Here is a 57671-nt window from a genome sequence, read left to right as displayed (position 1 = left end):
GTCGCGGACCTGCACCAGTACGCCGTATTCCCAGCTCGGCATGTTGTCCATCCACAGGCCCGGCGGGAAACGGTCGTTGGAGATATAGCCGCCCGGCTTGGTCAGCAGGGTTCCGGCCACGTTCTTGAGGGTTTCGACGGTGGTGTAGCCCACCACCATTTGCCGGCCATCCTTTTCGGCGGCGGCCTGGGCCGTCTGCTGCACCGGGAACAGCGCGGGTTCCTGGCTCCAGTACCAGCCGATGGCGATAGTGACTAGCAGGTACAGACCGATCAGCGTGGCCAGTGCACGGCTGAAAAACAGCCCACCCAGGTAGCTACGGGTGTCCGATTTCGGTTCGGCGGCACGTTCGGGCGCGCTGCCCGCGCGGTTTTTCCAGTCCAGCATGGTGATGTCCCTTCAATCACTTGAGTTCACGGTTCGACCACAACCCTACGTCATCGTGCCTGCCCTGGCGCACGATAATGCGGCGCCCATCATGCCGGTCGCGACAGGGGAATCGAGCAGCCACTATAAAGGAAGCGTGGCCATCGGCCTATGAGACTGGCGAGTCACAAACTGAATTTCACGCCGGGGCAGATTATTGACGTATGACACTCATGGGAATGAAAAGAGGTGCTAGCATAGAGCCACCAGTCGATCTCAGCATGCACCCTAACTAGTAGTCAGGATATGACCGAGCCAGAAGACCCCAGCCGTGAGCGCCTCAAGCACCACTTTGCCCAGCGGGTAATTCATCAGGCTCGTCAGATCCTGGAGATCTGGCAGCGCCTGCAACGCAGCGAGTGGTCAAGCACCGACCTGTCGGAACTCAGCGAAGCCAATTTGCGCCTGCTGCGTTTTGCCGAGCGCTTTGAACAGCCGGAGCATTCGCAGCTTGCCCAGGGCATCAGCCAGTCGTTGCAGGCGGTGGACGCCAATCGCGGACGTTTGAGCAGCCATCTGATCACCGAAATCAATCGCCTGATGCAGCGTCTGTCCCGCACCGGCCTGCGCCACGGCGACCAGCTCGAACAGACGTTCCTGCCACCGCTGCGCAAACCCATCTACGTGATGCTGCAAGACCACGACCGCGCCGAACGCCTGGCCAAACAGTTGGAATTTTTCGGCCTCAGTGCCCAGGCATTGAACAGTGTCGCGGCCTTCCGTGCTTCGATGCTCGAGCGTTTGCCTGCAGCGATTGTCATGGACGTGGACTTCAGCGGCCCCGGTGCGGGCCTGAAACTGGCGGCCGAAGCCCAGGAAGGCCTGGAGCAACCGCTGCCATTGCTGTTTTTCAGCCTGCTGGAAACCGACACGCCGACGCGCCTGGCGGCTGTGCGCGCCGGCGGCCAGGAATTCCTCACCGGCACCCTCGAAGCCTCGAGCCTGCTGGAAAAGATCGAAGTGCTGACCTGCGTTGCCCAGTACGAACCTTACAAAGTGCTGATCATCGACGACTCCCGCGCCCAGGCCTTGCACACCGAACGTCTGCTCAACAGCGCCGGCATCGTCACGCGCACGCTGATCGAGCCGATCCAGGCCATGGCCGAGCTGGCGGATTTCCAGCCGGACCTGATCATTCTCGACATGTACATGCCGGCCTGCACCGGCACGGAATTGGCCAAGGTGATTCGCCACAATGACCGCTACGTCAGCGTGCCGATCATTTACCTGTCCGCCGAAGACGACCTGGACAAACAGCTCGACGCCATGAGCGAAGGCGGCGATGACTTCCTGACCAAACCGATCAAGCCCCGGCACCTGATCACCACCGTGCGCAACCGCGCGGCCCGGGCCCGCAACCTCAAGGCCCGAATGGTGCGCGACAGCCTCACCGGGCTGTACAACCACACGCATATTCTGCAACTGCTGGAAGATTGCAGCTTCCGTGCGCGCCGCGAGGGCAAGCCGCTGAGCTTTGCCATGCTCGACATCGATCATTTCAAACGGGTCAATGACAGCCACGGTCACCCCATGGGCGACCGGGTGATCAAGAGCCTGGCGCTGTTTCTCAAGCAGCGCCTGCGCAAGACCGATTTCATCGGTCGTTACGGCGGCGAGGAGTTCGCCATCGTCATGCCCGACACCGACATCGATGCCGCCTGCAAGGTGCTGGATGAAATCCGCCAGCGCTTTGCCGAGATCCACTATCCGGCCCAGCCCCATGACTTGTGGTGCACCTTCAGCGCTGGCGTGGTGGAAATGAGCGAAGACAGCGACAGTCTGATGATGGCCAGCCAGGCGGACGAAGCGCTGTACCGCGCCAAGCATGCAGGACGCAATCGGGTGCAGAGCGCACGGCAATCAAAGCAAAGTGCCACCTTTTCATCGGAATCGACCGATTCGGTCATAAACCTGTAACCCTAGCGCAATAAATTCAGGCACTTACGATTCTGCCCGTGGTAGACACTCGATGCGCCTGAAGCTGCTGACCAATCTCAATACCGTTCTTTTAGTTGCCGTGTGCCTGGGGCTGGGGGCCACATTGTGGTGGTCGCAGATCGCCCTGGAACGCCCTTACCTGCTGATGGAACGCTACCTGGGCCTGTCGCGGCAATTCCAGGGTGAGGTGGCGCGCAACATCGAGGAGTATCTGGGCAATGGTGATGCCTTGCGCCTGAGCGCGGCCACCCAGGCCCTGGAAACCCTGCAAAAGGAACTCGATCAATTCCCGCCGGAACTGGCCAGGACCCTGCGCCCGAGCCTGTCCAACCTGGACGAATTCAGCAAGACCGATCTGTTGGCTGCCGGCAAGCTGGCCGGTGACCCACAGGCCCTGCTGTTGCAGGCCGAACGTGAGCTGAGCGCCAGCCTCGACCAACTTGTCCGCTACGCCAACGGCGCCCAGGCCTACCTGCCGCCGTTGTTCGAAGCGTCGCAGCACCTGGGCCGGTTGTCCCTGGCGCGGGACAAACTGGTCAGCAGCGGTCGCAGCGAACTGGCCGCCGATGCGGAGCGGGAACTGGCCAGCATCCGCACCCAGGCCGAACACATCGACGGCCTGCCGTTGCTCGGCGTTACGGCCAGCAGCGAAACCGCCGGTGATGACTTTGCTGCCCTGATGGGTCTGCAAACCGAGGAAAAAGCCGCCGCCGAAGACGCCGGCATCGCCCTCAAGCGCGAGCTCAACAGCCTGCTGGGGCGCTACCCCGCCGAGCTGGCGCGCACCCGCAACCTGATCCAGAAACGCACCGAGCTGAGCAACGCCACGCACGTGAAGACCGCTGACGTGCAACAGGCGATCGATGCCATGGAACCTGCGGTACGAGCCCAGCATGGACAGATCCAGGGAGAGGTCCGACTGATCCAGGGGCTGATGATTGGCCTGATCCTGTTGATCGCGCTGCTGATCGACACCTTGCAGCGGCGCCTGGCCCGAACCCTGACGCACCTGGCACCGGCCCTGTCGACTTGGGCCGAGGGTGATTTCAGCGACGATATTCATGTCGGCGCCAGCAACCGCGAATTGCAGGACATCCAGGCCTCGCTCAATCGGCTGCGGGCTTATCTGGTGGATCTGGTGGGCACCATCCGGGTGAACGCCGAACAGGTCGCCGACAGCAGCCGGACCCTGGCCGACCTCAGTGGCGAATTGCACGGTGGCGCCGAGGATCAGGCCAGTGACACGGCGCTGATCCGTGATTCCCTCAGCGAATTGGAGGCGACCATCCAGCAAGTGGCCGGAGACGCCAGCCAGGCCGCCGACGCCAGCCGCAGCGCCGGCGAGGCTGTGGAGCAAGGGCAGAAAGTCATCGGCCTGAGCCTTACCGGCCTGCATGCACTGGTGGGAGAAGTGCAAGGCAACGCGCAGATGATCGAACAACTGGCCGAAGAGTCGGCCACCATCGGCGGCGTGCTGACAGTGATCCGCTCGATTGCCGACCAGACCAACCTGCTGGCGCTGAACGCCGCCATCGAAGCCGCCCGCGCCGGGGAAATGGGCCGGGGTTTCGCGGTGGTGGCCGAGGAAGTCCGCTCCCTGGCCCAACGCACCGCCGGGGCTACCGCCGAGATCCAGGCACTGATCGCCCGCCTGCAACTGGCCGCCCGCCAATCGGTGGACGGCATGCGCGCCCAGGTCGAACACGCCGAAGCCACCGCCAGCCAGGCACAAGCGGCCGACGGCGCGCTGGATGAAATCGTCGGCGCCATCCAGACCATCGCCGATACCGCGGTACGCATCGCCGACGTCACCGCGCAACAAAGCGGCGCCGTCAGCGAAATCCGCGATCACAGCGAACGGATCCACCAACTGGGCGGGGACAACCTGCTGCGAATCGGCCAGGGCCGGCAACAGGGTGACAACCTACTGGTGCTCGGTGGCAGGTTGCATACGGCGGTGCAGGCGTTTCGGGTGTGAGCATTGGTTGTTTATTGAAACGCCTGAAGCTGTCGGAAATACCTACATCTAGATGAAGGATATCTCTGAGATGTGCATGGGAAAAATCCGTGGCGCTCTTGAACGGTTATCCAAGTGCTAGGTTGCTTATCCCGAGCGCAAACGTTATGGGAGCAACCGATACAACCACGGCGGAATTTGGCACACGGCGGGGACGAGCCCCGCTCGGTGGCGATCCAGTCGGTCAGCGATGGATCAAGGAGGAGATAAGGTATGCCAGATTCAGGAACGTCTAGTAAGCCCGGCCCTCTCGCGGTCATTTGCGTAGTGCTTGTTCTCGCGCTGGCCTACGTCAGTTGGTTATGTTTCTTCTCTCGCAATACGCCTCAACTGACACAGGTGGTATTACGATCTCCCCTGACTCACAACGCCTTTATCTATGGCGTCAAGGACGACCGTGGCGGCGCGACGGTGCCCTTCAGTTATCGGTACTACGTCTATCAATCTCTGATTGCCGACAGCGACATCCTTTCAGAATTGAAAACCGCAACGCCGTTCCTCGTCACTCGGGATGAGTCCATAACCGTCGATGTGCAGGGAGAGACGGTTACTGTGGTGGTTGATAAAGAAATCTATGACTACCACAGCAATACCCTTTATCGACATGCCAATGGCGACGAGTACACACCTGTGGCTATTTACTTGCGATCAAGTCCTGGGAGTTGAGAGATAGAGCGACTGTGAGGCCACATCGCGAGCAAGCTTGCTCCCACATTTGGATCGAGGTACAACCGAAACAACCAGGCCGGCCTTCAGACCGCCTCGCTTTGGCTTTGGCTTTTGATCTTGGGCGCCCCGTTAACCACAAGGGCCGAACGCAGGTATTGCGTAGTGGGCAACCCGGCATGGATGCCGGGTTAGCCGCGCAGGGCCATGGATCGCCCTTCGCGGCGGGCCCACGGAGCAATGCCGGAGTGAGGGGACACCGAGCCTTGGCGAGGTGCCCAGTGGTGGGGCAAGGCGCTTTTGGTTACTTTTGGCGCCTTTTCAAAAGTGACCCGCCGTCAGGGCGGAACCATAAGTGGCCGTTACCGCAGAAATGGATATGTACATGGTCAAAATCCATACAGGCCATCAGGCCGCCATCGCGAGCAGGCTCGCTCCCACAGAGGACCTTGGCTGTTTGTGATTTTTCTGATCAGTGAAAACCTGTGCGGCTTGAGTGACCAAACTTAGGGCCATGGTCACAAATTTCCCGCAAACATCGCTCATCGTGCCGCCTATTGCCGAGAACTGGACAGTCATCAAGCCTTTGCGGCATAGTCGCCGGGTTCTGACACCTGCTCACAGAGAACAAGGAATAGCAGATGGCGACCCTATTGGTCCTGCATGGACCCAACTTGAACCTGCTTGGCACCCGTGAACCGGGCGTCTACGGGGCTGTGACCCTGGCCCAGATCAACCAGGACCTGGAGCAGCGGGCCCGCGCCGCAGGCCATCACCTGCTCCATCTGCAAAGCAACGCCGAGTACGAATTGATCGACCGCATCCATGCCGCGCGCGGCGAAGGCGTGGACTTCATTTTGATCAATCCCGCAGCTTTTACACATACAAGTGTCGCATTACGTGACGCGCTGCTGGCGGTGAGCATCCCATTCATCGAAGTGCATTTGTCCAACGTGCACAAACGCGAACCTTTCCGCCATCACTCTTACTTCTCCGACGTAGCGGTGGGAGTGATCTGCGGCCTTGGCGCCAGCGGTTACCGGCTGGCCTTGGAGGCCGCACTAGAGCAGCTTGAACAACAAGCTATACGCCCCTGACCGACCCTTGGGAGTTGATGATTCATGGATATCCGTAAAGTTAAGAAACTGATCGAATTGCTGGAAGAGTCCGGTATCGACGAGCTCGAGATCAAGGAAGGCGAAGAGTCCGTACGCATCAGCCGCCACAGCAAGACCCCGGCCCAGCAGTTCTACGCACCGGCACCGATGCAGGCTCCGGCCGCCGCACCGGCTCCAGCCGCACCTGCCGCTGCCGCCGCTGCTCCAGCCGCTGCCGCCGCGCCAACGCTCAACGGCACCGTTGCCCGTTCGCCTATGGTCGGTACCTTCTATCGCAAGTCTTCGCCAAGCTCGCCGTCCTTCGTTGAAGTGGGCCAGACCGTGAAGAAAGGCGACACCCTGTGCATCGTCGAAGCCATGAAGATGATGAACCACATCGAAGCTGAAACCAGCGGTGTGATCGAGTCCATCCTCGTCGAAGACGGCCAGCCGGTTGAGTACGACCAACCGCTGTTCACCATCGTTTGAACCGCGGAGAGCCTTCGATGACTGCGAAGCTGGAAAAAGTCCTGATCGCCAACCGCGGTGAAATTGCCCTGCGGATCCTGCGTGCCTGCAAAGAGATGGGCATCAAGACCGTCGCCGTTTACTCCAAGGCCGACAAGGAACTGATGCACCTGGGCCTGGCAGACGAATCGGTCTGCATCGGTCCGGCGTCGGCTGCGCATTCCTACCTGCACATCCCGGCGATCATCGCCGCCGCCGAAGTGACCGGCGCTACCGCCATTCACCCAGGCTATGGCTTCCTGGCGGAAAACGCCGACTTCGCCGAACAGGTCGAGAATTCCGGTTTTGCCTTCATCGGCCCGAAAGCCGAAACCATTCGCCTGATGGGCGACAAGGTGTCGGCCAAGCACGCCATGATCGCTGCCGGCGTGCCGACCGTTCCGGGTTCCGACGGCCCGTTGCCTGAAGACGAAGAAACCGCTCTGCGCATTGGTCGCGAAGTCGGTTATCCGGTGATCATCAAGGCCGCTGGCGGCGGTGGTGGTCGCGGCATGCGCGTAGTGCACAAGGAAGAAGACCTGATTTCCTCGGCGAAACTGACCCGCTCCGAAGCAGGCGCGGCGTTCGGCAACCCGATGGTCTACCTGGAAAAATTCCTGACCAACCCACGTCACGTCGAAGTCCAGGTGCTGTCCGACGGCCAGGGCCAGGCCATTCACCTGGGCGACCGTGATTGCTCGCTGCAACGTCGTCACCAGAAGGTCCTCGAAGAAGCGCCGGCTCCGGGCATCGACGAGCAGGCTCGCCAGGAAGTCCTGGCTCGCTGCGTCAAGGCCTGCATCGACATCGGCTACCGTGGCGCCGGCACCTTCGAATTCCTCTACGAAAACGGTCGTTTCTACTTCATCGAAATGAACACCCGTGTTCAAGTGGAGCACCCGGTTTCGGAGATGGTCACCGGTATCGACATCGTCAAGGAGATGCTCAGCATCGCCGCTGGCAACAAGCTGTCGTTTACTCAGGATGATGTTGTGATCCGCGGTCACGCGCTGGAATGCCGGATCAACGCCGAAGACCCGAAAACCTTCATGCCAAGCCCAGGCACGGTCAAGCATTTCCATGCCCCGGGCGGCAATGGCGTGCGCGTCGATTCGCACCTGTACAGCGGTTATGCGGTTCCGCCGAACTACGATTCGTTGATCGGCAAGCTGATCACCTACGGGGCAACCCGTGAGGAAGCCATGGCGCGCATGCGCAATGCGCTGGACGAAATCGTGGTGGACGGGATCAAGACCAACATTCCGCTGCACCGCGACCTGACCCGCGACGAAGGCTTCTGCAAAGGCGGCGTCAACATCCATTACCTGGAACACAAGCTGGCTGGCCAGGCTTGATGCCCAAGTGATGTAAAAAGTAACCCCGGCCGTTGGTAGCAATACGGTTCACTCAAGGTTTGTTGGATCACTGTGGCGAGGGAGCTTGCTCCCGCTGGACTGCGAAGCAGTCCCGGTTTTGTGAGTGCTTCGCACTCATGCGGGAGCAAGCTCCCTCGCCACGGGTCCGGTGATTTCCTTGGATGATCAATATTACGGACCCATGGCCGGGGTCTTTTTTTGCCTGGCGTTCGGGCTCAGCTCAACACCACCGTCGGCAGTGCTTGCGATTCGATTTGCGCCGCCGTCGCTGGCCCGCCATGGGAGGTGTGGACGACTCCATGGGCATCGGCGACCAGTGGTTCGCCGCGCACCCGCGTCATGAACCCACGCGCCCGCACCGACACCGGGTCGGTGCTGTTCTTCGCCCTCGCCAGTACCGGGATGTAGTAGCGTTCGACCTGACCGCGCGAGGTCTTGAACACGGAAGTGACGCCACTGCGCAGATCCAGTACGACACCATAGCTATTACCGAAGCAGGACGAGTACGACCAATGATCCCAGGCCGGCTCAAGCCCCTGGCGCCTCATCACCGAGCGGACCCGCCCGCCGATGTCGGTCCCCGTGAGCCAGTCCCCGCCCGCCAGGGTAACGCGAATGTCATTGGCCCCTCCTCCCAGGCGTTGCGTCACATCCCGGACGCTGCGCTCGATGAGCGGGCGGATGTTGTGATCGAAATGGATCACCGCTCCAACCCGGGTGCTCGGGTTGTACAAGGAAGCGATCACGCACGTCTGCGCGTTCAGGGAAAACAGATAGTTGTCGGCCACCGCCTCACTGAACCGGGCCACCACCGCCTCGCCCTGCAAGGCGCCCCTGGCCACGTCCGGAAAAACATGCCCGGGAAACGCTTCCCTCAGGTTGCTCACTCGCCCCAGGTTAAGCATCTGCTCATTGCCGCCGGGCAGACCGACCACATTGTGCGTCCATTTGCCATTGGCCATTCTGCGTATAGGCAATTTGTACAAGGCGTCGGGGCGCCGGGCATCCACCAGGCACAAGCCACCGAAGTGCGGGTCTTTACTGACCTGATAGTACCTACCGTTACTGCGCAGGTAGTAAGCACCACGCGGCCGGGTGGCGCTGGCAGGGCTGAGGTAGGTGCCATGGAAAATGCCCTCCTCGGTCACCAATTGCAGATGCTCGGGGGGTTTCCTGACAGCCTGCTTCGGATTGAATCGTAGGGGCTGGATCACCGGGCCCGCTTCCTTCGCCAGCACCGAGGTGCCCTGTCTCAAGCGCTGGGCGGACAATGACAAGGGCCGCACGGCAAGTTTCAGGCGCCTGACAGCCCCTCCCAGCAAACCGGCGATACCGGCTGCACCGAACACGGCGAACAACGCGCCCCAGGACGCCATCAACCAATGACCGAGTGCGCGGTCCGTATCGCCCTGCACATGGGCCTCAGTCGCCTGGCGGGAAGTGACGGCAATAAAGGCAACATCCAACAGCAAGGCAAAGGGCGGATACACCATGCACACAGGCGCGGCCACGAAGAGCAGGCCCTTGATGACCTGGTTCTGTACCACCTCGACCCGACTTTGAGTGATGTCCTGCACATCAACGATGGCGCGCTCAATGCTGGCATCGAACTCGGTCCGGATATCGTTCACCCGATTGAATTCGCGCAAGGTATCGACACGACGGGTCGCCGCTGCCAGCGCCGCCAACGAGCGCTTCACTGCGGCACGAGCCGAGAGCGCAACCCGGCCCAGCACATAGTCGTGCAGTCGGGCTGCGATGGCCGCGGAAAAATCCTGGTATTGGCGCAGCAAGACGCCGTCCGGGGCGTCGGGGGTGTACAACCAATAAAAGGCCCTCGGCTCGAAGTAGCTGAACACGTAGACGCCCGCCACGACATGGCCGCCGACGGTAAACCGGATCAGCCCCTCGCGCTGCACCACCTTTTCGGGATAGCCACTGCCCCTGGCCGATAGAGAATCGTCCGGCAACGCATCGCCCAGCAGCGTCACTTGCCGGGTCAGCCACCAGAACGCCGGATCATCCACTTGCGACCTGGCCCTGGCAACGCGCAAGTCGCGGTCCATCCGAGCCAGCAACAGGTTGTGCAGGGCAAGGCGACGCTTCATGTAGACCGGTGCCTGGGCATCCAGAAACTGTGCGCGGATCTGCCGTGCATACTGCTCGCCCAGGAAAGCACGGCGAATGTAGGTCGCCAGATCGGCACTGCGGACATTTCCCAGGTCCTGCCCAACCGATGAGCGCACGCCTTTTTCCGGGTGTTCGATTCCCCAATTGTCGTCGTAGCCATGGATCGCCAGCTCCAACAGGTTGGCGACTCTGGACGGCCCTCCGGCCAGCCCCGGCTTGTAGTCGATGAGCACCGTCGCGGGATCGACCGGTTCCGTTACGCCCTTGCCCAGCATGTACGGGGCGATGGCCTGGGCGACCGTGCGCTTGGCAAAATCCATGAACACTTCGTAGCCGGTCATCTGCTCATCGAAAACGCGCTGATGAACGCGGATTTCCTGGTTCAGGCTGCTGATGATCTGTCGTGACTCGAGCGGCAGCGCCACGTACCAGCGAGGCGATTGTTCGCGCTCCACCTGCGCCAGGTTATTGGCCAGGCCCATCGCCACGGCGTTTTCAAGACAGGCCTGTAAGTCAGTCGCCGCATTGCGGGGATCCTGGCCCAGGTCCCATGAAGTCGGCTTTTGCGCAACACCGGAAAAATACTCCCGGGCCAGCAGGCGATCGGCGGGGAACAGTTGCTGCAACAGGTACTCGCGACCAGCTTCCTCCTCGACCCACGCCCCCAGCTGCGCACTCACGGCCCGCAGCGAGGGCAGCTCGATCCACTCCTGGCCGTCCGGCTTGTCCGGGGCGTACAGCAACAGATCGCCTTGCAGGTCCTGGCGGGAGAACAGCAGCAACTCGGCACACTGCAGGTTGTTGGGAAGTATCAGGCCGGCCACCTGCAGGATGGGCGACGCCTGCGGATCCCACAGAGTCTTGAGCGCATCATGATTGCTGACCTGCAGATGACCTGCGCAGCGGGCAACGAACGCACTCTGGCGCAGCCGCGCCGCAAACCAATCAAGCATGGCGTCTTTCAGATCCGCCCGGGCATAGCGTTCGACCAGCGCCGACAGGTACCCGGCAGGGGCATCGACCTGCGCCAGCAACCTGGAGATGAAATCCGCCGACAGCGGCTGGTTGCGCAACATGGCGCCGTTTTCCACCAGGAACACCGACACCGCGTCCGGGCGCAGCGGCCCGGCCGCCAGCAACTCGCTCAAGCTGTGGGTTTGCAGTGGCTGGTCAAGTACGCCTCGCCACTGCAACTGCACGCGTATGGCATCGGGTTCCACTTCCATGTCCAGCTCATGCCTGACGTAAGCCTTGCCCTGGTGCCGGGCAAAGGCCTGCAATGAACCGAGGCCGTCGAGCAAGCCATCCAGCAGGGCCTGCGCCTGGGCAGTCTCGCCCTGATACGCCTTCAACAACCGCAGTTGCTCGTCATCCAAGTACCGCAACCATTGGGGCAATTGCTTGCGCGTCATTGCCTCCAGGTCCTGTCGCTCCTGGGGGGATGCCAATGCGGCCAGTGAACCCATCCGACGCCAGGCATCCTGGAAAGCTTCAATTCGTTCCCGCAGCTCCTCGACCTCAAGCCCTGCCAGTTGCTGGGGCAGCAATAGCCTGTCGAGCCGCGCCTGGTGATCTCCGAGCCGCTGGCTGATGACCCCCTCGAGGTCAGGATCAGGCTCGGTCAGTGCCCAATAGCGGCGCAAATAGTCTTTGTAATGCCTGATAAAACCTGCGGCGGCGCCCTCCAACACCTGGACGATGATCTCCTGGCGCTCAGTCGAAAAACCCCGATCAGGCCCCTCCGGCCAACGATAAGGCGCGTCCTGCTCTTCGTCAGCAAACACCCATTGCGGGTCGATCAACCGGCGTAGCACCGTCTCGATCAGCGTATCGATAAAATGCGGGTCGATATTGCCCTGTAGATAACGGGTGCGCAGCTCGACCAAGAGGTACTCTTCCAGCATTTGCAGCACGGTCATCTGGGCTTGCAATCGCGGGTCGATATGCGCTTGCCAGCGGGCCAGTCTTTCCAGGGCCGACTGTGGCGTTGACGCCTGCGCCAACGGGGCCGGTTGTCCGTCGTTCATATTGCTTTGCCGCTCGGCAGTGTTGTCCATCACATTGCTCCGTGTGGTTTGGACCCGCACCTTATTCGCCGCACGACATGCCATTGCCATACATATATATATCGAAACACCCGGCCGCCCGGCCGAGACTCGCTTATCCACATTGACCTCGACCTGGCGTACACTGCGCGCCTTTGCAGCCCCCGCGCTGCCCCCTGTAGATTTTTTCAAAGGTGCCCGCCATGCCTTGGCTGCAAGTACGTCTGGCCATCAGCCCGGAACAAGCCGAAACCTATGAAGACGCGTTTCTTGAAGTAGGCGCCGTGTCGGTCACGTTCATGGACGCCGAAGACCAGCCGATCTTCGAGCCGGAACTCAACACCACGCCGCTGTGGTCCCATACCCACCTGCTGGCGCTGTTCGAAGGCGGCACCGAGGCGGCCAGCGTGCTCGCCCACCTTGAGCTATTGACCGGCAGCCCGCTGCCCGAGCATCACAGCGAAGTGATCGAAGACCAGGACTGGGAACGCAGCTGGATGGACAACTTCCAGCCGATGCGCTTCGGCCAGCGCCTGTGGATCGTACCGAGCTGGCACGCCGCACCGGAGCCGGACGCCGTCAACCTGCTGCTCGATCCGGGCCTGGCGTTCGGCACCGGCACGCACCCGACCACCGCGCTATGCCTGGAATGGCTCGACGGCCAGGACCTCAAGGATTGCAACGTCCTGGATTTCGGCTGTGGCTCGGGGATCCTGGCGATTGCCGCGCTCCTGCTGGGCGCCAAGGAAGCGGTCGGTACCGACATCGACGTCCAGGCCCTGGAAGCGTCCCGCGACAATGCCGGGCGCAACCACATCGCCGCGGAGCTGTTCCCGTTGTACCTGCCGCAGGATCTGCCACAGGTCCGGGCCGACGTGCTGGTGGCCAACATCCTGGCCGGCCCGCTGGTCTCCCTGGCCCCACAGCTGTCGAGCCTGGTCAAGCCGGGCGGACGCCTGGCGCTGTCGGGCATCCTCGCCGAACAAGGCGAAGAAGTCGCCGCCGCCTATGCCGCGGACTTTGACCTGGACCCGATTGCCAATCGCGATGGCTGGGTGCGCATCACCGGGCGTCGGCGCTAGAATGGCCGCCTGTCTCAACCGGATTGCCGCATGACCGACAGCTTCGTCACCCAGTGTCCGCATTGCCACACCAGTTTTCGCGTCAGCCATGCTCAATTGAGCGTGGCCCGCGGGGTGGTTCGTTGCGGCTCGTGCCTGCAAGTGTTCAACGCCGCACGCCAGTTACTGGAAAAACGCACCGCCAATCAGGCCGTGGCCCCCGTTGCGCCCGCCCCCAAGCCAACCGTCGAAGCGCCACCCCGGGCGATCAGCCAGAAACAATGGTCGGCCGCCGAGCTGGATCTCGATGACCTGGACAAGGAGCTGGCACGCCTGGAACGGCGCGACACGCGAGCGCCGGGAAATACCGGCCGGCGCCGCGAAGACAACCTGAGCGCGCAACGCGAGCCGCAGACGGACGAGCATCAGGACTGGCCCGACAGCCTGTACAGCGAATCCCCCAGCGAGCGCGCCGAAGCCGTGCTGCAAACGCCCGTCGAACCGTTCGAGCCCCATGAGCCGGCCCGGCCACCGCGCACCGAGCCGTCCCTGTCCCTGGCCCTCGAGCCGCTGGAGCCGGACGACGAACCGGTCGTCCCGCTACGCCTGGCACCGGACGACGAGCCCGAGGAGCACCTTGAACGCCTGTCCGCTACCGACGATCACGACGACGACCACCACGATCCCGAGCCACCGGTGCCGCTGCGCAAGGCAAGGGAACGGCAGGAGCCGGATATACGCGCCGAGGCCCTTCACGACCTGGACGACGACCCGCTGCAACTGGACTGGCGCAAACGCCGCTCACCCTGGGGCCGACGGCTGCTGTGGGGCCTGCTGATACTGCTCGCCGCCGCGGCCCTGGGCGGTCAGTACATTGCCTATCATTTTGAAGAGCTGGCCCGCCAGGACCAATACCGTCCGTGGTTCCTGCAAATCTGCCCGACCCTGGGTTGCGACGTACCGTCCAAGGTCGAGATCAGCAAGATCAAGAGCAGCAACCTGGTGGTGCGCAGCCATCCGGAGTTCAGCGGGGCGTTGGTCGTGGATGCGATCATCTACAACCGGGCGCCCTTCTCCCAGCCGTTTCCACTGCTGGAACTGCGCTTCGCCGACCTCAACGGCCACCTGATCGCCAGCCGTCGCTTCAAGCCAGGGGAATACCTGGGCGGCGATCTCGAAGGCCGCGGCGAAATGCCGCCCCAGACCCCGATCCACATTGCGCTGGATATCCTCGACCCGGGCCCCAAGGCCGTGAACTACAGCCTGAGCTTCCATTCCCCCGAGTGAAGCCCGCCAGGGCCGATCGATTGGCGGCAACTTTCTGACTCGCCCCAGCCGGACCAAACCGCTGGCGATAACAAAATAGCTGTTCAGATTTTATCCAATTCGACCTTTATCCAGTCATCGAGAGCGGGTATCATGCCAACCCTTTTTCGAAGTCTCATGATCCGGCCCCACTTCAGGGAAGTCCTATGTCGGCGGTACGCATCGGCCCATACACATTGCACAACGGTCTGGTTCTCGCCCCCATGGCGGGCGTCACCGACCAGCCCTTTCGTCAGCTTTGCAAGCGACTGGGTGCAGGGCTCGTGGTTTCGGAAATGGTCACCAGCGACATGAGTTTGTGGAACACCCGCAAATCGCGTCTGCGCATGATCCACGAAGGCGATCCCGAGCCGCGCTCGGTGCAGATCGCCGGTGGCGACGCGCAGATGCTGGCGGAGGCGGCCCGGGCCAATGTGGCGATGGGCGCACAGATCATCGACATCAACATGGGCTGTCCGGCGAAGAAGGTCTGCAACAAGGCCGCAGGCTCGGCACTGTTGAAGGACGAGGCACTGGTTACCGAGATCCTGCAGGCGGTCGTCGCCGCGGTCGATGTGCCGGTGACCCTGAAGATCCGCACCGGGTGGGACCGGGCGAACAAGAACGGCCTGACGGTGGCGAAGATCGCCGAACAGGCGGGCATCACGGCGCTGGCGGTGCACGGCCGCACCCGTGCCGACCTGTACACCGGCGAAGCCGAGTACGACACCATCGCCGCGATCAAGCAGGCGGTGTCGATTCCGGTCTTTGCCAACGGCGACGTCGACTCGCCCGAGAAGGCCCGGTACGTGCTCGACGCGACCGGTGCCGACGGCCTGTTGATCGGTCGGGCCGCCCAGGGGCGGCCATGGATTTTTCGTGAGATCGAACACTTCCTGCGCACTGGCGAAAAGCTCGCTGCGCCGCAATTGTCCGAGGTGGAACGAATACTGCTGGAGCATCTGGCCGCGCTGCATGCCTTCTATGGAGAAGTCATGGGTGTACGCATCGCTCGCAAGCATGTGGGCTGGTATCTCGCAACCCTGCCGGGCGCCAGGGAGTTTCGCGCCCGTTTCAATCGTTTGGATGGTACACAAGCACAATGCGCCGACGTTCAGGCCTTCTTCGCTGAGCGCTACAAGAGCCTGACAGGGGACGAAGGGGTGGCCGCATGACGATGATGACCGAGACTTTAGTGAGTGGAACAACACCCGTGAGCGACAACGTGAATTTGAAACAGCACCTCAATACGCCCAGCGAAGAAGGTCAGACCCTTCGCGGGAGCGTCGAGAAGGCGCTGCACAATTATTTCGCCCACCTTGAGGGCGCTGCCGTCACGGATGTGTACAACCTGGTGCTTTCGGAAGTCGAGGCGCCTCTGCTCGAAAGCGTGATGAACTACGTCAAGGGCAACCAGACCAAGGCCAGTGAGCTGCTGGGCCTGAACCGCGGCACCCTGCGCAAGAAACTCAAGCAGTACGATCTGCTGTAAGCATTCAATCAAACCAGAAAGGCGCCCGCGTAAAAAACGGTCGCCTTTTTTGCTGACTTCCCTTGCTTTTGATGGAAATTGAAATGACCGACCAGACCACCCGCCTGCCGATCCGCCGCGCCCTGATCAGCGTCTCCGACAAGACCGGGATCCTCGAATTCGCCCGCGAGCTGCAACAGCTGGGCGTCGAGATTCTCTCCACCGGCGGGACCTTCAAGCTGCTGCAGGACAACGGCGTTGCCGCAGTGGAAGTCGCGGACTACACCGGTTTTGCGGAAATGATGGACGGTCGGGTCAAGACCCTGCACCCGAAAATCCATGGCGGGATCCTGGGTCGTCGCGGCATCGACGACGCGATCATGAATGAACACGGCATCAAGCCGATCGACCTGGTGGCGGTCAACCTCTACCCGTTCGAAGCCACCATCAGCAAGCCCGGCTGCGACCTGCCAACCGCCATCGAGAACATCGACATCGGTGGCCCGACCATGGTCCGCTCGGCGGCCAAGAACCATAAGGACGTGGCCATCGTGGTCAACGCCAGCGACTACGCCGGCGTCCTGGAAAACCTCAAGGCCGGTGGCCTGACCTACGCCCAGCGTTTCGACCTGATGCTCAAGGCCTTCGAACACACTGCGGCCTACGACGGCATGATCGCCAACTACATGGGCACCGTGAACCAGGCCGCCGAGACCCTGTCGACCGAAGGTCGCAGCGAATTCCCGCGCACCTTCAATACCCAGTTCGTCAAGGCCCAGGAAATGCGCTACGGCGAGAACCCGCACCAGAGCGCGGCGTTCTACGTGGAAGCCAAGCCGGCCGAAGTCGGCATCGCCACCGCCACCCAGCTGCAGGGCAAGGAACTGTCGTTCAACAACGTGGCCGACACCGACGCCGCGCTGGAATGCGTCAAGAGCTTCGTCAAGCCCGCCTGCGTGATCGTCAAGCACGCCAACCCGTGCGGCGTGGCCGTAAGCCCGGACGCCGAGGGTGGTATCCGCCAGGCCTACGAACTGGCCTACGCCACCGACACCGAGTCGGCATTCGGCGGCATCATCGCCTTCAACCGCGAGCTGGACGCCGAGACCGCCAAGGCCATCGTCGAGCGTCAGTTCGTCGAAGTGATCATCGCCCCATCGGTCAGCGAGGAAGCCCGCGCCATCGTCGCCGCCAAGGCCAACGTGCGCCTGCTGGCCTGCGGCCAATGGTCGGCTGACCGGGCGCCGGCCTGGGACTACAAGCGTGTCAACGGCGGCCTGCTGGTCCAGAGCCGTGACATCGGCATGATCGGCAGCGCAGACCTGAAAGTCGTGACCCAGCGCGCCCCGAGCGAGCAGGAAATCAACGACCTGATCTTCGCCTGGAAAGTCGCCAAGTACGTCAAGTCCAACGCGATCGTCTACGCCAAGAACCGCCAGACCATCGGTGTCGGCGCCGGCCAGATGAGCCGCGTGAACTCGGCCCGCATCGCCGCAATCAAGGCGGAACACGCCGGCTTGCAGGTACAGGGCGCGGTCATGGCTTCGGATGCGTTCTTCCCGTTCCGCGACGGCATCGACAACGCGGCCAAGGTCGGTATCACCGCGGTGATCCAGCCGGGTGGCTCGATGCGTGACAACGAAGTGATTGCCGCCGCCGACGAAGCCGGCATCGCGATGGTATTCACCGGCATGCGCCACTTCCGTCACTAACAGGACAACGGCCGCACTGAAGCCGGCATCTGCTGCGTTGGAGCCGACCTCGATGATGCTCATTGCCAAAAGGCAACTCCGCTCATCGAGGTCGACTCCGCCTTGCATCTACCGACTTCATTGCGACCTCCTACAGCGTGAAACGCTTTAGGCTCCAGAACAGAATCAGCTTCATCCGAGGTTTTTGAAATGAATGTTTTGATCATTGGCAGCGGTGGCCGTGAACACGCCCTGGCCTGGAAAGTGGCCCAGGATCCGCGCGTGCAGAAGGTTTTCGTCGCGCCGGGCAATGCCGGTACCGCCATCGAAGCCAAGTGCGAGAACGTCGCCATCGACGTGCTGGCCCTGGAGCAACTGGCCGATTTCGCCGAGCAGAACGTCGCGCTGACCATCGTCGGTCCGGAAGTGCCGCTGGTCGCCGGTGTCGTCGATCTGTTCCGCTCCCGTGGCCTGGACTGCTTCGGCCCGACCGCCGGCGCCGCGCAACTGGAAGGCTCGAAAGCCTTCACCAAGGATTTCCTGGCGCGCCACAAGATCCCGACCGCCGACTACCAGAACTTCACCGAAATCGAACCGGCCCTGGCCTACCTGCGCGAGAAAGGCGCGCCGATCGTGATCAAGGCCGACGGCCTGGCCGCCGGCAAAGGCGTGATCGTGGCGATGACCCTGGTTGAAGCCGAAGACGCCGTGCGCGACATGCTGGCCGGCAATGCTTTCGGCGACGCGGGTTCGCGCGTGGTGATCGAGGAGTTCCTCGACGGCGAAGAAGCCAGCTTCATCGTCATGGTAGATGGCAAGAACGTCTTGCCGATGGCCACCAGCCAGGACCACAAACGCGTCGGCGACGGCGACAGCGGCCCGAACACCGGCGGCATGGGTGCCTACTCCCCTGCCCCGGTGGTGACCGCCCAGGTGCACCAGCGCGTCATGGACCAGGTGATCTGGCCGACCGTGCGCGGCATGGCCGATGAAGGCAATGTCTACACCGGTTTCCTCTATGCTGGCCTGATGATCGACAAGGCTGGTAACCCAAAAGTCATCGAATTCAACTGCCGTTTCGGCGATCCTGAGACCCAGCCGGTGATGCTGCGCCTGCAATCGAGCCTGGTGTTGCTGGTCGAAGCCGCGTTGGCCCAGGCCCTGGACAAGGTCGAAGCCCAGTGGGATCCGCGTCCGAGCGTCGGGGTTGTCCTGGCTGCCGGCGGTTACCCGGGCGACTACGCCAAAGGCAGCGCTATCCTGGGCCTGGATGCCGCCGCTAGACTGGAAGGCAAGGTGTTCCATGCCGGCACGGCGTTGAAGGATGGGCAGGTGGTCACCGCCGGCGGGCGCGTGCTTTGCGCCACCGCCATGGGCGCCAGTGTCGATGCCGCTCAGCAACAGGCCTATAAGCTTGCCGCCGAGATCGACTGGGAAGGTTGCTTCTACCGCAAGGACATTGGCTACCGCGCCATTGCCCGTGAGCGTGGCGAAAATCTGGAATAACCCGGTCATTCAGCCAGGCTAGGGTCTGTGGCCCTTGCCTGACTGTTCCGGCGCCGCGCATAGTTATAATCTGGCATCAACCTACGAAGGGATTTCGCCGTGCGCTGGCTCAGGATTGCCATAGGCTTAACCGTCACCCTGCTGACGCTGCTCTGCATGCTCCCGGCCCAGGCCGCGCCAGGCAGTGGTTGGGCGGTATTGCTCGACGAACAGGGCGACCTGAAGCTGAGCGATATCCGCTCTGCCCGCTACACCAATCAATTCAGCCCTATCGATCTTGATCGTCTCCAGCCAGCCGAACCTGGCGGGGCGCTGTGGTTGCGTTTTCGCCTGGCCCCCGACGAGCATGAACAGATCCTGCGGATCTTCGCCCCCGACCTGTCACGCCTGAACCTCTACGTGCTGGACGGCGACACCCTGGTCGACCAGCAGATCAGTGGCAATGCGCTGCCACGCTCCGAACACCCCGTGCCCAGTAGCGACTTCATGCTGGCGCTACCGCGCAGTGACAAAACCCTGGACGTCTATGTCCGACTGGCGTCTCGTCACGAACTGCGCCCTTACGTCACCCTGCAACCGGCGGTCATGGCGGCGGCCGATCAGAACCAGACGCTGATCTACGGCCTGCTGTTCGGCTGCATCGCCATGCTGATCCTGCACAACCTCACCCGCTACGCCTACACCCGCTCGCGCAGTTGCTTGTGGCTGGCGGCCTGCGAAGGGCTGCTGATGCTCAGCCTGGTGCTGCTCTTGAACCTGGCCGGGCCCTGGCTGCCCGACTGGCCGGCGGTCCAGACCCCGGGCGCCTACCTGGCGCTGCTGCTCACGGCGCCCTGCGGCCTGATGTTCGCCTATCGCTTCTTCGCGCCCCTGGGGCCGCACCCGTTGAACCGGTTGCTGCTGGGGGATATTGTCCTGGTCATGCTGTGCAGTCTGTTGCTGCTGTTCGTCAACACCCTGCCACTGAACATCATGACCTACGCCCTGGTGGCCCTGGCCGGCCTGAGCATGTTGTTTGTCAGCGCCTGGCACTGGCAGAAGGGCTATCGCCCGGCGCGGCTGTTCGTCGCCGCCATGATGGTGTTCAACCTCGGCACGCTGATCATTCTTCCGGCGCTGCAAGGGCTCACGGAAGTTCCGCCCCAAGGCTTGATCATCACGCTGCTGGTATTTATCTGCATCAGCGGCCTGTTGATGAGTGTCGCCCTGGGCGAGCGCCAGCGCTCGATCAACGAAAGCCGTTTCAGCATCAGCCGCGACCTGGCGGCGAGCAACGCCGAGATCAACGCCAAGGCCGAATTCCTGGCGAAAATCAGCCACGAGATCCGCACCCCGATGAACGGCGTGCTGGGCATGACCGAACTGTTGCTGGGCACCCCACTGTCGGTCAAGCAGCGCGACTACGTGCAAACCATCCACAGCGCCGGCAACGAACTGCTGACGCTGATCAACGAGATCCTGGATATTTCCCGGCTCGAATCCGGGCAGATCGAACTGGATGACGTGCAGTTCGACCTCAATGCGCTGATCGAGGATTGCCTGAGCATCTTCCGCGCCAAGGCCGAACAGCAGAACGTCGAGCTGATCAGCTTCATCCAGCCCCAAGTGCCGCGGGTGATCAGCGGTGACCCGACGCGCCTGCGCCAAGCGCTGCTGAGCCTGCTGGAAAACGCCTTGAAAAAGACCGACGAAGGCGAAGTGCTGATCGTCGTCGCCCTCGACGAACGCAGCCCCCTGCCGCGCCTGCGCATTGCCGTGCAGGACAGCGGGTCGCCCATGGACGCGCAAGAGCGCGACACGCTGATGCACGCCGAGCTGCACAGCAAGAACTTCCTCTCCGCCACGCGCCTGGGCGGTAACCTGGGCCTGGTGATCGCCCGCCAGCTGATCATCCTGATGCACGGCGAGTTCGGCATCAAAAGCGGCAGCAACCAGGGCAGCACCTTGTGGTTGACCCTGCCCCTGGACCCGGACCGTCTCGAACATCCGACCTCGGACCTCGACGGCCCGCTGCAAGGCGCGCGGGTGTTGATCGTCGACGACAACGACACCTGCCGCAAGGTGCTGGTGCAGCAATGCAGCGCCTGGGGCCTGAACGTCAGCGCCGTACCATCGGGCAAGGAAGCCCTGGCACTGCTGCGCACCAAGGCGCACCTGCGGGACTATTTCGATGTGGTGCTGCTGGACCAGAACATGCCGGGCATGACCGGCATGCAACTGGCAGCCAAGATCAAGGAAGACCCGAGCCTGAACCACGACATCCTGTTGATCATGCTGACCGGCATCAGCAACGCGCCGAGCAAGATCGTGGCGCGCAACAGCGGGGTCAAGCGCATCCTCGCCAAACCGGTGGCCGGCTATACGCTCAAGACCACCCTGGCGGACGAGCTGAACCAGCGCAACAAAGGCCAGGCGACGAACGTGCAGGTCAACCCAGGCCCTCCCGCCCCGGTGAAGGTACCCAGCGACTTCCGCATCCTGGTGGCCGAGGACAACAGCATTTCCACCAAGGTTATCCGTGGCATGCTCGGCAAGCTCAACCTGCAGCCCGATACCGCCAGCAATGGTGAAGAGGCCCTCAAGGCCATGAAGGAGCGCCGCTACGACCTGGTCCTGATGGACTGCGAAATGCCGATCCTCGACGGTTTTTCCGCTACCCAGCAGCTGCGCGCCTGGGAAGTCGGTAACCAGCGTACCCGTACGCCCGTGGTGGCGCTCACCGCGCACATCCTCGCCGAGCACAAGGAACGCGCCCGCCAGGCGGGCATGGACGGGCACATGGCCAAGCCGGTGGAGCTGTCGCAATTGCGCGAACTGATCGAGCACTGGGTGGCCCAGCGCGAACAGCAGAACAGGGCCGTGCATACGCCCTGAATCTGGACGGGGCAGTCAGCGCCCCCCGTAGCGTCGTTCAGATTTCCAACTCATGCAGGTGGCGAGTCGTTTCGGCGATCACCGCGGCCGCGACTTTTTGCCTGAACGTTGCGTAATGCAACGTGCTGAATGTCACGACGGCCATCTGCTCCACGCTGCTGTGCACCACCTCCTCCATTGGCCAGAACAGAAATCCCGAGACGGTTCTGGGAGTGTGGAACTGCTTGTGGTACAGCGCTATTTCTACTTTCCCCGGGGATTTGGCCGCGCAGGGAATGACTTGGAAGAATCCCGTATCGTGCAGCAGGCTCGTTCGTTCAAACAGCTCCAGCGCATCAGGACTTCGTCCAAGCGTTGCAATCGCCTGGCTGGCCTGCTGCGAATAGCCTGCGCCAAAGGACCGGGATATCTGCTGCGAAACGCTATCGGCCATCAACCCTCGCCCGGCCTGTCCGGGACTGACCGGACGCGCCGAGTCCCACCCCAGATACCTGAGCTTGTTCTTGTAATAGTCGAACCAGTCACCGACCAGACCGTCCTTGTAAGCCGAACGGGTGGCCAACTGCGCATACAGGTTGCTCAGGTAGATATCCTCCCGATCCTGAAGGGACAAGCCCTCATCGAATGACACGATACTCCCCCCCACGACGGCCGCCCGCGATGCCTCATTCAGGTGAAGCCGCTGCCCACCGGCCGATCGAAATCCCTGGTCAGTCATAACGCCTCCGCTTGCTCGACCGCGTCGGAAATATCGATGATGTTCCTGGCCGCCTTATCCCCCAGCTTGTGAACGATCGCATCGCGAAACGGCGCATAGAGCGCCTGGGACAGATTCGCCTTGAAGCAGCGCAATTGAATATTGCCCACCACAGGGTGGGTGGAGAAAAGTTGCCCCAGAGGGTTAGACGTCACGTGCTCGGGCTCACACTCCAGGCAGACGCTACTCAGCACAGGCCCCTGCTGGGCCAGGATAACTTGCAGCCTGATTCTGTCAGTTGCCTTAGGGGTCACCTCGGACGAATCCGGGCTCTTCGGCCCGTGGGCATGTTCATGCAGCAATTCAATAGCGGGCAACGTGCTGGACAATTGGGCGACGCGCTTCAATACGCCAGTTACTTGCGCGATCAAAGTTTGATCAACATATTCTTGCAGCCGCTCTTCGACACATCCCATCAGATTGGTTTTCGAGGACGCTGCGAGTGTTAAGTTGTCCCAACTGACGGCCTTTTGCATCCAGCCATTATTCAGCACCTCCCGATACGCTGAGTACCAGTCACTGGACCGGGCAAGAGCGGGGTATTTTTTATTGGCTACCAGCTGAGCAAACAATACCGAATTCAATACATCGAGCCGGTCCTGCCCAATCAGGTCAGTGGGCAGCAGGACAACAGCGCCGGCATCAATAAAAACCGAACAATGATCTTTCATGACAATTACCTTATTCCATTAACGGATGGCGACTACCTCGGCAGTCGCCGAGAGATCAATCAGATCTCGTACTCGTCGATTTTTTGTTTCGCACGATCACCCAGTTTTGCAATGATAGTCTCTCGAGTCGCACTGATAATTGTCGGCACCATGGTCATATGGCATTCACCGCGATACAGGTCTACCGAACTGCTATCCCAATCCACAAACAGGACCTTGGTCTGGTTCGTCCGTTTGATGAAGCGCACGGCGCCCAATGCCATGAGGATTTCACCGTGCAGGGTTTCGTGACAGGTCGCCACACCAAAGCCCCCGGTGCCGGACTCCTGGATATTCTGGTCAAAGAGCCGCAGCGACTTTTCACTGGTCTGCAATGCGGCGATCGCATCACCGGCCACTTTAAGCATCAACAATGAAGTTGGGCCAGGAACGGCAGCCGCTGCCACGGCCGAACCGAGGATTTTCAACACCAGTTGATCCATCTTGAAACTCTTGCCGGACGCGGCAACCTTATCGTAGTAACGCTGCAGGATGGTCCAGCCACAACTCTGCATGACCTCAAGAAAAGTTCTATACCATTCTTCGCCTTCGTCATCCCGCGGAAACTTCTTGTTGGCAACCAGCGATGCAAATAGATAGGAATGCTGGATATCCGCTTGATTTTGCGCTGTCATGCCTGAAACGAACGACAGGATAGCGTCTCCGACAATCGAAGCGCGGTCTGGCTTTTCGATTTCATTGTCAAACTCCGCCGATCTGTACTTGCCAATTCGAGGAGAAACAATGACATTGGCCGGCGTTACATCGTAGGAGTTCAGGCGTTCCAGTCGGTCTGCCAAGGTTATGACCGAATCAAATTTAGTATTCATTCAAGATATTCCTTATTTAATTAAAGCCCTCCATGGGCCCGGCGCCATACTTACCCATCTACCTTCAGGGCAACAAGTGCAGAACTGTAACCACGCTTAATTCCAAGACAACAACAACCAACAACTAACAGAAATAAATCCGGGTTTACTGCATTAAAACCCTAAAGCCCACGGCCAGCCGACAGACACCCCGGCGCCTGATAGACTCCACGTCAATTGTCATTCGTCGCGAGTTCCAACCATGCTCCACGTGCTGTTCAGCGTTTACCTGAAGATGCTGGTCCTCTATAGCCCTTTCTTCGTGTTGTCGTGTTTTATCGGCCTGACTCGCGGCTACTCGCGAAAGGAGCAACGCCGCCTGGCCTGGAAGGTCGCGACCGCGACCCTGGTCTCCAGCGTCCTGTTGTACTTGTTCGGGCGGGTGATTTTCAGCGTGTTCGGCATCACCGTGGATGCGTTCCGGATCGGCGCCGGCAGCGTGCTGTTCATCTCCGCGCTGGGCATGGCCCAGGGCAAGTCGGCGGTACAGACCGACAATGTCCAGCAGGACGTGACCATCGTGCCGCTGACGATTCCGCTGACCGTGGGCCCCGGCACCATCGGCGCCCTGCTGGTGATGGGCGTGAGCCAGCCGCACTGGGACGACAAACTCATGGCCATCATCAGCATCGCCCTGGCCAGCCTCACGGTCGGGGTGGTGCTCTACCTGTCCAGCCGCATCGAGCGGATCCTGGGCGACCAGGGCTTACAGATCGTCAGCCGCCTGATGGGGCTGTTTGTCTGCGCACTGGCCGCCCAGATCATTTTTACCGGGGTGCGCGGTTATCTGGTGCCTTAGGCACCGACTACGCTGTTCTGCCGCGCAGGCAATGGGTCGTTGAACGCTTTCAGCGACACGCCGTTCCGAGCGTCTGGCTGGCCGTCCAGCCAGCGCACCAATGCCGAGACAGCGTAGTGCCGATCCTTCCCGAAACTGAGCAACACCTCGCCACGCAAGCTCACGTCCGTGGCATGCACTTCACGGAAAACCACGCTGTGCCCGCTGTTCGGGTCAATGATCACCAGGTGCTCCAACACCAGGCTCAACAGCAATGAGTCAGGCTCTTCCAGCTCCCAGATCAACTTGCCGGGAACAGCCACCGTATCGCCCAGGGGTGGTCGGCAATCAAGGATGACCGACCGTGCCCTCAGCCAGGCCGCCTTGGACAATCGGTAACTCACCGTGCCCTGGCCCATGCGCAGTACCAGCGTGGTCACGTCGTCCGGCATCAGCGGTAACAGATCGTCGATCTTCATCTCATGCCCTTCGACCACCAGCACTTCACCTTCGCGCTGGACATAACTGAGTTCCCCCACGTGCCCTTTGTCCGGAAGGGTCAGCAGTTTTCCATTACCACTCTCATGCAGCAGTAAGCGGGTCTGGTGTTGAGTACCGAGGATCTCGAAGGCCTCGGGAAGCGCCGCCCTGGAGATCTGGATCAGCCGTTCCGTCTCGGCCACGAACCACTTCAGGCTCACAGGGTCTTCCACCGCCAGCAGCGGACCGTGCAAAGGCTGGGCTGCAAGGCGCCTGAGCCCCTCTTGCAACTGATCGCCCTGGGTGATGACCCATTGATGAGTGACTCCGGTGATCAGCGGCGGCTCCCGGTCACGCAATGCAACCACCACGCCATCGAACGTCACGCCGCGCAGCCCGACGCCGTCGACTGTCAGCTCGGCAAACTGCCAGGGTGCCCATTGGCGTTGGGGAACAGGCAGTACGTCGTCGCGCAGCAACTGCGATCCCTGGCCAAAGGCCGCCTCCAACCGTTGCGAATCGATGAATGCCTGTCGATAGACTTCGCCCACTTGCACATCGAACAGCCAGGCTGCCTCGCCATCCGGAGTGGCGCCCAGCAGGCGGATTTCCTTTGCGGGCGTGGCTGGCGCCAGCAGCAGCCGATTGTCGATGTACCAGCCACACAAACCCGCCCCATCCTGGAAGCTGCCCAAGCCAATCAGGACCAGCCGTCCACTGGTGTTTCGCCGGGCCAGGGCGTCCAGGGCCGACCACCACTGCGCCCGGCCCTTGAACCAGGGTTCGTTGACGCCGCTGAGCTTCAGCTCGCCATCATCGGTCAGGTCGTAGATCAAGCCGCCCGAGGTCAGCGCGACGTACCCAGCGTCAACGGCGACGACATTTTCCAGCCGGTCGGAACTTGCCCACTTGCTGGACCAGCGCCCCTTGCCCGCGACTACGCTACGTCGCCTGAAGCACAGCGCCTGCTTGAGCCGGTCGTAGACGATAAACATATCGTCGTCACCCGGCGGCGGCAGCAGCGTCAGGTCAGTCATGTCCTTGATCGAATCGGCCCAGCCCCGCGGCTCGTTGCGCCTGGGTATCGGGCGGATGATCAGCCCGTCGCTGCGGCGTACCCAGGCCATGTCCCGTCGTTGCGCATCCAGCTTCCAACAGAGGGACACGAAGGGCGCCGGCTGCCAGGTGACTGTACGGAACGTGGCCTCAGGGGCAGTGCTCGGCGCAAGCACAAAACCCTCACCCAAAACCTGCGCCCAGCGTGTCAGCGTTTCGCCGGCGCTCAGGACGGACTCCAGGGCCGGGTCCAGCCCGCGGGTGATCGAACTCAACAGCAACTGCTCTTCGTGGATCACATACACCAGGACATCGACGGACTGATCTTCGCGAGTGATGTGCTGGACGACATGGACCAAACCCTGTGCATCGGCCTCCACGCGCTCGATGCGGGTTACCACATTGCTTGTGCTCCACAACCAGTAACGATGGCTCAACAGCCCGGTGACCGCATCGACTTGCCAGATGATCAGGTTCTGCGAGTCGTAGAAGTAACCACAGTCGTCTACCACCGCCCCCAGCACCGCGTCATCGACGCCCGGCAGGTCATTGCGGACGTAGAGGAAACGATCCCCCTGCGCGTCGTACCAGGCGGTGATATAGCGCGGCTCGTCCGGCTTCTCGAATGGAACCAGAAAGTGGTGGAGCGGTGTGAACGGCATTACCAGACGGTGCTCTCGCGCCAGGGTGCGCAGGCGATCCTGCAGCGCCTGGCGCCCCATGCCCGGCGGCACGTCCTCCTCGACCAAGGTGAGTCTGCGGTCCCCCGACTCAACCTGGAACACCTGGCCGTTGGCGAGCCTGAGCAGCATCTGGTGGCGTCCGGTCCCGGTGAATGCGAGTTGTACATCGCCGATGAGCAGCTTGCTGTAGCCCTCGAACCGGACATCCCCTTCAGTGGCCCAAGGGGCATCCAGAACCCAACTCGATTGCTTCAGGCTCGGTGAGTCGAGGGTCACGCTGATGCCGGGATGAACTGCCAACGCGCAGCGCTTGCCGGCACCGCGGATCTGATAGGCGACCTTGCCGTGCCAGGCCGCCGGCAGGACCGGCACGACCAGCGACCGATCGACTTCGTCGAGCACTACCTCGATGGTCGTGGGCCGATAGTCCGGGACCATGCGATAGAGGATGTAGTCGCTCGGAAACGAATAGAAGGAAAACAGGAACAACCAACCGCCGTCGGCTTTCCTTTTCTCCAGGCGCCGGGCGATGTCGAACCCTGGGTCATGGCGCAGTCTTGCGAACGGCAGCGCCTTGTACTCGTAGCGATAACAGGTTTGCGGTGTGCAGGGCAGGACGATGACTGAGCCGGCGGCCGGCCTGAAGGTGGTGCGTCCCGGCAGTCTCAGCTCTCGACGGATATTGATGGCCCGCTCGTAATCGTCATCGAAGGTTGGCACCCCGAAATGGTCACGTAGCGGATAAAGCCGGGGGCCGTCCAGCACCAGCTCGGCGCGGGTCAGGTCCAGCGTCTGGAGGATCAGCGACGCATGCGGCGACCAGGTTCCCTGCTTGGCGTCGAAGCGATAAGCCTCCAGGTGGGCCTTGCTGAGCTCGTCGAAAAACAGACCGACCTGCCGGGCTTCTTCGGCAATGCCGGAGAACCCTTGGGCCAGGGCCGTCACGCCGACCGCCAGGCCACCGAGCATCACGGCAGCGCCGCCCAGGAACGCCCCGGCGGCCGTGGCACCGACCGCGTAGGCGCCTCCCGACAAGACCAGGCTGGCCGAGTCGAACGCCAGCTGGGTCCCGAACTGGGCGCGCTCAACCGCGTTTTGCGCTGTCGCCAGTTGATAGATATCGAACCCGACGTTTGCCAGTTGCAGCAGCCCACCGGTCGCCTCACTGACACTGCTGCCCACCGCAGTCTTGACCACCGGGGCCACGGTTCGAGCAATCAGCTTTTCTTCTGCCAGGGCCTGGCGGACCAATCCCAGTAATCCCGCGACATCTGCCGCATTGCCATGCACCAGTTGCGCGTAATTGACATAGGCATGCAGCCGGACTGCCAGGGTCAGGGACCGGTCCGCCCCTTCCCGCCCTCGCAACGCGTTCATCAGCGCCTGGATGGCAAAGCCGGCGTTCAGGGTGTGGACGCTGCCCACTTCGGCGGGGTCGCTCGGCACGAGCGGCCTGTTGGCCAAGGTGGAAAAACGTTCCGCGAGATAATGCTTGATGCGCAGCAGCCGCGGGTCAGCGGAAACAATCCGCACCGGATGTTCAGGATCGGTCGGATCGATCAGGTTCATCCGGTACGCGCCGTCCGAGGTCAGTTCCAGGGTGTCGAACAGCGGCACGAGGTGCGATCCCAGTTTGTTTTCCTGCTGGAGGCGAGCCGTGGCCTGCTCGATCTGTTGGCCCCACCCATAAGCGTCCAGCGTCAGCAGGCAGTTGCCGAGGCGCGGATTACTCTGCAGCGATTGCCCGCGTGCACTGGCCAGCCGTTGCCGGATCGGGCGCTGCGGCTGTCCGGGCAAGGCGCCGGGTTGCAGCAGTTTTGAAACGTCCATTTCACCCGGCAAGACCACACTTGCCACTCGCGCCCCATCCAACTCAATCAGGTCGAACGTCGGGAGCGCCGCTTCGCCGTAGGCCGCGTAATGCACAGCCATGCCCTCGTCGAGGAAAAACCGTTCCAATGCCCGCCTCAACCGTGCCGGATGCTCGAACTCGAACACCCCGAAATTCGGGTCGTAGAAGTGATAAGTGGTGCTCTGGCCCTCGATAGTCTTGGCCACCAGCATGGCGTGATTGTCGGAGTTGAGCATCAGCGTGCCGCTCGATGTCCTGGCGTGCAGCAGATCCACGACTTCGCTCAGATTCGAGCGCGCCAGCGTGCGGCCAACGTCGCCGAGCTGCACGTCGCGCAGTGCTTCGATGCTGTTGAGGAAGGTGTTCGAGTCGCTGGCCCCGGGCTCGATTACGCCGAGATAGAAGCGCTCGCGCAAGGTATTGACCGCCGTCTTGCCCTGGGACAACGCAGCGGCCATCGCCAGGCTCAGGGGATAACAGCGTCCGCCAACCCTGTCGCCTTCGCCCTGGAGCAGCAGATCCTGGGGCACCAGCTTGATGGCGTCGGCTTCGAATCCGTCCAGTACACCACCGAGGCGCTCGACAATCTGGATCCGGTATTCCAATTGCGCCAGCTGCCGGATCCGCGTCACGTGCAGGCCCCACTGGCGCAACGTCAAGGGTTGCGTCAAAGCAGCTCTCTTCAAGCCCAAGGCGGTTTCGCCGTGCCTTGGCGGGTCGTCACTGGCACTGGCGAGGCCGGCCAGGAACGCTGGCGCCTGACGTTGGTACAGCAACTGCTCGATCGCGGCATAGCGGCCAGCGGTACCGTGTCCGGCGAGGCTGTTAGCCAGGTTGTCTAGCTGCGGACGAACCGCGTCGAAGCTGCGGTTATCCAGGGCACTCGCATCGATCAACCCTCCCAGCAACAGGCGCTGCAACGGGCTCAGTTGAATGATTTCGAAACGGCCTTGGGCGAAGCCGTCCAGCAGCTGCGCGACAGACAACGAGCGTGTCTGTGCATCGCTCGACGAGGCGGGCGGCAACGCCTTGGCACTCTGGCTGCGGATCGACTGGCGCTGATCGAACCCCAGCGGTATCGGCTTGCCGAAGACGACCGTACCGTTATGGCTTCGCCCCATCGCCTGGACGAACGGCTCACCCAGCTCATCGGCCAAGAGTTGCAACAGCTCGGTGGCCAAGACATGGCGGCCCTCGACCACCGGCCAGCCTTCGTCGAATTGCAGGGTGCGGTACTTGAGCAGCTCGGCCATGTCACCGGCATAACGGGCCTTGAACCGCCCTTGCTGCCAACGCTTTTTCTCGTTTTCGAGCCACTGTCCGGTGTCGCTCTGGTTCTCTTTCCAGGAGTGATCCTGCTCCTCCTCCGTCGCCAGGTTGACGCTGTCGATGGCCTCGATGGCTGCCTGCGCTTGCCACTGTTCAGCGGTCCGCGGAGTGAAATGGGCTCGCTGATAATCGTCCATGCCCACCCGCATGGCAGCGGGCCCGGTCAGGTAGATCGTCCCCTCGCTCTGCGGGCGAATGCCATCGCTGTAGTAGGTCGCGGCCGCCTCGATCAGCAACACGGTGGTCATTTCCACTTCCGTCGGCAGCTCATGCAGCTCACCGAAAACCTCGGTCGCAGCCTGGCGCGCCAGCCCGGTCATGGCTTCGACATCGATCAGGGCGACGTTCTGCTCGTCCGCCAAACGCGCGGTGGCATCGACGATCTGGTAGTTGAGCCTGAAACGTTCGACCACCGCCTTGAGCATCGCCGCCCCCGGATGGGCCATCAGGAAAGCGTTGCTCAACGAGTTGCGCAGGGTCACGGCGCGCAACTCATCCGGACGTGCCAGTCGCTCGACCGGGACACGGAAGACTCGGTTCAACCTGGGTTGGCTGGCAGCAAAACGCTCGAGCGCCGCGCGGTGCTCCGCAGGGATCGCGTCGTAGTAATCCGTGTATTGATTACGCAGTGCCTGACGCCCAGGCATCCATCCGGGGTTGCGATCGAGCAGCAGTTGCAACACACCGATCCGCGCGTCGGTCTTGAACGCCCGGATGTCCACTTCGCCCAATTGCTCCTGCAAGGGCGGCAGGTTATCGACATCGGCATATCGGCCGCCTTCAGCGAGCAGGGCTTCGATCCGTACCACATCGGAGGCGCCTGCGAACATCCCGCGCAGGTTGACCTCGCGCCGATAAATGTCCTGCAAATGCTCGAGCGCCCCGCCGCCGGCAAGGTCGCGCAGGACCCATTCATCTGCGGCCAATGCTTCCAGGCTTCGACGGTTATCGTTCCTCAGGATCGTCAGCCGCGCCCCGTCCTGGCCGTAGGCCCGGACCAACAGATCGATTCGCGCCTCATCAGCACTGCCGCCGTTTCCAAGCGCTTTATTGATGTAGGCGTACATTTGTTGCTTCAGAACTATGACCCGTTCTTCGTAGCGGTCGCCCAGCTCCAACGCATTGTTGCTGGACTGTCCGCCACTGCTCATGGCATCGGCTTTGGCAGCCTCGACGATGATCCGATTGGTTTCATAAGCCAACAGCGCATCGCTGTCATACCAGACTCTAAGTTGATAACCCTCTGCTCCCAGTAGTTGTTTCCAGATACTGATGTAGTCACGCTGGATCGCACCAATACCGCCGCCCAGCCAGACAAAATGCAGGTTCTTCGGCACTTCGATGACCGGTTGTTGCAGCAGGTCCAGACTGTTGCGCAGACGCGCCTCGAAAACTTCTATCTTGTTATAGGCCTGCCCCAGCGTCGCGCCCCCGGCCTCATCCGCCCCCGATGACGACTCAGGCGAGCGGCGACGCCTGCTGCTTCCCTGCAACACGCCCAGCGCTTGCTTGAGCAGCCCCAGGGGCTTGAGCATCTGCGGCGAATCCAGCACGGCGATACAACCGAAGTAGTAACGCAGCACCGCGTCATACTCCTCGGTGCCTTTATGCGCTATCAGCGCCCGCTCCAGATCTTTTAACTTAAGTAAACTCACGAAGTTGACGTAGTTATCCGCCAACGAAACTTCAGGCTCATTCATAAACAACACTTCCATGTAGTTGAATGCAACTAATCAGGATTCCTTCCTGAATAGCGGACAACATAACGCCCGCTGTAATACCGCTCAAACGATAAGAGATTCAATAAATGTCAAACTTTTATATATAAGGTCCGGACTATTGCTCATAAAAGAACAACACAAACCCCGTGGCGAGGGAGCTTGCTCCCGCTGGGCTGCGAAGCAGCCCCCTCACCATCCAACGCAGTAGATAAGCCTGGCGACTGCTGCGCAGTCGAGCGGGAGCAAGCTCCCTCGCCACGGTAGCCTCGCCAATCTCTGATCACAAACTTCAGAGCGGCTTGCTGCCATACCAACGCGGCGTGTAGACCCAATCGCCCCCCCCAACCCTTGGGAAAACGCAGGTCGTAGAGGAACCGATCAGCACCATGGTGCGCATGTCCACCTGATCCGGCGTCAACTGCTCCAAGGTGGTGACACGCAAGGTCTGGCCCGGGCGGCCGATATCACGTCCCAGCACCACCGGCGTCTGGGCCGTGCGATGTTGCCGGACGATTTCCAGTGCCCGGCCCAGTTGCCATGGCCGTGAACGCGAGATCGGGTTGTAGAAGGCCAGGGCCAGGTCCGCTTCAGCCGCCAGGTCCAGGCGTTTCTCGATGATCGACCACGGCTTGAGGTTGTCCGACAGCGACATCACGCAAAAGTCATGTCCCAGCGGCGCACCGGCCTGGGCGGCGGTCGCCAGGGACGCCGAGACCCCCGGAAGAATCTGCAGATCGACGTTGTGCCACTGGGCATCCGTCGACTCGTGCAAGGCTTCCAGCACGGCGGCGGCCATGGCGAATACGCCGGGGTCGCCAGACGACACCACCACCACCAAACGGCCCTGGACGGCCAGCTCAAAGGCATGCCGGGCGCGCTGCATTTCTTCGCGATTGTCGGTGCAGTGCTGCACTTGATCGGCGCGGAACGGGCCGGCCATGCGTACATAGGTTTCATAGCCCAGTACATCGGTGGCGCGGTCGAGTTCGGCGCGTACCGCCGGCACCATCAGCTCGGCAGCGCCAGGGCCAAGGCCGATCACCGCCAGGCGTCCACGTAGCCGGCCAATGTCCTGCGGGTCAACAGGTTGCTCAGCCACGGCGATGGCGTGGTCGCCCACCGCGCGCACCGCCGCCGGTTGGTCGACGGCGTCCGCCAACCATTGACTGGCATCGCCACTGGCCGGCGCAAAACGCAGCGGCACGTTCAATTTGAATGCGGCGTCGTGCAATTCGGAGCGCGCCATGTCGCTGTCCGCCGCCAGCAGGCACGCCAGCGACTGCACCGCCAGCCCGGCCTCTTGCAAGACTTGCTCAATGTTCGGCAACGCGCCGGCGCCCACCGCCAACACCACATTGCGCGGATAAATACGCAGCTCGTGCGCCCCGGGCGCACCGGCGGCACTGTCTACACGAATCGCCAGCCGCGCCTGTGCATCCTCAGGCAACCGCGCCTGATCCAGCCACGGCGCAACTCCCTCGATGCGCACCGATTCGCCGGTCAGCAGATCGGAGACAAAACGCTTGCCCTGCTCCAGGTCGCCAAGGCTGTAGCCGCTCGGCGGATTAAGCAGGCAAGTGCCAAAACGCAGCTCACCACTGGTGGTGATCGCGGGCGCGACTTGCAGGGTTTGCGCGATGTCCCGGGCCATGACATTGACCCCGCCCAGGCCGCCCAACAAAGGCACCACGGCGCTGCCATCCTCGGCCACCGCCAACACCGGCGGCTCCACGCCTTTTTCCAGCAGCAGCGGCGCCAGGGTGCGGATGACGATGCCGGCGGCGCACAGGACGATGATCGGCGTGTCTTGCTGGTAGAGCTCGCGCAACGTCGCGCCAAACTCCTGGTAGTGACGATCCGCGTCCACGACCCGCCCGGCCAAGCCGTGGATCAAGGCCTCGGGATAGCGCTGCTGGATCCGCCGCGCAGTCGCCAGACTGCCCGGGCCGAGGATAACGATGGCCGGTGCGTTGGCGGTCATCCTTGCCACCGTTCGCCCGGCACGATGATCAGCGAGAAATATGGCGAGGACATCGGCTCGACTTCATCCAGCGGCACGATTTTCTGATTTGCCATGGTCGCCCGTTCGACGTACAGCGCCCGGCCATCCAGGCCCAGTTCCTCCAGCACCTGGCGAACCTTGGGGAAGTTGCGCCCCAGCTTCATGATCACCGCCGCGTCGGCATCGGCCAGGCGGCGTTTGAGCTCTTCATGGGGCAGCACGCCGGAGAGCACCGACAGGCTCTGGTTGCGATACACCAGCGGCGCCCCCAGCACTGACGCGCCGCCCAGCATCGAGCACACGCCCGGGATGACCTCGGCGTCATAGCGCTCGGCCAGGCGATCGTGCAGGTACATGTAGGAACCGTAGAAGAACGGATCGCCCTCGCAGATCACCGCCACGTCGCGGCCGGCATCCAGGTGCGTAGCCAACTGTTCGGCGGCGGTGTCGTAGAAGTCGGCAATCACCTGTTCGTACGACAGCGGTGCCGGCAGCGCTTCGGTGGTGACCGGGTAGACCAGCGGCAGCAAGGTCTGCTCAGCCTGTAAATGCGCCTCGATGATGCCGAAGGCGTTGCCCTTCTTGCCCTTGGCGACGAAGTACGCCACCACCGGCGACTCACGCAGCAGGCGCAGGGCCTTGACGGTAATCAGTTCAGGGTCACCCGGGCCCACGCCGAGGCCGATCAGACGTCCAGGCTGCTGCATCATTCGATCTCCGTGGCGAGGGCATTGACGGCGGCGGCGGCCATGGCGCTACCGCCCAGCCGGCCTTGCATGATCACGAACGGCACGCCACGGCTGTCGGCCGCCAGCATCGCCTTGGACTCGGCAGCGCCGACGAAGCCCACCGGGAAGCCAAGGATCAATGCCGGCTTTGGTGCGCCGGCATCGAGCATTTCCAGCAGGTAAAACAACGCGGTTGGCGCATTGCCGATGACCACGACGCTGCCTTCCAGGTGCGGGCGCCACAACTCCAGGGCGGCGGCTGAACGGGTGTTGCCCAGCTCAAGGGCCAGCGCCGGCACGCGCTCGTCGCGCAAGGTGCAGATCACCGGGTTGTTGGCTGGCAGACGGGCACGGGTCACGCCTTCGGAGACCATCCGCGCATCGCACAGGATCGGCGCACCGGCGGCCAGCGCCTGGCGCCCGGCCGTGCCCGCGCCTTCGGAAAACTGCAAGCCATCGACGGCCTCGACCATGCCGCAGGCGTGGATCACCCGCACCGCGAGTTTCTCCAGGTCAGCCGGGATACGCGCCAGGTTGGCTTCGGCGCGGATGATCGCGAAGGAGTTGCGATAGATCTCCTGACCGTCGCGGATGTAATCAAGCATCAAGTGGGGCTCCGGGGGCGAGCGTCGAGCCGGTGGCTGAGCGCTTCAATAGTGAGGTCACGGGCCTGCAACGCGCCGAAACCCGGCTGCGTGGCCTCGCGAAAATACAGGTCATAGCGACCGGGGGCGACCGCCAGCAAGGTAACGGGCGCGATATGGGCCGCCGCACAGGAACGTGGGCAACCGGACAAATGGACTTTCGGGGTGTTGCCCTGGCGTTGCAGCAGCCCGGCCAACTGCCGGGCATCGGCCTTGGTGTCGCTCAGGGCCTTGGCGCAGCCGCTGGAGCCGGTGCAGGCAATGAGCTGCGCCAAGGGCTGATCCAACGAGCACAGCAGGCCCAGGCCTTCGAGCCGCGCCAGGACCTCGTCAGCGTCTTCGAAACTGACGTTGGGCAGCAGCAGGCTTTGCCAGGGCGTGAAGCGCAGACTGCCGTCGCCCTTCTCCCGCGCCAGTCGCGCCGCGCCTCGCAGCATACCGACGTCGAGCCGGCCAAGGGGCGCCGCAGCGCCGACGTAGAAACGGTCGTCGTGCTGGGGATGAATGCCCAGGTGCAACCCGTCGCTGGCCGCACCGCGCTGCCAATCGAGGCAAGGTTGCAACGGCACGCGACGGGCCAGTTGGGCGATCAGTTCATCCTGTGGGATTTCGGCCAGCAGATGACGCATGCGGGTCTGGTCCGGGCGGGCCAGGTCGAGAAACAGTTCCAGCACCGCCACCACCAAGGCATGCCCCTGGGCCAATGGCACGCTGCCGGCCGGCTGATCCAGCGGCGTGCCGGCCAATCCGAAAGCGAGCCAGGGTTCGCCATGCTCGAAAAAGGCGGACAACCACACGTCATGGGGATGTTCGAGCATCGCCATGGCCTCGCCGCCATCCAGTTGCACGGCGAACTTGGCCGACAACTCATGGAAGCGATCATGGGTCTGCAAGGTGAACAGAATCCGCTCGGCCAATGGCCGGGTATCGATCAGCATCTGCCGGTCGATACCCGCCGAAGGGCTGAGCATCAGGTTGCGCACGTCATCGCCGGCTGGCTTGCGCGGGCCAAGCCCGGCGGCCAGCAATTGCTCGATCAACGCCCCGTGCTCCGGACCAATGCCACGGATCTGCAGATTGCCCCGGTTGGTCGCCTCGATCACACCGCCGGCAAACCGCTCCGCCGCCGACGCCACGGCCTCGGCCTGATCCGCCCGGATGGCACCGCCGTCGAGCTTGATCCGGCAGATCCCACCGTCCAGCGCCTGGACGACACGCAACAACCCCGGACAACCCGAGGGGCGGATGACGTTGGCGGATGGACGTTCGTTCAAGGGCAAACCGGCAGATAAGACACGCCACGACGGCGAAGGAGCGCCATTATGCCTGCTTTGCCGGGGGGCATGAAAAGCTTGCTGGTCGGATTGGGGGTGGCGTGATAGCAAATTTTGAGGCGAATCTGCCGCGATTGCGGTCTGGCAGCCTTGGCCTGGATTTTTTGAGCGGGTACATATCCGTTGCTGCGGTAACGGCTGCTTAGGGTTCCGCCCTGACGGCGGCTCACTTTTTTTCAAACGCCAAAAAAAGTAAGCAAAAAAGGCTGTGCCCCACCACTGGGCACCTCGCCAAGGCTCGGTGTTCCCTCACTCCGGCATTGCTCCGTGGGCCCGCCGCGATGGGCCATCCATGGCCCAGCGCGGCTAACCCGGCATCCATGCCGGGTTGCCCACTACGCAATGCCTGCGTTCGGCCCTTGTGGTTAATGGGGCGCTCAAGATCAAAAGCAAAAGCAAAAGCGAGGCGGCCTAACGGCCGGCCTGACTTTACCGGCTATACCTGAGTCCTGTGGGAGCGGGCTTGCTCGCGAAGACGACCTGACAGCCGGCCTATCTCTCCCGGTTGTACTGCGATCCAATTGTGGGAGCTAGCCTGCTCGCGATGGCGGTCTGCCTGAACCGTTGATGCGGGATCGGACGCAGCCTTAACCAAACACTCACGGTATGATGCCCACCCGGTTAGAGGGCATCACAGCCTGCCAACCACACAGATCCAGTCGAGGAACACAGATGACGCCCTGGTTGACCGTAGTGGGCATCGGCGAAGACGGCTTCAAGGGCCTGGGCCGCACCGCCCGGCATGCTTTGCTGCGGGCGTCGCACATTATCGGCAGCACCCGGCAATTGGCCCTGTTGCCGCTGTGTATTCGCGGCGAACGGGAGCTGTGGCCCAGTCCGTTTTCCCTGGAGCCGCTGTTGGCGCGCCGGGGCGAGGCGGTGTGCGTGCTGGCGAGCGGCGATCCGATGTTCTACGGCGTGGGCGCCAGTCTCGCTAAACAGATTCCGGGCGACCAGATGCTGGTCATCCCTGCCCCATCGTCCTGTTCGCTGGCGGCGGCGCGCATGGGTTGGCCGTTGCAGGATGTGACTATCCTGTCACTGGTAGCGCGCCCCCTGGCCGTGCTCAATGCCCACTTATCCACCGGCGTCAGGCTGCTGTTGCTGAGCAATGACCGCAGCAGCCCGGCCGCCGTGGCGACACTGTTGCGCGAGCGTGGGTTCGGCCCCAGCGCCATGACAGTCCTGGAACACTTGGGCGGTGGCGCGGAACGGCGGATCGAAGGCTGCGCCGCGCAATGGTCCGACCCGGCCGTTGCGGACCTCAACCTGATCGCCGTCGAATGCCGGGCCGATCCCTCGACGCCTCGTCTGTCACGCCTGGCCGGCTTGCCGGACAGCGCATTCGAGCATGACGGCCAGTTGACCAAGCGTGACGTGCGGGCCATCACCCTGGCCCGTCTCGCGCCGACGCCCGGCGAGCTGCTGTGGGACGTCGGCGCCGGCAGCGGCTCCATCGGCATCGAATGGATGCGCGCCCACCCCAGCTGCCGGGCCCTGGCGATTGAAGCCGATGAAGGCCGCCAAGCCCTGATCGAGCGTAACCGCGACAGCCTCGGCGTGCCCGGCCTGCAACTGATCCGCGGCAAGGCTCCACAGGCACTGGACGATCTGGAGCCACCGGACGCCGTGTTCATCGGTGGCGGCGTCACCCGCGAAGGCGTGCTCGATAGCTGCTGGGCCCGGCTCAAGCCCGGTGGCCGACTCGTGGCGAACGCCGTGACCCTGCAAAGCGAGATGACGCTCATGCACTGGCGCGAACGGCACGGCGGCGAACTGACCCGGATTCACATCGCCCAGGCCCAGCCATTGGGCGAGTTTGACACCTGGCGCCAGGCCCTGCCGATTACCTTGCTGGACCTGACGAAGCCTGGCGATGCGTGACGAAACCGCCGAACAGCCCGCGCCGCTGCGCAGCGGCCTGACCACCGGCAGCTGCGCCACGGCCACCAGCCTGGCGGCGGCCCGGCTACTGCTGTGCGGCATCGACGCCGATGCCGTGGAAATCGTCCTGCCCAAGGGCAAGCAGGTGCAGATGCGCCTGGAGTTCTGTCGACGTACCGAGCATGGCGCCGAGGCCGGGACGATCAAGGACGCCGGCGATGACCCGGACGTGACCCACGGCGCCCTGCTGTTTTCACACGTGCGGTTGACCGCCGGACCTGGGGTGCGCTTCATCGCCGGACGCGGCGTGGGCACCGTGACCCGACCGGGGTTGGTGCTGAATGTCGGTGAACCGGCGATCAACCCGGTCCCACGCAAAATGATCGGCGATCACTTGGCCCGACTGGCCGCTGAAACCGGCTATGCCGGCGGTTTCGAGGTCACGGTCAACGTCGAGGGCGGCGAGGCCCTGGCGCTGAAAACCATGAACCCGCGGCTGGGCATCCTCGGTGGTCTGTCGATCCTGGGCACCAGTGGCATCGTCCGGCCGTTTTCCTGCGCGGCCTACATCGCGTCCATCCACCAGGGCATTGATGTGGCGAAAACCAACGGCTACCTGCACATCGCCGCCTGCACCGGCAACGCCAGCGAAGACACCATGCGCAGGGTCTACAACCTGCCGGAAATCGCCCTGATTGAAATGGGCGACTTCGTCGGTGCCGTGCTCAAGCATCTGCGCAAGGTCCCGGTGGACAAACTCAGCCTGTGTGGCGGCTTTGGCAAAATCAGCAAACTCGCCGCCGGCCACATGGACCTGCACAGCCGTCATTCCAGCATCGATCTGCCGCAACTGGCCAACTGGGCGGCGGCAATCGGCGCCGATGCGGCCCTGCAACAGCAGATCCGCGACGCCAATACCAGCCAGCAAGCCCTCGCATTAGCCAGCGCCGCCGGCATCGCCCTCGGTGACGCGGTGTGCGAGCACGCCCTGGCCTTCGCCCGCAGCGTCGTGCCGCCTCAGGTCCAGGTCGAAGTCTTCGCCATCGACCGCCAGGGCGGGATCGTCGGCCACGCAGGATCACTGGAATGAAACGTATCCTGTTGTTGGGCGGCGTCACCGAAGCCCTGGCCATCGCCCGCACGCTTGGACCGCAACATATCTACAGCCTGGCGGGCATCGGTCGCGTCCCGACGGACTTGACCTGCCAGGTCCGCGTGGGCGGCTACGGTGGCGCTGACGGGCTTGCGCAATTCATCCGCGAGCAAGGCATCGACCTGCTGCTGGACGCGACGCACCCCTACGCCGCGCAGATCAGCCACAACGCCGCCCAGGCAGCCCGTGCCTGCGCCATCCCGTGCTGGGCCCTGCGTCGCCCGGCGTGGCAGCCCCAAACCGGCGATGACTGGCGCGAAGTCGCCGACTGGGCCGAACTGACCCAGGCCCTGAAACCCTACCGTCGCCCCCTGTTCACCCTTGGCCGCGAGCCGCTGCAACATCTGCACGAAATTCCCCCCGGGCAATTCTGGACCCTACGCGCCCTGGACGTTTACCCCGGCAACGAACGCTGCGAAGTCATCGGCGCCCGCGGACCGTTCCACCGCGAAGACGAACGCGAGCTGTTCCAGCGGCGGCAGATCGATGTGCTGGTCAGCAAGAACAGCGGCAGCACCGCCACCGAGCCGAAGCTGGAAGTGGCCCGAGAGCTTGGGGTACCGGTGCTGGTGTTGAAGCGGCCGGTGTTGCCGGCTGTCGATCGGGAGTTGGGGGGAGTTAGCGAGGTGTTGTTTGCGTTGGGGAATCTGATCTAACGGCGTTTTTGTCGTGATGTTTAGAAACCCCGCACAGCCCTACAATTTCGTCCGTCAGAACTACGAACCAGGCTACGCAACCTTGCGCCGCTGCCTACAACTACGCCAGAATCCGCCGGCTTGTGCGCCTTGGGATCCCTCAGTAACTTGATCCCCGTCACTGCCCATCAGTGATCGGGTTTAGTCGCCCGTGGTCTTCAGCTGGTCATAAGCTCCGTCCAGTCAGGTAGTCATCCTGCACTCGATGGTGGTTGTGCGCAGGGCGCCCTCGGGCGCGCCGGTATGCTGGACTCCCCGGTCGACTAACCTGCGTACAGCCGCCACCCATTCGTTTAGTCGCGAAACCGTTGCGGCTCCATAACATGGAGTATCCAGCAATGTTCAAGATCACACCGAATCCACCAACCAAAGACGAGCAAACTTCCCGCCCCCAGTCGGATAACGCTAAAAAGCTCGACGAAGCAGCAGCCACACGCGCCTTGGATTACTACCTCAAGCCGCCAGCCGACAAATGAAGCGCGCGACACGCCCGACACCCTTTTCATCATCGCTCCTGACGTCGATGCCGAATGCCTGCTCGCCAACCTCAGCGAAACCCTGGCCTCGGCCAATGCAATAGTCAGTGATCTGCTATTCGACCTGAATGGCTCCCGACGCCATATTGCGCTGGCAGTCCAACAGATGATCGAGCTGGGTCAATTGCTGGCGAATCGGGCATTGGATGTCGTGGAAAAACGATAAAAACGCACCGGGCTTGATCGGCATCGACTGATCAAGCCCGGCCCCTTTGTGGTGCTGTCATTTAAAAGGTAACTGGATGGCCCTCACACGAAGCTACAAACACACGATTGCCGAACGCGCTGCGCGTGATCCTGAGTTCACCCAGATTCTGATGGATGAAGCCGTAGCCCTGTTTTTGAACGGGGAGCAGGCGATGGCGAGGATGATCCTTCGCTTTCTCTTCAATCCCACCTAATACCCTGTGGCGAGGGAGCTTGCTCCCGCTGGGCTGCGTAGCAGTCCCAAGAGGACGAGCACCCTACTGCTGACACACCACAGATGCAGTTTTGGGGCCGCTCGCGCTGGAGCGCCAGCCCGGCCCAGCGGGAGCAAGCTCCCTCGCCACAGAGATCTCAGATGCCAGACAGATGGCAGATGAAGTCCGCAATGAGAGTCAAGCATGATCAAAAAATTCTCACGCTTCGATGCAGCCACGTATCTCAAGACGCCTGAGGAAATGACGGCTTATCTGGACGCTTGCTTCGAAGAGGACAACGGCGACGGTGTGTTGATTCGAGCGGCCCTTAACGACATCGCCCGGGCAGAGCGCATGACACGAATGGTCTACGATCCCGACTTCGAACAACCAAATATCGACTGACCGAAAATCCCTGTGGCGAGGGAGCTTGCTCCCGCTGGACTGCGTAGCAGTCCCAAGAGGATGAGCACCCTATTGCTGACACACCACAGTTGCAGTTTTGGGGCCGCTCGCGCTGGAGCGCCAGCCCGGCCCAGCGGGAGCAAGCTCCCTCGCCACGGGACTTCATGTGCCGTTCGCAAAACCATGTATCAGGTTCCCGGCCTTTTCACCTCGCAGCAGGGGTAAGCTTGCGCGCCGCACCAGTACGCACCCGACAATCTATTGCTACTGTTAACCCAAGCCCTGCGACCCTACACCGCACGTGGCTTTTTTACTTCTACCCCCCGATCAGGCTAAATACCGCCACCTGATCGCCCAACCGAGCGGATTCGCCCATGTCCCGACAACGGCTTGCATTTGCCTGGATCGCCTGCTTCGCAGTGCTGTTCAACATGCTTGCCATGCCGCTTTCCGGTAGCGCAGCCGCAAGGGCAACTGCTCCGGCGGAGCAGCTGTTGTGGGGCAGCTTCTGTTCTTCGGGCGGCACGAAGAGGGTGGCGGTTTCCCTCGGCAAGCTCGAGCAGAGCGCACCGCAGCAAGACGATCACTCCAACATGCAGCATTGCTGGTGCTGCGCCGGTTCAGCCGCGCTGGTGGCGCTGGCCGGTCATACGCCACAGCTGTCCCTGGATGCACGACTGGCCCACCAAGGCGTCGCCCCGCCATCGATCGACAACCCCACGCCACGCCAGCAATGGCCAAGTCTCAACCCCCGCGCCTCGCCTCTGGCCTGATTCTTCCCGCAAAACCTGCGCCTTGAATCGTTTCGGAGAATTGTCATGTTGAACAGACTCATCCTGCTGGCCGCCCTGCTGCTGCCCATCGGCTTCGCCCAGGCTCACCAATACAAGGCAGGCGAGCTTGAGATCGCCCACCCGTGGTCCCAGGAACTGCCGCCGAACGCGCCGACGGTCGCCGCGTATTTCGTGATCCATAACGCCGGCTCCAGCGCCGACCGGCTACTTAGTGTCGACTCGCCGATTGCCGGCAAGGCCGAGCTTCATGAGCATGTAAAGCAAGATGACCTGATGAAGATGCAACCGGTGCCGGTGGTGGATATTTCCCCGGGCGCCACCGTGACCTTCGCGCCGATGGCCTATCACGTGATGCTGTTGGACCTGAAGGACCGCAGCCTGCTGAGCGATGGCAAACGCTTTCCCATGACCTTGCATTTCGAGAAAGCCGGGGACGTCGTCGTTGATGTGGCGGTGCAGAAAAAAGCCCCCGACGGCACCAAGACCCACGTGCACGCACAGTAAGCCTAGCCGCCCGTGAAGTCGTTCCACAGCAGACTGTCCGTACCCCGTAGCCCGCCCATGAGCCTGGCGCGCGGTAGCTGGATCAGCCTGTTCGCCATGCTGATGATCTTTATCGGTCCACTGATTTCTCAGTCGATGCCGATGGATCAGCGCATGTCGCCGGCCATGAACATGTCCATGCCAATGGACATGGATATGGACATGTCGGCAAGTGCCCATGGCGACCATAGAGCCCCCACAGCCGAACATTGCCGGCCCCAGAGCGAGCACCATGCACTGTGGGAAAAATGCGGCTATTGCAGCCTGCTGTTCAACTGCCCGGCCTTGCCTGGCGGCCAGACGTTCGCCGCTTTCGACACACCACCAGCCAACAGCTTTACTACCCCTTCTCCACGGCTGGGCCATGCCCGTCCGTCATTCTTCCCGGGTGCCCGCACCCGCGCCCCACCTCTCGACGCGTAAGCCCGACACTTACCTCACCCGGTCGCACAAGACAGCCTCAGGCTGCCCGACCGTGTCGTTTACGTCTGTTCGATGGAATCATCATGTCCAGGTTTTCTGCCGGCATCGCTTTGGGCTCTGCCCAGGTTCGCTGCCCCACGAACGAGCCACGGGTTCGTTTTCGCCATACGGTCGCCGCGCTGTGCGGCCTGCTGCTCACACCCCATGTACTGGCCGATGAGCACGACCATCACGAAGGCCAGGTCGAAGAACTGAGCCCGACGGTCATTACCGCCATCGCCCCCAGCTCACCGCTGACGGTCGTCACCAACCCCAAGGACCCGCGCCAGCCGGTCCCGGCCAGTGACGGCGGTGACTACCTCAAGACCATTCCCGGCTTTGCCCTGGTGCGCAACGGCGGCACCAACGGCGACCCGGTGCTGCGGGGCATGTTCGGCTCGCGGCTGAATATCCTCACCAATGGCAGCATGCTGCTGGGCGCCTGTCCCGGGCGGATGGACGCGCCAACGTCCTACATCTCGCCGGAGACCTACGACAAACTCACCGTCATCAAGGGCCCGCAAACCGTACTCTGGGGCCCCGGCTCATCGGCCGGGACCATCCTGTTCGACCGCGAGCCGGAGCAGTTCGGCGAACTCGGCACCCGGGTCAACGCCAGCGTGCTGGCCGGTTCCAACGGTCGCTTTGACAAAGTGCTGGATGCCGCCGCCGGCGGGCCGCTGGGCTATGTGCGAGTGATCGGCAACACCGCCCACTCCGACGACTACCGTGACGGCAATAACGACACGGTGCCGTCGCGCTACGAGAAGTGGAACGGCGACGTCACGCTCGGCTGGACGCCGGACGCCGACACCCTGCTGGAACTGACCGCCGGCAAGGGCGACGGAGAGGCGCGATACGCCGGGCGCGGCATGGACGGCGCGCAGTTCAAGCGCGAGAGCCTCGGGCTGCGTTTCGAACGCTCGAACCTCGGCGAGGTGTTGGATAAGGTCGAAGCCCAGGTCTATTACAACTACGCCGACCATGTGATGGACAACTACACCCTGCGCACGCCGTCCGGCACCGGGATGATGGCCGGGCCCATGGCCTCCAACGTCGACCGCCGGACCCTCGGTGCACGGATCAAGGCCACCTGGCGCTGGGCCGACGTGCAGTTGATCAGCGGCCTGGACGCCCAGACCAACGAGCATCGCCAGCGCAGCAGCATGGGCATCGACACCTACAAGGACCTGCCCCGGACCAAGGACGCCGATTTCCACAACTACGGCGTGTTCAGCGAACTGACCTGGTACGCCGCCGACCGCGACCGGCTGATCACCGGAGCCCGGCTCGACCGTGCCTCCGCCAGGGACTACCGACAGACTGTCGGTTCCGGCATGTCGGCCCGCCCCAACCCCACCGCCGACGACACCCGCGCCGACACACTGCCAAGCGGCTTCGTACGTTATGAACGCGATCTGGCCGACAGCCCGACCACGTTGTACGCAGGGCTGGGCCACGCGCAGCGCTTCCCGGATTACTGGGAGCTGTTCTCGCCGAACGCCGGCCCCAGCGGTTCATTGAACGCCTTCGACTCGATCAAGCCGGAGAAAACCACCCAGCTCGACTTCGGCCTGCAATACAAGACCGATGCCCTCGAAGCCTGGGCGTCGGGGTATGTCGGCCAGGTCCGCGACTACATCCTGTTCGACTACACCCCCGGCATGATGGGCAGCACTTCGCGGGCCGAGAACATCGATGCGCGGATCATGGGCGGAGAACTGGGCGCGGCCTACAAACTGACCGAGCGCTGGAAAGCCGATGCGACCCTGGCCTATGCCTGGGGCAAGAACATCAGCGATGGCACGGCCCTGGCGCAGATGCCACCGCTGGACGCCCGCCTGGGCCTGACCTACAGCGCAGACCGCTGGAGCGCCGGAGCCCTGTGGCGGGTGGTGGCCGCCCAGCATCGCATCGATGAAAACAAGGGCAACGTGGTGGGCAAGGACTACGGCAAAAGCTCGGGTTTCGGCGTGTTCTCCCTCAATGGCGCGTACCGCATCAACCCGAATTGGAAGGTCAGCAGCGGCGTCGACAACCTGTTCGGCAAAGCCTACGCCGAACACCTGAACCTGGCCGGCAATGCCGGGTTCGGCTACCCGGCAAACGACCCGCAAGCCATCAACGAACCGGGGCGCACGCTCTGGACGAAGGTGGATATGAGTTTCTAACAACATTACAGGCAAGGCCTGGCACCTGACCCTGTGGCGAGGGAGCTTGCTCCCGCTCGGTCGGTCCGACGTCTCGGGCGTAGCGACCAAAAAAACCAGGACTGCTGCGCAGTCCAGCGGGAGCAAGCTCCCTCGCCACAGAACAGTGTGCTGCCTCACGACATACAAACCCAATTTGCCAAGCGGAGCGCTTCTCGATGAGCCAACCGAAACCGAATTTCTACAACCTGGCCTGGCGCTGGCATTTTTATGCCGGGCTGTTCGTCGCGCCGTTCATGGTGATGCTGGCCCTGACCGGCATCATCTATCTGTTCAAGCCACAACTCGACCCATTGATGTACGGCAGCCTGCTGAACGTACCCGCCGGGCACCACAGCCTGGCGGCGGACGACCTGCTCAAGCAGGTGCGCCAGGCCTACCCCGAAGGCAAGGTCAAGCAGTACCTGCCGCCGGTCAACGCCGAGCGCAGCGCGCAGTTTGTCGTGATCGACAAGGGCCGGGAATTGAACGTGTTCATCGACCCGTACCATGGCGACGTCCTGGGCGAGCAGGATGCGAAAAACAACCTGCAAGCCATGGCCCGGGCGATTCACGGCGAGCTGCTCATCGGTACGGTCGGCGACCGCCTGGTGGAGATGGCCGCTGGCTGGGGCGTGGTGCTGGTGGTGTCGGGGCTGTACCTGTGGTGGCCACGCGGACAATCGACAGCCGGGGTGCTCTGGCCTCGCTGGCGCGCTCGCGGTCGGTTGCTGTGGCGCGACCTGCACGTGGTGGTCGGTTTCTGGGGCGCAGCGTTCCTGCTGGTGATGCTGCTCAGCGGCATGACTTGGACCGGCTTCTGGGGCAAGCAATACGCCGACCTCTGGAACCGCTTCCCGGCGGCGATGTGGAACGACGTGCCCAAATCCGACGTCGAGGCCGGCAGCCTCAACAACGCCCACCGCCAGACCGTGCCCTGGGCCATGGAAAACACGCCGATGCCGATGTCCGGCGACCACGCCGAACACATGGCCCACGGCGGCGCCCACGAGGGTCCGGCGGCCCCGATCGTCAGCCTGCAAGCGGTGCAAGATATCGCCACCCAGCGCAACGTCGAAGCCGGCTACAGCATCACCCTGCCGGCCACCGCCAGCGGCGTGTTCACCATCGCCGTGTTTGCCGATGACCCGCGCAACGACGCAACCCTGCATGTGGACCAGTACACCGGCAAGGTCCTGGCGGACGTGCGCTGGGAGCATTACAGCATGGTGGCCCGCGCCACAGAAACCGGGGTGATGCTGCACGAGGGCAAGATGTTCGGCCCTTTGAACCAGATCATCGTCCTGCTGATCTGCCTGATGATCCTGCTCAGCGCCGTCAGTGGCCTGGTGATCTGGTGGAAGCGCCGGCCCCAGGGCAAGTTCGGCGTACCGCCGCTGCGCCATGACCTGCCGACCTGGAAGGGCGGTGTGTTCATCATGCTCGCCCTGGCGGTGGTGTTCCCGCTGGTGGGCGCGTCGCTGCTGGTGGTGTGGCTGCTGGACCGGCTCGTCACCCGACTCAATCGCCAGCCTGAGGTGGCTTCATCTTCAAGTTGAACACGGTGAGTTAACGGCAAGCGGCGCGAAGCCTCTACAATCGCGTCCGCTATCCAAGCTGTACACAGGTCAATTGTGGGAGCGGGCTTGCTCGCGAAAGCGGTGTGTCTGTCACATCAATGTCGGATGTGCCGACGCCTTCGCGAGCAAGCCCGCTCCCACAATGGGGACTGTGTGTCGATCCGAAGACTTCGAGTGTACAAATGACCTCGCTCACCCTCTCCCACCTCGCCTGGACACCCCTGGGCCACGGGCATTGCCATCACCAGTTCCAGCTGCGTGACGTCACGTTGCAGGTGGCGGACGGGGAGTTCGTCGGGTTGATCGGGCCCAATGGCAGCGGCAAGACCAGCCTGTTGCGCTGCGCCTATCGCTTCAGCCGGCCGGAACGTGGCGAGGTGAAATTCGAGCATCACAATGTGTGGAAACAGTCGTCACGCTGGTGCGCGCAACGCATCGCCGTGGTGCTGCAAGAGTTTCCCGAGGCCTTTGGCCTGACAGTGGAAGAAGTCGTCGCCATGGGCCGCACGCCGCACAAAGGTTTGTTCGACACCGACACCCCTGACGACCGGCGCCTGGTGATTCAGGCACTGGCGGCGGCAGGCCTTGAAGGCTTCGGCGAGCATGCCTTCGCCACGCTGTCGGGCGGTGAAAAACAACGGGTGATCCTGGCTCGCGCCCTGGCCCAGCAGCCCCGGCTGCTGATCCTCGATGAGCCGACCAACCACCTCGACCCGCACTATCAACTGCAATTGCTGCAACTGATCAAGGGCCTGGGCATCGGCACCCTCGCCAGCCTCCACGACCTGAACCTGGCCGCCGCGTTCTGCGACCGGCTGTATGTGATCGAACACGGACGCATCGTTGCCAGCGGCACGCCCCGGGATGTCCTCACCGCCGAGCTGTTGCGTGAGGTGTTCGGCGTGCGGGCGCTGGTGGACGAGCATCCGCTGTCCGGCTACCCCCGAATCACCTGGATAACCCAACCATGACTTTGCGTTTTCTGCTGCTCCTGCCCCTGCTGCTGGGCAGCGCCCAGGCCCTGGCCGAGGCCACCCGCTATCCGCTGACGATCCAGAGTTGCAACCGCCAGGTGCAGTTCAACCAGGCACCCCGGCACGCGGTCAGCCATGACATCAACATGACCCAGATGATGCTCGCCCTGGGGCTCAAGCCACGCATGGTCGGCTACAGCGGCATCAGCGGCTGGAAATCGGTGACGCCCGAGATGGCGCAGATTCTCGACGGTCTGCCGGAGCTGGCGGCCAAGTACCCGTCGGTGGAAACCCTGCTCAATGCCAATGTGGATTTCTTCTTTGCCGGTTGGGACTACGGCATGCGCGTGGGCGGCGACCTGACGCCACAGACCCTGCAACCGCTGGGCATCAACGTGTATGAACTGACCGAGTCCTGCGCCTTCGTGATGAAACGCCCGGCGGCCTCGCTGGAAGACACTTACAACGACCTGCGCAACCTGGGGAAAATCTTCGACGTGCAGGATCGCGCCGAGGCACTGATCGCGACGATGCAGGCCCAAGTGGCCGAGGTCCGCAAGCAGCTGCCTGCTGATCGACCTCGGGTGTTCCTGTACGACAGCGGCGAAGACCGGGCCATGACCTCTGGCCGCCTGGGCATGCCCCAGGCGCTGATCGACGCGGCCGGCGGGCGCAACATTCTCGACGACGTGGAAACCAGCTGGACCCGGGTCAATTGGGAGAACGTGGTAGAACGCTATCCCCAGGTCATCGTGATCGTCGACTACGGTGAAGTCAGTGCCGAGCAGAAGCAGCAGTTCCTGCTGGACAACCCGGCCCTGCAATCGGTGGACGCGATCAAGCACCGACGCTTCATCGTGATCCCCTACGTCCAGGCCACGCCGGGGATCGATAACGTGCTGGCGGTGCAAACCCTGGCGAAGGGTTTTCACCGTCCATGAACGATCGTCGCTATGGCGCGCTGCTGGTGCTGCTCGGCACGCTGATGCTGGTGTCGTGCGTGGTGTCCCTGGGCTTCGGCCCGGCGCGGGTGCCGGTGGCCGTGGTCTGGGACATCCTGCTGAACAAGGCTTTGGGTATCGGCGACGTCCACTGGACGCCCGGTCAGGAGCACATCGTCTGGCTAATCCGCGTGCCGCGCCTGCTGCTCGGGGCCCTGGTGGGCGCAGGGCTGGCATTGATCGGGGCGGTGCTGCAAGCGGTCACGCGCAATCCGCTGGCCGATCCGCACCTGCTGGGGGTCACGTCCGGCGCAACCCTGGGCGCGGTCATCGTGGTGCTGCATGTCGGTGAAATCGTCGGCCTGCTGACCCTGCCCCTCGCTGCCTTCGTCGGCGCGCTGTTGAGCATGTTGCTGGTGCTGGCGATTGCCAGTCGCCAGGGTCGCCTGGAAAGTGATCGCCTGTTGTTGTGCGGCGTGGCGGTGTCGTTCGTGATGATGGCGGCGGCCAACCTGCTGCTGTTCCTGGGTGATCACCGCGCCAGCTCGGCGGTGATGTTCTGGATGCTCGGCGGCCTGGGCCTGGCGCGCTGGGAACTGCTGGCGGTGCCGGCCATCAGCGTACTGCTGGGGCTGGTGTTGCTGCTGGGCATGGCGCGGCCGCTGAACGCGTTGATGGCCGGCGAGCAGACCGCCGTGACCCTGGGCCTGAACGCGGCGAAAGTGCGCTTGTGGATCTTCCTGATCGCCTCGCTGATGACCGGCGTGCTGGTGTCCATCAGCGGCTCGATCGGCTTCGTCGGGCTGATGGTGCCGCACATAGCCCGACGCCTGGTAGGCGCCGAGCATCGTCGGTTGCTGCCGGCCTGCGTGCTGCTGGGCAGCCTGTTCCTGATCTGGGTGGATGTCGCCGCCCGGACCTTGATTGCGCCGGAAGATTTGCCGATTGGCGTCGCCACCGCAGCCATCGGCGGTCTGTTCTTCATCGGCTTGATGCGCCGCCGATAAAGGCTGACGCCAACCGTGGCGAGGGAGCTTGCTCCGCTGGGGTGCGAAGCGCCCCCGGATTCTGAGTTCTGAGGCAATCGCTGATGACCTGCCAAATGGGGACTGCTTCGCAGCCCAGCGGGAGCAAGCTCCCTCGCCACAGGTCTGTATTCACAAGCAGAGTCATGGCCAAGGCTTCAACCCCGCGCTCCAATCTAGCGCATTTCCTCGCACCAATCCTCATTATGCGACCGCTCATGGTGCACCCGCGTTTTTCCTAACCCTACCAACTCCCTGTTTCCTCGCCTCCCCCCAACCGGGCACACCCCTTGCAAAAGCCTCCTTCAGCGTCTGCATCTGCCAACCAAGAAAACTCATAAAGTCCACGGAGATCGCACAATGAAGCGTCGTAGCTTGATCAAGGCTTTTACACTCTCGGCAAGCATTGCCGCGATGGGCATGGCCTGGACCGTCCAGGCCGCCGAGACCATCAAGGTCGGCATCCTGCATTCGCTGTCCGGCACCATGGCGATCTCCGAGACGTCCCTCAAGGACATGGCCCTGATGACCATCGACGAGATCAACGCCAAGGGCGGGGTCAACGGCAAGAAGCTCGAAGCGGTGGTCGTGGACCCGGCGTCGAACTGGCCGCTGTTCGCCGAGAAGGGCCGGCAGTTGCTGACCCAGGACAAGGTCGCGGTAGTGTTCGGCTGCTGGACCTCAGTGTCGCGCAAATCGGTGCTGCCGGTGTTCGAAGAACTCAACGGCCTGCTGTTCTACCCGGTGCAATACGAAGGCGAAGAGATGTCGCCGAACGTGTTCTACACCGGCGCGGCGCCGAACCAGCAGGCGATTCCGGCGGTGGAATACCTGATGAGTGAGGAAGGCGGCAGCGCCAAGCGCTACTTCCTGCTGGGCACCGACTACGTCTACCCGCGCACCACCAACAAGATCCTGCGCTCGTTCCTGCACTCCAAAGGCGTGGCGGACAAGGACATCGAAGAGGTCTACACGCCGTTCGGCCACAGCGACTACCAGACCATCGTGGCGAGCATCAAGAAGTTCTCGGCCGGCGGCAAGACCGCAGTCATCTCCACGGTCAACGGCGACTCCAACGTGCCGTTCTATAAGGAGCTGGCGAACCAGGGCCTGAAAGCCACCGACGTTCCGGTGGTGGCGTTCTCGGTGGGCGAAGAAGAGCTGCGCGGCATCGACACCAAGCCGCTGGTGGGCAACCTGGCGGCCTGGAACTACTTCGAGTCGGTGGATAACCCGGCGAACAAGAAATTCGTCGACGCCTGGAAAGCCTACGCCAAAGCCAAGAACCTGCCGGGCGCCGATAAAGCGGTGACCAACGACCCGATGGAAGCCACCTACGTGGGTATCCACATGTGGGCGCAAGCGGCGGAGAAAGCCAAGTCCACCGACGTCGACAAAGTCCGCGAAGCCCTGGCCGGCCAGACCTTCGCCGCGCCGTCGGGCTACACCCTGACCATGGACAAGACCAACCACCACCTGCACAAGCCAGTGATGATCGGCGAGATCCAGGCCGACGGTCAGTTCAACGTGGTCTGGCAGACCGAAGGCCCGATCCGCGCCCAACCGTGGAGCCCATTCATCGCCGGCAACGACAAGAAGCCCGACTATGCGGTGAAGGGTAACTGAGCCCATGGGTGTCGGCTTGAGCACGGCGCTTAAGCCAACACAACTCCCTTGTGGGAGCGGCGGTGCGGCGATCCGACTTGCTCGCGAAGGCGGTGGGTCAATCAATATCAATGTTGACTGTCCCGACGCTTTCGCGAGCAAGCCCGCTCCCACAAAAGAAAGACCGCGCAAGGCCTGACATATGCCCACTGCCCTTTACCGTCTTATCCTCGCCCTGGTGATGCTATTGCCAGTGGCCGCCCACGCCGGCGACGCCGAAGACTTCGTCGCCGCCAACCCGACCCAGCAGGCCAGGCTTCTGGAAGACTGGGCCGCGCAGCCCGAACCTGGGCGTGTGGAGCTGATCAACGCCTTGCAGCAAGGCCAGTTGACCGTCGACGGCCAACCCAAGACCCTGCGCCTGAACAACCGTCTGCGCGGGCTGATCGAAACCGCCCTCGCCAGCCATCAACTGCTCGCCAGTGACGCGGGCCTGCGCCTGAGCGCCGCCCAGCAATTGCAAAAAAGCGCGCGCCCGGCCCAGTTGACCTTCCTCGACCGGCAGTTGGCCGGCGAACAGGACGAAGCGGTGCATGCCGCCCTGAGCCTGGCCCTGGCTAACCTGCAACTGGTGGATACCAACCCCAGCGTGCGTCTGGCCGCCGTCCGCCTGCTGGGTGAAACCGGCGACCCGCTGGCCCGCACCCGCCTCGAGGGCCTGCTGGAGCCCGGCGTCGAAACCGATGCCAACGTACGCACCGCCGCCGAAACCAGCCTCGGCCAGGTCAAGCGCAAGCTGCTGGTCGGCGAGTTGCTCGGCCAGGCCTTCAGCGGCATGTCCCTGGGCTCGATTCTGCTGCTCGCTGCCCTCGGGTTGGCGATCACCTTCGGTCTGCTGGGGGTGATCAACATGGCCCATGGCGAAATGCTGATGCTCGGCGCCTATTCCACTTATGTGGTGCAGATGCTGTTCCAGCGCTTCGCCCCCGACGCCATCGAGTTCTATCCGCTGGTCGCGCTGCCGGTGGCGTTTTTCATCACCGCCGCCATCGGCATGGCCCTGGAACGCACGGTGATCCGCCATCTCTATGGCCGTCCGCTGGAAACCCTGCTTGCCACCTGGGGCATCAGCCTGATGCTGATCCAATTGGTGCGCCTGGTGTTCGGCGCGCAGAACGTCGAAGTCGCCAACCCGGCCTGGCTGTCGGGCGGGATCCAGGTATTGCCGAACCTGGTGCTGCCGTACAACCGCATCGTGATCATCGCCTTTGCACTGTTCGTGGTGGTGCTGACGTGGCTGTTGTTGAACAAGACGCGCCTGGGCCTGAACGTGCGCGCCGTGACCCAGAATCGCAACATGGCGGCCTGCTGCGGCGTGCCCACCGGCCGCGTCGACATGCTCGCCTTCGGCCTCGGTTCGGGGATCGCCGGGCTCGGCGGCGTGGCCCTGAGCCAGATCGGCAACGTTGGCCCGGACCTCGGCCAGAGCTACATCATCGATTCATTCCTGGTGGTGGTGCTGGGCGGCGTCGGTCAACTGGCCGGTAGTGTCTACGCAGCCTTCGGCCTGGGCATCGCCAACAAGATCCTCGAACCGCAGATCGGCGCCGTGCTCGGCAAGATCCTGATCCTGGCGTTGATCATTCTGTTCATCCAGAAGCGTCCGCAAGGCCTCTTCGCGCTCAAAGGACGGGTAATCGACTGATGAACCAGCCCCTGATCGTCACGGCCACGCAAAAGGCCGGTCCCAAAGTCACCCTGGCGGTCGGCGCACTGGTGCTCGCCGTGCTGCTGATCCTGCCGTTGCTGTCGCTGTTGTCGGCGGACAACCCGCTACAAGTCTCGGCCTATACCCTGACCCTGGTGGGCAAGATCCTTTGCTACGCCATCGTGGCCCTGGCGCTGGACCTGGTCTGGGGTTACGCCGGCCTGCTCTCCCTGGGGCACGGCCTGTTCTTCGCCCTGGGTGGCTATGCCATGGGCATGTACCTGATGCGCCAGGCGGCCGGCGATGGCCTGCCGGCGTTCATGACCTTCCTGTCGTGGACCGAATTGCCTTGGTACTGGACCGGCACCGACAGTTTCCTCTGGGCATTGGCCCTGGTGGTGCTGGCGCCCGGCTTGCTGGCGCTGGTGTTCGGCTTCTTTGCCTTCCGCTCGCGGATCAAGGGCGTGTATTTCTCGATCATGACCCAGGCCCTGACCTTCGCCGGCATGTTGCTGTTCTTCCGCAACGAAACCGGGTTTGGTGGCAACAACGGCTTCACCAATTTTCGTTCGATCCTGGGTTTCGGCATCACCGAGCCGGGCACCCGGGCCGTGCTGTTCCTGGCCACGGTGCTGCTGTTGGTGGCAAGCCTGTTACTCGGCTGGCGACTGGCCCGCAGCAAGTTCGGTCGGGTACTGACCGCCGTGCGCGACGCGGAAAACCGGCTGATGTTCTGCGGCTACGACCCGCGTGGCTTCAAGCTGTTCGTCTGGGTACTGAGCGCGGTGCTGTGCGGCTTGGCCGGCGCGTTGTATGTGCCGCAAGTGGGCATCATCAACCCCAGCGAGATGTCGCCGACCAACTCCATCGAAGCCGCCGTATGGGTGGCCCTCGGCGGGCGTGGCACCTTGATCGGGCCGCTGCTGGGCGCCGGCGTGGTCAATGGCATGAAGAGCTGGTTCACCGTGGCCTTTCCTGAGTACTGGCTGTTCTTCCTCGGTGCGCTGTTCATCGTCGTGACCCTGTACCTGCCCAAGGGCGTGATCGGTCTGCTGAAGAAAAGAGGTGAACAATGAGAATCACACCCACCGCCGAATTCATGCTCGAACCCGCGTTCTTTCCGCCGGAACCCAACAAGGATGCCGGCAGCAGCCGCGACGCCATCGGCCTCGGCCAAGCCGCAGGCATTGGCTTGAACACCCGCCACGGCACGATCCTGACCCTGGAAGATATCAGCGTCAGCTTCGACGGCTTCAAGGCCCTGAACGACCTGAACCTGTACATCGGCGTCGGCGAGCTGCGCTGCATCATCGGCCCCAACGGCGCGGGCAAGACCACGCTGATGGACGTGATCACCGGCAAGACTCGCCCCAGCCACGGCAAGGCCTGGTTCGGCGAAACCCTGGACCTGACCAGCATGAGCGAGGTGCAGATTGCCCAGGCCGGCATCGGCCGCAAGTTCCAGAAACCCACGGTGTTCGAAGCCCTGAGCGTGTTCGAGAACCTGGAGCTGGCGCTCAAGACCGACAAGTCGGTGTGGGCCAGCCTGCGGGCCAGACTGAGCGGCGAGCAGCACGATCGCATCAGCGAAGTGCTGGAAACCATCCGCCTCACCACCTCGGTCAATCGCGCCGCCGGGCTGCTGTCTCACGGCCAGAAGCAGTTCCTGGAGATCGGCATGCTGCTGGTGCAGGACCCGCAACTGTTGCTGCTGGACGAACCGGTGGCCGGCATGACCGACGCCGAGACCGACTTCACCGCCGAGCTGTTCAAATCCCTGGCGGGCAAGCACTCGCTGATGGTGGTGGAACACGACATGGGCTTCGTCGGCGCGATTGCCGACCACGTCACCGTGCTGCACCAAGGCAGCGTGCTGGCCGAAGGGTCGCTGGCGCAGGTGCAGGACAATGAGCGGGTGATCGAGGTGTATCTCGGTCGGTAGCCTGTGAACACATTCCCCCTGTGGGAGCGGGCTTGCTCGCGAAGGCGGTGTGCCAGCCAACCATGATGTCGGATGTGCCGGCCTCTTCGCGAGCAAGCCCGCTCCTACAGGGATTGAGGAGAAATCAAGTCATGCTACAAGTCGACAAGCTGCACCAATACTACGGCGGTAGCCACATCCTGCGGGGCCTGTCGTTCGACGTGAAGGTCGGCGAAGTGACGTGCCTGTTGGGGCGCAATGGCGTGGGCAAGACCACCCTGCTCAAGTGCCTGATGGGCCTGTTGCCGGCCAAGGAAGGCGTGGTGAACTGGGAAGGCCAGCCGATCACCGCGTTCAAGCCGCACCAACGGGTGCATGCCGGCATCGCCTATGTGCCCCAGGGCCGGGAGATTTTCGGGCGGCTGAGCGTGGAAGAAAACCTGCTGATGGGCCTGTCGCGTTTCCCGGGGTCGGAGGCCAAAGAAGTACCGGCGTTTATCTATGAATTGTTCCCGGTGCTGCTGCAGATGAAACAGCGTCGTGGCGGTGACTTGTCCGGCGGCCAGCAACAGCAACTGGCGATTGGCCGGGCGCTGGCGAGCCGACCGCGGCTGCTGATCCTCGACGAACCCACCGAGGGCATCCAGCCGTCGGTGATCAAGGAGATCGGCGCCGTCATCAAGAAACTGGCGGCCCGGGGCGACATGGCGATTTTGCTGGTGGAGCAGTTCTACGACTTCGCCGCCGAGCTGGCCGATCAATACCTGGTGATGTCCCGGGGTGAGATCGTGCAACAAGGGCGCGGAGAAAATATGGAAGCCGAGGGTGTGCGCGGACTGGTTACGATCTAGTCTGTAGTGTCCCGATAATAATCAGAACTCATGAATCTACCTGTCTTCCCACTGGCGCCGGCGGCGCTGTTCACCCCCAGCTGGCACGCAGAGCTGGAGCTCGGCTACGCACGGTTCGGCGACTGTACCCGCCCGGTACAGCGCCGCCATAAAGGCCCATTGCGGGTGCAGAAGCACTTGTACGCCGAAGGGCCCGAGGTGTGTCAGCACATCATCGTCCACCCACCGGGCGGGATTGCCGGCGGCGACCGCCTGGATATTTCGGCCAATGTCGGCCCTGGCGCCTGGGCGCAGCTGACCAGCCCTGGCGCGGCCAAGTGGTATCGCGCCGGCGGCCCGGCGTACCAGCAATTGACCTTGCACGTCGCACCTGGCGCGACCCTGGAATGGCTGCCCCAGGAAACCATCGTCTTCAGCGCGGCCCAGGCCGAACTCAGCACCCGCATCGACCTGCAAGGCGATGGGCGGCTGCTCTATTGGGATGTGGTTGCCCTGGGCCGACCGGCCAGCGGCGAACGCTTTGACCTCGGGCATTTCCAGTCGCGGCTGGACATTCGCCGCGACGGCCGGTTGCTGTGGCATGAGCGCCAGCGCATTGTCGGCGGTGACGGGCTGCTCGACTCGCCAATCGGCCTGGGCGGCGACCCGGTGTTCGCCACCTTGCTGGTGACCGGCGAGATCGACAGCGAGCTGCTGGAACGATGCCGATCCCTGGGCCATGCCGTGCGGGGTGACCTGACGCAGTTGCCTGGTCTGGTGGTCGCTCGGTGCCTGGCGAGCGAGGCGTTGCTGGCGCGGGGGTGGTTGATTGAATTGTGGCGTTTGCTGCGCCCGGCGTTGCTGGGACGACAGGCCGTACCCCCACGAATCTGGAGCACCTGAATTGCTTTCCTGTGGGAGCGGGCTTGCTCGCGAAGGCGGCACGTCCGCCCACATAAAACATGAATTTAA

Annotated in this window: 41 protein-coding genes and 3 pseudogenes (1 of these 44 running past the window's edge); 34 read left to right on the top strand and 10 right to left on the bottom strand. The window is 62.8% G+C overall.

The window, feature by feature from the left end; translation table 11 throughout:
* A protein-coding gene (locus RGM2987_RS16580; RefSeq protein ID WP_245143191.1) for a DUF2333 family protein crosses the window boundary here: on the bottom strand, positions 1–387 show its 5' end (the start). The gene continues 681 nt to the left of window position 1, outside the view; the window shows 387 of its 1068 coding nt (coding positions 1–387); its start codon is at positions 385–387; the stop codon falls past the left edge of the window.
* 285 nt (positions 388–672) lie between these two features.
* Between RGM2987_RS16580 and RGM2987_RS16575 the strand changes: the two genes are divergently transcribed.
* The 6 genes from RGM2987_RS16575 to accC all read left to right on the top strand — a co-directional run bounded on the left by RGM2987_RS16575 (position 673) and on the right by accC (position 8006).
* The gene (locus RGM2987_RS16575; RefSeq protein ID WP_245143188.1) at positions 673–2343 is read left to right on the top strand and encodes a PleD family two-component system response regulator; all 1671 of its coding nucleotides are present in this window, start codon (positions 673–675) and stop codon (positions 2341–2343) included.
* 52 nt (positions 2344–2395) lie between these two features.
* Complete coding sequence (locus RGM2987_RS16570; RefSeq protein ID WP_245143186.1) at positions 2396–4342, top strand: methyl-accepting chemotaxis protein; 1947 nt, start codon at positions 2396–2398, stop codon at positions 4340–4342.
* A 252-nt stretch (positions 4343–4594) separates the two neighbouring features.
* Positions 4595–5047, top strand: coding sequence for a hypothetical protein (locus RGM2987_RS16565; protein WP_245143183.1), 453 nt, complete (start codon positions 4595–4597; stop codon positions 5045–5047).
* Between the two features lie 641 nt (positions 5048–5688).
* Positions 5689–6144, top strand: a complete 456-nt coding sequence (gene aroQ, locus RGM2987_RS16560; RefSeq protein ID WP_245143181.1) for a type II 3-dehydroquinate dehydratase — start codon at positions 5689–5691, stop codon at positions 6142–6144.
* A gap of 24 nt (positions 6145–6168) precedes the next feature.
* Positions 6169–6633 (top strand): acetyl-CoA carboxylase biotin carboxyl carrier protein, encoded by a 465-nt coding sequence (gene accB / locus RGM2987_RS16555; RefSeq protein ID WP_245143178.1) that lies wholly within the window; start codon positions 6169–6171, stop codon positions 6631–6633.
* Between the two features lie 17 nt (positions 6634–6650).
* Positions 6651–8006: an acetyl-CoA carboxylase biotin carboxylase subunit gene (gene accC, locus RGM2987_RS16550; protein ID WP_245143175.1), complete on the top strand. Its 1356-nt coding sequence runs from the start codon at positions 6651–6653 to the stop codon at positions 8004–8006.
* A gap of 236 nt (positions 8007–8242) precedes the next feature.
* On the opposite strand, the gene RGM2987_RS16545 is transcribed toward accC, so the two are convergent.
* Positions 8243–12214, bottom strand: coding sequence for a type III effector 1 (locus RGM2987_RS16545; protein ID WP_245143173.1), 3972 nt, complete (start codon positions 12212–12214; stop codon positions 8243–8245).
* A gap of 191 nt (positions 12215–12405) precedes the next feature.
* Here RGM2987_RS16545 and prmA point away from each other — a divergent pair, with 191 nt between their 5' ends.
* From prmA to RGM2987_RS16510, 7 genes are all read left to right on the top strand, one after another.
* Positions 12406–13284, top strand: a complete 879-nt coding sequence (gene prmA, locus RGM2987_RS16540) for a 50S ribosomal protein L11 methyltransferase (protein WP_245143171.1) — start codon at positions 12406–12408, stop codon at positions 13282–13284.
* Positions 13285–13314: 30 nt separating this feature from the next.
* Positions 13315–14550, top strand: a complete 1236-nt coding sequence (locus tag RGM2987_RS16535; RefSeq protein WP_245143168.1) for a DUF3426 domain-containing protein — start codon at positions 13315–13317, stop codon at positions 14548–14550.
* Between the two features lie 185 nt (positions 14551–14735).
* Complete coding sequence (gene dusB, locus RGM2987_RS16530) at positions 14736–15743, top strand: tRNA dihydrouridine synthase DusB (RefSeq protein ID WP_245143166.1); 1008 nt, start codon at positions 14736–14738, stop codon at positions 15741–15743.
* Positions 15740–16060 carry a DNA-binding transcriptional regulator Fis gene (fis, locus tag RGM2987_RS16525; RefSeq protein WP_003186237.1) on the top strand — a complete coding sequence of 107 codons (321 nt, stop codon included), beginning with the start codon at positions 15740–15742 and terminating at the stop codon, positions 16058–16060. The genes dusB and fis overlap by 4 nt, the downstream gene beginning before the upstream one ends.
* A gap of 83 nt (positions 16061–16143) precedes the next feature.
* Positions 16144–17751, top strand: coding sequence for a bifunctional phosphoribosylaminoimidazolecarboxamide formyltransferase/IMP cyclohydrolase (gene purH / locus RGM2987_RS16520; RefSeq protein ID WP_245143163.1), 1608 nt, complete (start codon positions 16144–16146; stop codon positions 17749–17751).
* A gap of 189 nt (positions 17752–17940) precedes the next feature.
* Entirely contained in the window at positions 17941–19236 is a 1296-nt protein-coding gene (purD, locus tag RGM2987_RS16515) for a phosphoribosylamine--glycine ligase (protein WP_245143161.1), read from the top strand.
* A 99-nt stretch (positions 19237–19335) separates the two neighbouring features.
* Positions 19336–22110: a hybrid sensor histidine kinase/response regulator gene (locus tag RGM2987_RS16510; protein WP_245143158.1), complete on the top strand. Its 2775-nt coding sequence runs from the start codon at positions 19336–19338 to the stop codon at positions 22108–22110.
* A 37-nt stretch (positions 22111–22147) separates the two neighbouring features.
* Here RGM2987_RS16510 and RGM2987_RS16505 read toward each other — a convergent pair whose 3' ends face one another.
* The 3 genes from RGM2987_RS16505 to RGM2987_RS16495 are packed head-to-tail and all read right to left on the bottom strand — an operon-like array spanning position 22148 to position 24407.
* Positions 22148–22828 carry a hypothetical protein gene (locus tag RGM2987_RS16505; protein ID WP_245143156.1) on the bottom strand — a complete coding sequence of 227 codons (681 nt, stop codon included), beginning with the start codon at positions 22826–22828 and terminating at the stop codon, positions 22148–22150.
* The gene (locus tag RGM2987_RS16500; RefSeq protein ID WP_245143154.1) at positions 22825–23538 is read right to left on the bottom strand and encodes a hypothetical protein; all 714 of its coding nucleotides are present in this window, start codon (positions 23536–23538) and stop codon (positions 22825–22827) included. Before RGM2987_RS16500 ends, RGM2987_RS16505 begins: the two co-directional genes overlap by 4 nt.
* Before the next feature lie 59 nt (positions 23539–23597).
* Positions 23598–24407, bottom strand: a complete 810-nt coding sequence (locus tag RGM2987_RS16495; RefSeq protein ID WP_245143151.1) for a hypothetical protein — start codon at positions 24405–24407, stop codon at positions 23598–23600.
* 241 nt (positions 24408–24648) lie between these two features.
* Between RGM2987_RS16495 and RGM2987_RS16490 the strand changes: the two genes are divergently transcribed.
* Positions 24649–25245 carry a MarC family protein gene (locus tag RGM2987_RS16490; protein WP_245143149.1) on the top strand — a complete coding sequence of 199 codons (597 nt, stop codon included), beginning with the start codon at positions 24649–24651 and terminating at the stop codon, positions 25243–25245.
* On the opposite strand, the gene RGM2987_RS16485 is transcribed toward RGM2987_RS16490, so the two are convergent.
* From RGM2987_RS16485 to cobG, 5 genes are all read right to left on the bottom strand, one after another.
* Positions 25242–32324: a TcdA/TcdB pore-forming domain-containing protein gene (locus tag RGM2987_RS16485; RefSeq protein WP_245143146.1), complete on the bottom strand. Its 7083-nt coding sequence runs from the start codon at positions 32322–32324 to the stop codon at positions 25242–25244. The two genes, RGM2987_RS16490 and RGM2987_RS16485, sit on opposite strands and share 4 nt — an antisense overlap.
* Before the next feature lie 310 nt (positions 32325–32634).
* On the bottom strand, positions 32635–34326 hold the full coding sequence (gene cobJ, locus RGM2987_RS16480; RefSeq protein WP_245143144.1) for a precorrin-3B C(17)-methyltransferase: 1692 nt from the start codon (positions 34324–34326) through the stop codon (positions 32635–32637).
* On the bottom strand, positions 34323–35057 hold the full coding sequence (locus RGM2987_RS16475) for a precorrin-2 C(20)-methyltransferase (protein WP_245143141.1): 735 nt from the start codon (positions 35055–35057) through the stop codon (positions 34323–34325). Before RGM2987_RS16475 ends, cobJ begins: the two co-directional genes overlap by 4 nt.
* Positions 35054–35680, bottom strand: a complete 627-nt coding sequence (locus RGM2987_RS16470) for a precorrin-8X methylmutase (RefSeq protein ID WP_245143139.1) — start codon at positions 35678–35680, stop codon at positions 35054–35056. Before RGM2987_RS16470 ends, RGM2987_RS16475 begins: the two co-directional genes overlap by 4 nt.
* A complete protein-coding gene (gene cobG / locus RGM2987_RS16465; RefSeq protein WP_245143137.1) occupies positions 35680–36993 on the bottom strand; it encodes a precorrin-3B synthase in 1314 nt (437 codons plus the stop codon). The genes RGM2987_RS16470 and cobG overlap by 1 nt, the downstream gene beginning before the upstream one ends.
* A 732-nt stretch (positions 36994–37725) precedes the next feature.
* Here cobG and cbiE point away from each other — a divergent pair.
* The 20 genes and pseudogenes from cbiE (at position 37726) to RGM2987_RS16365 (ending at position 57602) form a co-directional block, all read left to right on the top strand.
* Complete coding sequence (cbiE, locus tag RGM2987_RS16460) at positions 37726–38937, top strand: precorrin-6y C5,15-methyltransferase (decarboxylating) subunit CbiE (RefSeq protein WP_245143135.1); 1212 nt, start codon at positions 37726–37728, stop codon at positions 38935–38937.
* A complete protein-coding gene (locus RGM2987_RS16455) occupies positions 38930–40027 on the top strand; it encodes a cobalt-precorrin-5B (C(1))-methyltransferase (protein ID WP_245143133.1) in 1098 nt (365 codons plus the stop codon). The genes cbiE and RGM2987_RS16455 overlap by 8 nt, the downstream gene beginning before the upstream one ends.
* Entirely contained in the window at positions 40024–40746 is a 723-nt protein-coding gene (locus RGM2987_RS16450; protein ID WP_245143130.1) for a cobalt-precorrin-6A reductase, read from the top strand. The genes RGM2987_RS16455 and RGM2987_RS16450 overlap by 4 nt, the downstream gene beginning before the upstream one ends.
* Before the next feature lie 377 nt (positions 40747–41123).
* Positions 41124–41487 (top strand): annotated as a pseudogene (locus RGM2987_RS16445) (DUF6124 family protein).
* 76 nt (positions 41488–41563) lie between these two features.
* Positions 41564–41719, top strand: a pseudogene (locus RGM2987_RS16440) (transcriptional regulator); the annotation flags it as partial.
* A 207-nt stretch (positions 41720–41926) separates the two neighbouring features.
* Positions 41927–42088: pseudogene (locus tag RGM2987_RS16435) on the top strand (transcriptional regulator); the annotation flags it as partial.
* Positions 42089–42501: 413 nt separating this feature from the next.
* A complete protein-coding gene (locus RGM2987_RS16430; protein ID WP_245143128.1) occupies positions 42502–42900 on the top strand; it encodes a DUF2946 domain-containing protein in 399 nt (132 codons plus the stop codon).
* Positions 42901–42945: 45 nt separating this feature from the next.
* On the top strand, positions 42946–43425 hold the full coding sequence (locus RGM2987_RS16425) for a copper chaperone PCu(A)C (protein WP_245143125.1): 480 nt from the start codon (positions 42946–42948) through the stop codon (positions 43423–43425).
* Between the two features lie 57 nt (positions 43426–43482).
* Positions 43483–43887 (top strand): DUF2946 domain-containing protein, encoded by a 405-nt coding sequence (locus tag RGM2987_RS16420; RefSeq protein ID WP_245143122.1) that lies wholly within the window; start codon positions 43483–43485, stop codon positions 43885–43887.
* A gap of 83 nt (positions 43888–43970) precedes the next feature.
* Entirely contained in the window at positions 43971–46097 is a 2127-nt protein-coding gene (locus RGM2987_RS16415; RefSeq protein WP_245143120.1) for a TonB-dependent copper receptor, read from the top strand.
* Between the two features lie 197 nt (positions 46098–46294).
* Positions 46295–47674, top strand: a complete 1380-nt coding sequence (locus tag RGM2987_RS16410) for a PepSY domain-containing protein (RefSeq protein ID WP_245143117.1) — start codon at positions 46295–46297, stop codon at positions 47672–47674.
* A gap of 203 nt (positions 47675–47877) precedes the next feature.
* The gene (locus RGM2987_RS16405; protein ID WP_245143113.1) at positions 47878–48666 is read left to right on the top strand and encodes an ABC transporter ATP-binding protein; all 789 of its coding nucleotides are present in this window, start codon (positions 47878–47880) and stop codon (positions 48664–48666) included.
* Positions 48663–49610: an ABC transporter substrate-binding protein gene (locus RGM2987_RS16400; RefSeq protein WP_245143110.1), complete on the top strand. Its 948-nt coding sequence runs from the start codon at positions 48663–48665 to the stop codon at positions 49608–49610. Before RGM2987_RS16405 ends, RGM2987_RS16400 begins: the two co-directional genes overlap by 4 nt.
* Positions 49607–50617 (top strand): iron ABC transporter permease, encoded by a 1011-nt coding sequence (locus RGM2987_RS16395; protein ID WP_245143108.1) that lies wholly within the window; start codon positions 49607–49609, stop codon positions 50615–50617. The genes RGM2987_RS16400 and RGM2987_RS16395 overlap by 4 nt, the downstream gene beginning before the upstream one ends.
* Before the next feature lie 378 nt (positions 50618–50995).
* On the top strand, positions 50996–52261 hold the full coding sequence (gene urtA / locus RGM2987_RS16390; protein ID WP_245143106.1) for an urea ABC transporter substrate-binding protein: 1266 nt from the start codon (positions 50996–50998) through the stop codon (positions 52259–52261).
* Between the two features lie 181 nt (positions 52262–52442).
* Positions 52443–53945 carry an urea ABC transporter permease subunit UrtB gene (urtB, locus tag RGM2987_RS16385; protein ID WP_245143103.1) on the top strand — a complete coding sequence of 501 codons (1503 nt, stop codon included), beginning with the start codon at positions 52443–52445 and terminating at the stop codon, positions 53943–53945.
* Positions 53945–55024: an urea ABC transporter permease subunit UrtC gene (gene urtC, locus RGM2987_RS16380; RefSeq protein ID WP_245143101.1), complete on the top strand. Its 1080-nt coding sequence runs from the start codon at positions 53945–53947 to the stop codon at positions 55022–55024. Before urtB ends, urtC begins: the two co-directional genes overlap by 1 nt.
* Positions 55021–55890, top strand: a complete 870-nt coding sequence (urtD, locus tag RGM2987_RS16375; RefSeq protein ID WP_245143099.1) for an urea ABC transporter ATP-binding protein UrtD — start codon at positions 55021–55023, stop codon at positions 55888–55890. The genes urtC and urtD overlap by 4 nt, the downstream gene beginning before the upstream one ends.
* Positions 55891–56021: 131 nt before the next feature.
* Positions 56022–56720, top strand: a complete 699-nt coding sequence (gene urtE, locus RGM2987_RS16370) for an urea ABC transporter ATP-binding subunit UrtE (protein ID WP_245143096.1) — start codon at positions 56022–56024, stop codon at positions 56718–56720.
* 30 nt (positions 56721–56750) lie between these two features.
* Positions 56751–57602, top strand: coding sequence for an urease accessory protein UreD (locus RGM2987_RS16365; protein WP_245143094.1), 852 nt, complete (start codon positions 56751–56753; stop codon positions 57600–57602).
* Positions 57603–57671: the final 69 nt, after the last annotated feature.

Origin of the sequence: Pseudomonas sp. RGM2987 (genome assembly GCF_022952855.1) — a bacterium.
Taxonomy (GTDB): domain Bacteria; phylum Pseudomonadota; class Gammaproteobacteria; order Pseudomonadales; family Pseudomonadaceae; genus Aquipseudomonas.
This window is presented reverse-complemented; position numbering and strand designations above follow the sequence as displayed.

What these genes read in the sequence shown, in the direction of transcription:
- RGM2987_RS16455 (WP_245143133.1), top strand. Translation starts at nt 38,930, where the DNA reads ATGCGTGACGAAACCGCCGAACAGCCCGCGCCGCTGCGCAGCGGCCTG.
- RGM2987_RS16500 (WP_245143154.1), bottom strand. Translation starts at nt 23,538, where the DNA reads ATGAAAGATCATTGTTCGGTTTTTATTGATGCCGGCGCTGTTGTCCTG.
- RGM2987_RS16405 (WP_245143113.1), top strand. Translation starts at nt 47,878, where the DNA reads ATGACCTCGCTCACCCTCTCCCACCTCGCCTGGACACCCCTGGGCCAC.
- RGM2987_RS16425 (WP_245143125.1), top strand. Translation starts at nt 42,946, where the DNA reads ATGTTGAACAGACTCATCCTGCTGGCCGCCCTGCTGCTGCCCATCGGC.
- RGM2987_RS16535 (WP_245143168.1), top strand. Translation starts at nt 13,315, where the DNA reads ATGACCGACAGCTTCGTCACCCAGTGTCCGCATTGCCACACCAGTTTT.
- RGM2987_RS16430 (WP_245143128.1), top strand. Translation starts at nt 42,502, where the DNA reads ATGTCCCGACAACGGCTTGCATTTGCCTGGATCGCCTGCTTCGCAGTG.
- accB (WP_245143178.1), top strand. Translation starts at nt 6,169, where the DNA reads ATGGATATCCGTAAAGTTAAGAAACTGATCGAATTGCTGGAAGAGTCC.
- RGM2987_RS16410 (WP_245143117.1), top strand. Translation starts at nt 46,295, where the DNA reads ATGAGCCAACCGAAACCGAATTTCTACAACCTGGCCTGGCGCTGGCAT.
- urtB (WP_245143103.1), top strand. Translation starts at nt 52,443, where the DNA reads ATGCCCACTGCCCTTTACCGTCTTATCCTCGCCCTGGTGATGCTATTG.
- urtD (WP_245143099.1), top strand. Translation starts at nt 55,021, where the DNA reads ATGAGAATCACACCCACCGCCGAATTCATGCTCGAACCCGCGTTCTTT.
- RGM2987_RS16475 (WP_245143141.1), bottom strand. Translation starts at nt 35,057, where the DNA reads ATGATGCAGCAGCCTGGACGTCTGATCGGCCTCGGCGTGGGCCCGGGT.
- RGM2987_RS16495 (WP_245143151.1), bottom strand. Translation starts at nt 24,407, where the DNA reads ATGAATACTAAATTTGATTCGGTCATAACCTTGGCAGACCGACTGGAA.
- urtA (WP_245143106.1), top strand. Translation starts at nt 50,996, where the DNA reads ATGAAGCGTCGTAGCTTGATCAAGGCTTTTACACTCTCGGCAAGCATT.
- fis (WP_003186237.1), top strand. Translation starts at nt 15,740, where the DNA reads ATGACGATGATGACCGAGACTTTAGTGAGTGGAACAACACCCGTGAGC.
- prmA (WP_245143171.1), top strand. Translation starts at nt 12,406, where the DNA reads ATGCCTTGGCTGCAAGTACGTCTGGCCATCAGCCCGGAACAAGCCGAA.
- RGM2987_RS16420 (WP_245143122.1), top strand. Translation starts at nt 43,483, where the DNA reads ATGAGCCTGGCGCGCGGTAGCTGGATCAGCCTGTTCGCCATGCTGATG.
- RGM2987_RS16505 (WP_245143156.1), bottom strand. Translation starts at nt 22,828, where the DNA reads ATGACTGACCAGGGATTTCGATCGGCCGGTGGGCAGCGGCTTCACCTG.
- RGM2987_RS16365 (WP_245143094.1), top strand. Translation starts at nt 56,751, where the DNA reads ATGAATCTACCTGTCTTCCCACTGGCGCCGGCGGCGCTGTTCACCCCC.
- RGM2987_RS16545 (WP_245143173.1), bottom strand. Translation starts at nt 12,214, where the DNA reads ATGGACAACACTGCCGAGCGGCAAAGCAATATGAACGACGGACAACCG.
- urtE (WP_245143096.1), top strand. Translation starts at nt 56,022, where the DNA reads ATGCTACAAGTCGACAAGCTGCACCAATACTACGGCGGTAGCCACATC.
- urtC (WP_245143101.1), top strand. Translation starts at nt 53,945, where the DNA reads ATGAACCAGCCCCTGATCGTCACGGCCACGCAAAAGGCCGGTCCCAAA.
- cobJ (WP_245143144.1), bottom strand. Translation starts at nt 34,326, where the DNA reads ATGACCGCCAACGCACCGGCCATCGTTATCCTCGGCCCGGGCAGTCTG.
- purD (WP_245143161.1), top strand. Translation starts at nt 17,941, where the DNA reads ATGAATGTTTTGATCATTGGCAGCGGTGGCCGTGAACACGCCCTGGCC.
- RGM2987_RS16415 (WP_245143120.1), top strand. Translation starts at nt 43,971, where the DNA reads ATGTCCAGGTTTTCTGCCGGCATCGCTTTGGGCTCTGCCCAGGTTCGC.
- RGM2987_RS16470 (WP_245143139.1), bottom strand. Translation starts at nt 35,680, where the DNA reads ATGCTTGATTACATCCGCGACGGTCAGGAGATCTATCGCAACTCCTTC.
- accC (WP_245143175.1), top strand. Translation starts at nt 6,651, where the DNA reads ATGACTGCGAAGCTGGAAAAAGTCCTGATCGCCAACCGCGGTGAAATT.
- RGM2987_RS16575 (WP_245143188.1), top strand. Translation starts at nt 673, where the DNA reads ATGACCGAGCCAGAAGACCCCAGCCGTGAGCGCCTCAAGCACCACTTT.
- purH (WP_245143163.1), top strand. Translation starts at nt 16,144, where the DNA reads ATGACCGACCAGACCACCCGCCTGCCGATCCGCCGCGCCCTGATCAGC.
- RGM2987_RS16450 (WP_245143130.1), top strand. Translation starts at nt 40,024, where the DNA reads ATGAAACGTATCCTGTTGTTGGGCGGCGTCACCGAAGCCCTGGCCATC.
- dusB (WP_245143166.1), top strand. Translation starts at nt 14,736, where the DNA reads ATGTCGGCGGTACGCATCGGCCCATACACATTGCACAACGGTCTGGTT.
- RGM2987_RS16485 (WP_245143146.1), bottom strand. Translation starts at nt 32,324, where the DNA reads ATGAATGAGCCTGAAGTTTCGTTGGCGGATAACTACGTCAACTTCGTG.
- RGM2987_RS16570 (WP_245143186.1), top strand. Translation starts at nt 2,396, where the DNA reads ATGCGCCTGAAGCTGCTGACCAATCTCAATACCGTTCTTTTAGTTGCC.
- aroQ (WP_245143181.1), top strand. Translation starts at nt 5,689, where the DNA reads ATGGCGACCCTATTGGTCCTGCATGGACCCAACTTGAACCTGCTTGGC.
- RGM2987_RS16400 (WP_245143110.1), top strand. Translation starts at nt 48,663, where the DNA reads ATGACTTTGCGTTTTCTGCTGCTCCTGCCCCTGCTGCTGGGCAGCGCC.
- RGM2987_RS16565 (WP_245143183.1), top strand. Translation starts at nt 4,595, where the DNA reads ATGCCAGATTCAGGAACGTCTAGTAAGCCCGGCCCTCTCGCGGTCATT.
- RGM2987_RS16395 (WP_245143108.1), top strand. Translation starts at nt 49,607, where the DNA reads ATGAACGATCGTCGCTATGGCGCGCTGCTGGTGCTGCTCGGCACGCTG.
- RGM2987_RS16490 (WP_245143149.1), top strand. Translation starts at nt 24,649, where the DNA reads ATGCTCCACGTGCTGTTCAGCGTTTACCTGAAGATGCTGGTCCTCTAT.
- cbiE (WP_245143135.1), top strand. Translation starts at nt 37,726, where the DNA reads ATGACGCCCTGGTTGACCGTAGTGGGCATCGGCGAAGACGGCTTCAAG.